The sequence below is a fragment of the Pseudocolwellia agarivorans genome, assembly GCF_002000085.1.
GTDB classification, from domain to species: domain Bacteria; phylum Pseudomonadota; class Gammaproteobacteria; order Enterobacterales; family Alteromonadaceae; genus Pseudocolwellia; species Pseudocolwellia agarivorans.
The window spans coordinates 576,716-633,025 of the sequence record NZ_MUZU01000001.1 but is presented as its reverse complement, the minus strand read 5'-3'; the positions used below and the strand labels follow the sequence as shown (position 1 = coordinate 633,025).

The window sequence follows — 56,310 nt, the reverse complement described above, 5'->3', positions numbered from 1 at the left end:
GCTGATGTTGCGGGCCTTTACGTTGTGTCGTTAATGGTTAACGACACTAGCGAAAACAGTGAAATTGACAGTGTTAACATTCTTGTATCAAATGTTACTCAAGGCTCTACAGACGGTGTTTTATGTGATTATAGCTACGATGCCTATAACGATTCTGACTCGGTACAACTAAACAGTACCGTAACTTGGACATGTAGCGATGAAGAGCGAGAATTAATGTCTAATGGTATTCCAGACCACGCGGTAGGCACTTTTCCTAATGCTAATAACCCTAATACGATAACAGAACAAAGTGTAGCCGAAAGTTATAGTTTAGCACCTGTTGAAACGACTGCTGCTACAACATTAGGTGGACCTGCAGGTCCTACGGGATACGTACTAAATGGCGTGAAAATTGATGCTAATACCGCTGGAAGTTGTGACGATTCAGGCGATAACTGTAGTCTGATAGGTAATGAAGGTAACTGGCATATTGAGGCGTTAGGACATAATAGTTTTAATTTCGGTACCGATGACAACAATGCGCATGTGCAGCCAGGTGGTGTTTATCATTATCATGGTATGCCTGAAGGTTTTGTAACTAAGCAAGGCGGTGACAATACCACTATGACCATTATTGGTTGGGCGGCAGATGGATTTCCTATTTATGCACGTTATGGCTATAGCATTGCTAGTGATAATACCTCTCCTCTTAAGTCAATGACGGGAAGTTATCAGTTAGTTACTGAAGTTAGTGAATCAAGACCATCTGTTAATACGTATGCCTTAGGTACCTTTGGTGAAGATTGGGAGTATGTTGCCGGTTCAGGTGATTTAGATGAATGTAACGGGCGAGTGGGCGTTACGCCAGAATTTCCAGCAGGTATATATCATTATTACGCCACAGACAGCTACCCATACTTTCAACGCTGTGTAAAAGGTGAAGTTGAAGTGGGCGGTGTGCGACCACCACCACAGTAAATAGTTACAATTTTAAGGCTCTTTTGTTAAAGAGTCTTAAATCTATAACCTTTAAATAACTAGAGTATTTATTCATGAAAAATATAAAAATGGGTTTCATTTCAACTGTTATCTTTTTATCTAGCATACTGTTCTCAAGCCATTTGTATGCACATGTTATGGTTGCTCAACATGGAACTCTAAATGTTGTTGATAACGATGTATTTATGGTGCTTTCATTACCCGTTTCAGCTTTTGAGGGCGTTGATGATGATAATGACGGAAAACTGTCTAAAACTGAATTTACTCGCTATCGCAAAGCTATTGTTAACCTTATTCATAAGCGTGTTGTACTTAAAGAAAATAATGACAAGTTGGTATTGCAAGACATGCTAATTTCACCCGTTGTATCTCATCAGTCGTCAAAATCACCTGTTTCACAATTAATTGTAATGGGGCGTTATAGTTTAGCGGATCCTTTTAGTCAGTTAGAGTATGAAGTAGATCTTTTCGGTACTGATCCTACTGAACAATTATTTGAAATTACGGCTACCCGTAAAAGTGACCAAAAGAAACAACTTATAAAACTAACAGTTAAAGACTCGAGTATCTCTATATTTTAATAAATGATAGAAGGCATGGTTAGTCTGGTTTGAAGTCTAATTGGCAGTGAGTTTTTTGTAGCATGTATTTTGTAATATATACCCGTTACCGATCAAGATGTGTATTTCAGAGCGCTTGATGGATATAAATTCATCATAACGAGGGTTACAATCAGCTATTTGTTGTTGCTCTTTTACATAGAGTAACTATGCCGCAAGTGCAAGCCCTACATTAAATCGCGTTTGATTAGAACGAAATTTAAACAGAAAAGATCAACAGACTCTAGCACTAAAACTCATATTCTACTGCAAAGCGTAGCGTATGATTTTTTCCTTTATGAGAAACTTCAGTAATAAAACCTGCTTCCCATTTTAGTTGTTTTTGTCCTTCAAAACGGTGCACACCCATAAAGCCGGGGCCTAATCCCACAAAGTCTTCACCAGTATAAAACTCAATGGAAGGTTGTAATTCAGGAAGGTATCGGTAGCGGTATTGCGCTCTAAATTCGAGTTCCCATTCGTTTTGAATATCATTTCCCCATTCTCTTATGGCGAAAAAATTTAATGTAAGACTATTTTTATTAAATTCTTTTTCAAAAATAAGCCCCGTGGTGGCTTCGTAACGATCTGAATTTCTTTGTTTTTCAAATTCAAATAGTACACCCCAATCGGCCCAGTATTGGCCTTGCTCTGTTAACATCCAGCGGGCTTCTATTTCAGTTGCTTGCAATTTAAAATCGCCGGTTTCGTCTCTTTCGCCAATAATAAAAAATTCAACGGCTAGGTCTTCTAATAGTGATTGCCCGTAGCCAATACGTTGCGCTAAAACATTTTCTGCGCTTGTTTGGCTAGACATTAAACGCCATTCAAAACTTTGTTCGTTCGCAACTACGTAGGGGTGGTAAACTTTGTCGACTACCATACCGTCTGCTCGTGCAGCTAGACTAGTAAATATTGCTATAACTATGGTGAATATTAAGGCGAGTAATGTGTTTGTTTTTTTATTTATCATAGTGGTTCTTCTCTATGAATGTTTTGGTAATACTTTGCGTTATGAAAGGTAACGTAAAGGCTAAACCGTATATTACGAGGAATAACAATGAAGGTGATTCTTCGTATCCGATAAGGGCTTTTAGTACATGACCATATTCTGAATTGTCTTGTACGAATGCACTTAAATTTACAATGGGTGGGCCAACTTCAATTAAATCGACTTGAGATAAGTAGGTGGTTATTTGGCTAATTTGTCCGGCGAGAAACAAGGCCCAAAACACATTAATTAATTTATTTTTATTTCGCTCTATAACTTCGGTCAGTATAAAAGAAAATAAAGTGCTAAAGCTGGCGCAAATTCCTAATCCAATAATACAACCTATAAGTATATTTATGTGGTTGTTTTGACGTTGAAAATACACATCAAAAAATATTAAAAATGCGCTGGCTTTTAAAACAATAAATGAACCTACACCCAATAAGAGTAAGCTTTTGGTGTGTGATGACAACAAACTGTTTTTAGAAGTAGAGGCGTTAATAAAAAATAAAAAGCAATAAGTAATAAAAAGTAAGCCAACAAAGGTGCGTTCAATGCCTGTGCCTTCAAACATTTCACTTACGTAGGGCGCAGCGAGAAAAAAGAGTAAACTACTGAATACACCAAATGATATAGCAGAGGATAAGTATGAAAAGCCTAAGGTTTTATTTTTTAAAAATACCTGCAAATAACTTAATAAAATAAAAATAGGTAATAAGTCGCGCAAAAATAAAATAACGGTATTAATTATCATGGCGTTTCCTCCACAACAATAATTTTTCCTCTGGCGGTATTTGGGTGAAATTCGCCAAAATATTCATATGTGCCAGCGGGTAATGGGCCAACATATATGGTGGATTTTTTACCAGCAAAAATAACTTTCTCTCTGTTTAAGTCGAAGCTATCAAATTCTTCAGCGACATTGTCTTTATTTTCGATAATTATTTTTACTTTTACATTAGCAGGGATCGCCAGTGTTGAAGGGGTAAAAATATGGTCTTTAATGGTGAGATAATACACTTTGTTTTTTGCATAAGCATATTGGCTCCAAATACTTGCTATAAAAACAATAGCGCAAAATAACTGGCTTAGCGTTGAATAAATTAACGATGCTTGCAGGTTGCGTTGTGGCTGCATTATTGAACACCCACTAATATATTAGGAAAAGTTACGGTGACGCATAATCCACCGAGTGATGAACGTGAGCAAGATATTTCACCGTTATGCAAGGTAGTTATGTGTTTTACTATTGATAAGCCTAAACCCGAACCTTTAATGTGAGAGTGCTGGGAGTCAACTCGATAAAAGCGTTCATAAATTTTAGGAAGTTCCTCATCACTAATTCCTGGGCCTGAATCTTCAACGCTGACTGTAATTGAGTTACTTTCATGGGCAATAGTAAGTTTAATTTCAGACTTGTTACCACTGTATTTTATTGCATTTTTTAGTAAGTTTTCAAACAAGGTGTATAAAGCGAAGTAGTTTCCTGACAAGCTATTTTTACTGTCGGTATCTAATGCGATATTTTGTTGATGAGCCGATAGTAAATCAAAGTTACTGCCGATCACGTCTTGCAGAACAACCTCCAGATCTACCGTTTCAGTTTTTTGGTTAAAGTTTTCTGGCGTAAAACGATACAAGGCAATAATTTGTTCAATAACATGCGCCATGCGATCAACATTTTGTTGTAGTTCAGTAAACTCTTCATTAGTTAGTTTATTATTTTCAAAAGACTTTTGAATATTATGCGCATTTATTTTTAATACGCTAATAGGTGTGCGTAATTCATGAGCTGTGTTGGCAGTAAGTTGTTTTTCTCGATCAAATGAATCAGAAAGCCGAACAAATAATTGATTAAGGCGATTGAGTACAGGATCTAATTCAATAGGGGGTTTAGTTAAGCTAACTTCTGATAAGTCGTCGGTGTTTTTGTTTTTTAATTGTTGAGACAAACTTACCAAAGGCTTTAAACTTTTGTTAATAATATAAAAAACAATTAATGCAATAAAGGGTAATGCAAATAGGAGCGGGGTGGTAATAACAAATAAAATAGACTCTGCTGATTCAATTCTCGACGACATAGGTTGCGCAACTAGTACTTCAAAGGTGTTTTCTTTTAACAAATAGGTTTTCCATCGTTTACCTCCAAAAAATACTTCGTTGTTATATTTTGACGAAGCATTAAATTTTGAGTTTGGCATTTGTTCACTTTTACTGACTAACTTGCCATTTTTGAATACTTGGAAGGCAAAAACACCGTCTGCTGTTGAAGGTAATACTTGGTTAGATTTGCTCATGTCCAAAACAAAAGTTGCAATGGAATGAAGCTCTTGATCGAATATTAGGTCGAGCTGCTTAACGGTGTTTTTATAACCGTATAAAGCTGAAAAAAACGAAGCTAACATTACCGCAGATATAATAAGGGTAATGAGCTGCTTTTTTATCGACATTTACGCCTTACTCACAATATAGCCAACACCTCTAACGGTTTTAATAAATGTTTTAGGAAGCTTTTTGCGAATGTTATGCACGTGTACTTCAATGGTATTACTGCAAACTTCTTCGCCCCATTCGTATAGCTTGTTTTCAAGCGAAGCTTTAGAGTTTATTCTACCCGCATTTTCCATGAGTGATTTTACTATCATGTATTCTCTACGAGAAAAATTAACGCTTTCATCATCCATTAATATTTGCTGAGCTTTAGTGTCTAATTTTATATTGTTGATAACAATGGTGTTGTCTTGATTGGTGCCCATTCGTCTTTCTATTACTCTTAGCCTTGCGAGCAGTTCAGCGATATCAAATGGTTTAGCAAGATAGTCTTCTGCGCCTAAGTCTAATCCTTTTACTTTGTTTTCTACGCCATCTCTTGCCGTTAAAATAAGCACGGGAATATGTTTGTTTTTTTCTTTAATTTTACGTAAAACATCTAAACCATTTATATCAGGCAGGCCTAAATCTAAAATAACGCTATCAAAGTCTTCTGTTAGAACAGCGTTTACAGCGTCATTACCTTTATCAACCCAATTAATGGTGTAGCTTTCATTACGTAAAGACTGCTTTAGCCCTTGAGCTAGCGGTATATCGTCTTCAACTAATAATATTTTCATGCTGTACTCTTATTATGTATTACTTGAAATTTGTTTGGATAATAACGAGAGTAAATCAACGACTTTAAAGCTGGCATTTTCCATTAAAGCTAAACTTGTTATTGTTTGTTCTGTATCACCATTAATATGTGCGGTTAATGCATCAAGGCCGTTTTTATGTACTTCAGCATGCGGTTGCTCTATTTGTTTAAATACGCTGTGAGATGAGTATTTTTCAGCTCCTTCACCTTGATAATACCATTTTCCTAATCTACACATGGTGTGATCAGCAAAGTCATCAACAGCCTTATCTGACATTCCCAACATAACTTGGTAAACCTCAAGTTTCCAAACAACATGATCCATTTTTACTGTTTGTATGAAAGAGTCTGCAGCTGTGTTTGTTATCACTGAATACATATGTTGCGATAACTCTACAATTTCATTTGAGGTGTTTTCTATTTGAGAAGTACTGGTGCTTATTTCATTACTTTTGGTGTCTACATTATGTATACCACTTACAACATCTTCCATTTGTTGATTAACTTGTTCAATAAGGTTTGATATTTCGTTTGATGCTTCAGATGAACGTTGTGCTAAGTTTCTTACTTCATCAGCAACTACAGCAAAACCTCTACCTTGTTCACCAGCTCTTGCTGCTTCTATTGCTGCATTTAAAGCAAGTAGGTTTGTTTGGTCTGATATGCTTTTAATAATATTAACAAAATCATTTATACCTGAAGTTACTGTTTTTAGCTGTTCAGCAGAGCTTGAGGCTTGTTCTGTATCTCTAGATATTTCAGAAGTTGATACTATTGTTTTTGTTAACATTTGTTTGATTTGATCAAAAAGCAATTGGGATGACTGAAAAGAATCTCGATGAGTAATAAGCTCGGCAGACGAATTTGCTAGCTCTTCTCTAATTTGATTAACAAGCTCGGTAGATTGTAAACACAGTTTATGTAACTCTTCTTGGCTATTATTTTTTTGTGCTGTGTTGGATATATCGTCAGCTAAACTCGCATTGGAAACATTAATTTGTTCAAGTTGCTTTTCTAGATCTTTATTTTTTAATGTTAATACTTCAATTTCAGCTTTTAATTTTTGCACTTCAGAACGACTTTTTACACCAAACATAATATCCATCTCAAGTTATTAAAATCACTAAGTTCGTGATAATTTAAGTTATATTCAGCTAAACTATAGTGTTTTTTTTGAAGTTAGAGAAGATATTCGTTTTTATTATTTAATAAATAGAAGATATCGATTCTATCGATTACGGTTGAATTATTTACGGTAACCTTATTTTATTGGTTTAAATAAGGTTACCGAATTTTACTTAGTTACTAAAAACTGTAACTTACCTGTGCTACAACGGCGTTTATACTTGGGTATAAATCAACTTCGTTTAATACGCCGGGTTCCTCTACGCCTGTACTCTTAGATGATTGCTGGAAAAACTCTAATCTGAATGAAAGCTCAGTATTGTTTTTCATCGGCATACCGTATTTTACACCTACCGTTATACCATCCATTTTACCTAGTCGATAATCTGCGCTCATATAGCTAGGTAATGGATTGCTACTTAACTGAAATGGTTGATAGAACTCTGCAGCATCTTGAGTGTAGTAACGTATATGCGGCTCAATATAACTATCGCCTAATGGAATTCTATAACGTGCATCTACCGTATGAGATGTTATTTCCCAGTCATCCCAAAAATAGCGATAAGAAAAATCGATAATAGAATTGGATAAAAAATGATGTTTTGTTTGCCAAAAAATACTATTTTTTACGCGTTTATCAGGCCTATTTTCATAAAGCTGTTTTTCCGACATGCCGTTTGAATTAACTAAACTAACCACTTTAAATGGGTCGGTTAAGTAACCGTCTACTTGTGAGTATGAATAGTTAAATTGCATAATCGTTTGTCGGTCAATAACTTGCGTAACACCTAATAGTAAATCTACTGTGGTTTTATCGTCTTCAGTACCAGAGCGATTTAATTCATTACCAGGAGGAACCATTTCAGCAAAAGCCGTTGGTATGTCACCTTCAGGTGTTATGGTGTCGTTACTATAAGCAACACCAGCAGATAAGGTGGTGTTTTTTTGATTAAAATCTCGTGCAATATTAGCGTTTAATCCTACCGATAAATAATCATATTCTTTTGATAAATGTAAGCCACCACTTATTCTATAATCTTCAGCAAACGGCTGTGTCCATTGCGCATTAAACTGCAAACGTGTATCGCGGAAAGTATCATCTAAAGGCGTTTCATTTGCAGGTGTATTAAAAGACTCTTTGCCAGAAGGACGCGTAAATGTTTGTACGTTTGGCTGTGCCACCGCACCATTAGCTGAAGCACCAGTAAGCGCATCAACCGTTAGTTTTAGGTTTAGTGTTTTTTCATCTTCAAACGTTTTAGTGCCCGCTAAAATTAATTCAGTTGCCTGTACTCGATCTGTTTCGCCGTAGTACATCAGGGCAGTGTCAAACTCCCAGCTTTTTTCTTCTTCAGCTTGGGCTGATGTGCCTAATAAAGTACAAGTTGCCACGGTAAGTAACTGGGTGATATTTACCTTGTTTTTGCTAGGCTTTTTATTATTAATTAATTGCATCCGCAACCTCCACCAGCAAAACCTCGTCCGCCACTTGATGATTCTTTACTGAAATAAATATGATCATCAAGAGAAGCATCAATAGGAGATGAATTTAACGCCATTTCGTCTTTAGCTAATAAGTCTCTTTCCCACGGTTGTACGCCTAAGCTACTACAAGCAGAGGTTAGCGCGACAAGGCTAACGATAAGTATTGTATGTTTATAATTTTTCATAATGTTTCCTACATTGTTGCTAAATTATTAGGTGAAGAAGCGATTAATTGATCAATTTCTTGTTCATAATTTGTGATTTTTGCACTAAAAAATCCTGTATGACGTTTAATTACTTTACCGTCTTGATTTATTAAGTAACTGCTGGGCATGCCTTTTACTTTAAACTTTTTAGCCAGAGTTCCTTTAGGATCATAAATAACAGGAAAATTAGCCGGCGTAGACTGTAAAAATGTTTCAGCTAACGTTTTTTCATTATCAAGATTAATACTAATAACAGTAAATTGGTCTGAATTATATGAAGATTGAACTTTGTTCATCCAAGGGAAAGACTTACGGCAAGGGCCACACCACGACGCCCAAAAATCAATATAAATTACTTTGCCTTTGTGTTTCGCTAATAATGCATCTAATTCGTTTTGTGTGTTGTTACCAGCTTCTCCACTATAAGAGAGCGGAGAAAAAATGGCGATAATTATTACCCACAATAAAGAGGTAATTGTTGATGTTTTAGCGCTCGGAAGAAAAGCCATAAGTGTCTCCATGTTAATAATACATCGAGTATATGAGGTGAAACTTAAGGTAAACTTAAGAATTAGTTATGAACTTTAAGTTTACGTAGAGTGCTTACCTTTAAGTGGTAAAGAGTTTCTAAGAAAGGGGGATAAGTCACAAGTGTATTGCACTCGTGACTTTAATAACTAAGCTGTTTGTACCTTTTTATTTAATTACGCTAGCTCAGCGTCATTCGTTTCAGCTGTCTTAGGGTTTTGGCCGTAATCGTTAGCATCGTGACTGTCTTGTGTTAAGAAAATCAACATAACAATTAAACCGACAAGTGGTACTAAGTAGATTAATTGCCACCATCCTGTGCGGCCAGTATCGTGTAAACGACGAGCAGCAATACTTAACGAAGGAACAAACATAACTAAACTGAATATAGATGATAAGAACCCGGTGCCGATAGTGTAATCAACAATAGATAACCCGATGATGATAATTAAATAGAAAAGGATAAACATCCAATATTCTTTACGTCTTGCTCTTCCTTTAAAATCAGCATACTTCTTAAATGTTCCTACAAAATGTTCCATTTTACTTCCTTTTTATTTTAACTTTCATTGTCTTACATCAAGTAATTTACCTGAACTTTTTGAATAAAAAAAGTAAGAATAAAACCGATTATAATTGATTTTTTATTAAATCTAAATGATAGTGATTGTTATTTGTGTTTACATTGTTTTGGTTGTCGTTATAATGCTCACTAATTTTTTAATGAGTGTAATTGTTACGTTAACCTTAAGAGAGTATTTGTGAATAACTTTAAATTTAGTTTTATTGCTGTATCGGTATTTTTTGCGACTTCAAGTGTAGCCTTTGATGAAGTAACTGAAAATAAAGAGAATAATGTTGAAAAAATAGAGGTTACAGGAACTTATATTGATGGCTACGCTGCCAATAAAGTGGGCGGAGCTTCAAGGCTCGACCTTTCAATTATTGAAATACCACAGTCAGTTTCTGTTATTAGTAATGCTCAAATGGCCGACTATCAATTAAAAGATATTAACTCTGCACTTGATACCGCAACAGGTTTAAATATTGAACGTATTGAAACCGATAGAACTTATTACACTGCACGGGGTTTTGACGTGACAAACTTTCAGGTTGATGGCGTTGGTTTGCCGTTAACATCAGGTAATAGCCATTCAGATGAAGATACGGCTATTTATGAACGCGTTGAAGTTATTCGTGGTGCAAATGGTTTAATGACAGGAGTAGGTAATCCATCAGCTACCGTTAACTTTATTCGTAAAAGAGCAACTAGCGATACACAAATTAGTGTGAATGGCACGGTAGGATCATGGAACAACAGACGCTTAGAAGTAGATGTGTCTACACCGGTTTCTGAATCTGTTGGTGTTAGATTTGTTGCTGTACAGCACGAAACCGAGTCGTATCTAGACCGTTATGAAAAAGATAAGTCGGTACTTTACGGCTTTGTTGAAGCTGAGTTGTCTGACAGTACTAATATTTCTATTAGCCATAGCTATAACAAAAGTGAAGCAACAGGCAATCTTTGGGGAGCTAATCCACTTTACTATACCGATGGTTCAGCGACTGATTTTGATTCTTCTATTAATACGTCGGCTGATTGGTCTTATTGGAATGTAATAAAAAATAATACAGTCGTAGAACTAAACCATTATTTTAATAATAACTGGAGCTTACGAAGCACTTATTCACGTAGAACAACGGATGAAGATAGTGAGTTGTTTTACGTTTATGGTACACCGAATAAAGACACCGGATTAGGGCTAACCGGTTATGCAAGCGAATATATTAAAGATGACGAACATACCTTATTTGATGCTTATATTTCTGGTGATTTTAATCTTTTTGGGCGCTCGCATGAACTTGTTGCTGGGATCAACTTTGCTCAAATGAGTTACATTGAAGGTTCTTTATATGACTACACCACAGGTAATGGTTTTCCTGAAATGCCAGCTTTAGAAGACTGGGATGGCAATGCTACTAGAGCAACATTGAAAGATGCTCCTGCAGGAAGTGATGTAAGTAATAAGCAAAAAGCTGTTTATTTTACGGCACGTTTTAATGTACTTGATAATTTTAACGCTATTGTTGGTAGTAGATATAACGACTGGGAAGCCACAGGTACATCTTACAGTGTTGAGCAAAATACTGAAGCCGCAGAATTTATTCCTTATCTTGGTTTGGTATATCAAATGACACCTGAGTTAATGGCATACGCTAGTTATACTGAAACCTTTGTTTCTCAAACTGCGCAAGATATTAACGATAAGCTACTTGATCCTGTTACCGGTAAAAATAAAGAAATAGGTATTAAACATTCATTTTATGATGAGTTATTAATCGCTAGCTTTGCTTATTTTGACACCGAGCAAGTTAATGTTGCCGCGCTAGATCCTAGAACGCTTTCTTTACCTATTGATAAACAACGTTATATCGGTGTTGATGGTGTATCAAGTCATGGCTATGAATTTGAAGTGGCAGGGCAACTTGCACAAGGATTACAAATCAGCGCCGGTATTACTGACTTTAGTATTTCAGGTGAAAATATTATTGCTGACTATACCCCTGATACTTTAATTAAAGTTGCTGCTACTTATAACGTACCTAAAGTTGAAGGCTTAACGTTAGGTGTAAACATGCGCTGGCAAGATGATATTTCACGCGATCAAGGTGTTGTGGGAGAAGGGTTTTCTAATGCAGGTCAAGCAATAATAACGACACAAAAAGCTTACGAAGTGGTTAATTTAATGGCGAGGTACGAATTTACCAACAATGTGTCTGTAACGGTTAACGCAAATAACGTGACGGATAAAAAATACCTGAACAGCTTATATTGGGCACAAAGTTATTACGGCGCACCTACCAACTACAGTGCTACGGTAACGTGGAAATTATAAATAAAAATTAATACCTTAATTATTTTGTGGCGTAGTTTTTCTGCGCCACTTTTTTGTTTTTAGAAAGTCAGTTATATGTACTTTATTGGTTAGGTTTTATGAGAAAAAAATTATTTAAATGGCATTCAATTGGTGCACTTATCGCGATACTGCCTGTTATTATTATTTCAATAACAGGCAGTATATTGGTATTTAAAACCGAGTTAGACGCATGGTTAATGCCTAATAAAATGACTGTGAATGTTGACAGTACACAGCAACGCTTATCGCTTGATACGCTTATTACTAATGTTCAAAAAAATAACCCAAAATATGAAGTTGCAACATGGGAAATTTTTGATGATAAAAGTAGAACCGATACCGCTTACTTAATTGAACGTGGCACTCATGTTTGGGCTAAGGTCTATTTAAATCAGTACAGCGGTGAAATGTTGTCTGAGCCTGTAGGTACGAGCGACGACCTTACCGATTGGTTATTAGACTTACACTATAAGTTTTTACTAGAAACCAAAGGCATGTTTATTGGCGCGATTGTTTCGTTAATTCTGCTATTTTTGGGGATCAGCGGTATTATTTTATATCGTAAATTTTGGCAACATTTTTTTACGTTGAGAATAAAACTTGCCGCGCGCATATTTTTTAGTGATTTACACAAAATGGTGGGCATTAGTGCTTCACCTGTTTTATTGATATTGGCTTTTACTGGTGCGTATTGGAATATTTTATTAGTAGCTCATGAGGTAACAGAGCATGTTATTGAAGAGCCATACGAAATGATAGCGCCTTTACACAATACTGGCTTATCTATTCAAAGTTTATATGAAAAATCTAAAAGTGAAATAGACAGTTTTAAACCGACTTATTTAGTTTTACCATTTGAACCTAAAATGGATATTACTTTTTACGGAGAGGTTGATACACCCAATCCATTGAATAGCGAGTATTCGAATATGGTTACCTTTGATAAAAACTCAGGTAAAACAACCTTCATGCAAGATATTCGAGAGGCTAACGTATTAATGGTGATTGACGATAGTTTTAGAAAACTTCATTTTGGTTATTTTGCCGGGTTAACAAGTAAAATTATTTGGTGTGTTTTAGGTTTAAGCCCTGTGATTTTAGCCTTTACAGGCTTATATTTATATTGGTTTAGAAAACGTAAAAAATTTAAAAAAAGCTAAAAGTTATATTTGAAGATCCGAGTAAACAGCTGTTTTATATTTTTTTGATCATGTATGGTGAGGGCGCATTTAGGTTTTTAAAATAAATATTCGTTACCACTCAAACGATTCTCCAAGGGGTCTAAACTGTGCCTAAATTGTTTTTAGATCTCACTGAAACCTGTATCTTGAATGATAACGGGTATATGTACATCAGCATTAAATATTGAAAAAGGATCTTCACATGTCAGCCATTCAAATTGCCCGATATCTTGTCAGTTTTAGCTGGTTATATCACGGTATCTTTCCTAAGTTAGTTCATATAGCGCCATTAGAAAAATTAATGACGGGAAGTATCGGTTTATCTAACGAGCTCTCTTATTTTGTAACTAAATCTGCAGGGATCGGCGAAGTGATTTTTGGTATTATTATTTTTATCTTCTATAAAAATAAATCTATAATTTTATTAAATATTTTTGCTTTAGTTGGTCTTTTACTTGCGGTTGCAGTTTTGCAGCCTCAATTATTAATTGAGGCATTTAATCCTGTAACCACCAATATTACCATGATAGGTTTAAGTCTTATTTTATTAAATAAAGATGCGGATAATAAGCAATGAAATATCTTTGGGTGATCCTATTTTTAGCAGTACTTGTTTGGTCTGGTGTTAATCCAAAAGATCAATTTACTTGGTTGCTTGAAGTGTTACCTGCCGTTATTGGTGGTGGCATTTTAGCATTTACTTATAACAGCTTTCGGTTAACGCCTTTATTATACTTTTTTATATTATTTCATTGTATTGTATTAATGGTAGGTGGGCATTATACCTATGCCGAAGTGCCATTTTTTGATGAATTATTAGGTGCTACGCGCAATAACTACGACAAAGTAGGGCACTTTTTCCAAGGCTTTGTTCCAGCCTTACTTGCGCGAGAAATACTTATTCGCAAACACGTTGTAAATGGTGATAAATGGCGAAACATTATTATTGTTGCCATCTGTTTAGCTTTTAGTGCCTTTTATGAATTAATTGAATGGTGGGTCGCGTTATCTACTGGTGAAGATGCGGAAGCTTTCTTAGGTACACAAGGTTATGTTTGGGACACACAATCAGACATGATGTGGGCATTAAGCGGAGCCATTATTTCATTATTAGTGCTATCAAAAATTCATAACAAGCAGCTAATAAGTTTAGGTAGCTGAAAAGTTAAGTGCTACGAGTAAATAGAAGGAGGCTTTGTTTTGTCTAAAGTGGTTATATTTGGAAATTCAGGTTCGGGTAAATCAACGCTCGCTAAAAACATAAGTACAGGCAATCAAAGTGCGCATCTAGATTTAGACACGATTGCATGGCAACCAACTACGCCACCATCAAGAACACCAATTACCGAGTCTAAAGCTAAAATTGACGAGTTTTTGAAAAATAACAACACATGGGTAATTGAAGGATGCTACACCGATTTACTTGAGTTGGTTACGCCTATTGCCGATAACGTTATCTTTTTAAATTTATCGGTTGAAGATTGTATTCTTAATGCACAAAAACGCCCTTGGGAACCTCATAAATATGAATCTAAAGCCGCTCAAGATGCTAATTTAGCTATGCTAATTGATTGGATTTCGCAGTATACCCAAAGAGATGATACGTTTTCGCAAAGTGCACACTTAGCACTTTTTAATGGTTTTGAAGGTGCGAAAGAGCTACGAACCTGTAATTTACCTAGCTAAGTTTCAGATTACTTAATAACGATTAGCTTTGTAGTTGAAGAATATCTATTAAGTCTTTATTAACTTTCTCAACGGTATATTGTTTTAAAACAAGAGCGTAGCTTTGCTCAGCCATTTCAGGCCAGCGTTGTGGATTCTCAATAAACCATAGTAATTTTTCTGACAAATCATTAACGTCAGCTTTATTAACCAAATAGCCGTTAACGCCATCATCTACCGTTTCTTTACAGCCAGAAACATTGGTTGTAAGTATAGGGCGGCCAATACTCATTGCTTCTAAAACCGTTCTAGGCATGCCTTCATGATAAGACGCAAGTACAAAAATATCACAGCCTTCAATACTTGGGCGTACATCATCGGTATGGCCTAAATATTCTATGTCTTTATTGTTGTGCCATTGCATGACTTCGGCAAGAGGAATACCGTCAGGAGAAGGATCTTCAGGCCCTAATATTTGAAAGCAGGCATTAGGGTGCTTTTTCTTTACTTGTTGAGCTGCTGCTGCAAATTCTCTAATACCTTTATCGCCTAGTAACCTTGCTATGGTTAAAAATGTAGGATGAGTATTGTTAGCTAAAGGTGATTTTTTAAAATGTTTTATATCAACGCCAGAACCATGTACACGGCAAGTTACTTCTTTTTTTACAATGTTTTGATCTATAAATACTTGTTGGTTATCAGGGTTTTGAAAAATAACACGTTGCGCATTTTTTAATGCAAATTTATAAAGATTAGTCGCTATAAAATTAACAATATTGCGTTTAGTACTGCCTTTTTGAAAAGCAAATCCTAGACCTGTAATTAAGGCGAAAAATTTTCCTTTACTGAAAAATCTAGCCGCTATTCCTCCCCATATTACCGGCTTTATGGTGTAAGCAAGGATCACATCGGGTTTATGTTTTTTAATAGACTTTATTAATGATAAAAAGGTGCCAAGATCAGCAAAAGGATTTAAGCCGTTTCTTTTTATGGATAAGGGAATAAATTGGCAACCTAGTGCTTCAATTTTTTCGATAGTGTCTTTATTGGTTGGGGCTGCCATCGCAATAACATCATGCCCATTAACACGAATATCTTTAATGAGGTTACCTCTAAAATTTAAAAGTGACTCGGGTAATGCTCCAATGATAAGAACTTTCATGATGATATATTTCTCATTTTTATTATTTTTATTAGGGTTAGTAATGGCTAGTTTTTTTCTTGTCGCTCAGTTGCAAAGACAACCGCAGACATAAATAAATAAATTAGCATAGGTAAAAACATCCACTTTTGTCTCATGGCTATACCTAAGTTTGCTGTGGTTAAAGATAATATAATTAACGATCCTATACCGTACGCCCACATGAAAATACGATTTGAAGGATCTTGTTTTACATGCGTATTTCTAAGGTGCCGCATTCCTACAACAAATAATAATAATAATAATACGTTATCTATAGACGCGAGTAATGCCGTTATATTATGTGCTTCAAAAGGTAATGGTCGAAAAGTATAAGTAAACATTTTCATTGGGACAGACATAGAAGATATGTCTAAACTTGAGCCGCCGGCCATATTGTGACCTTGTTTTTTTGATAAATAGTCTTGCAAACCATCAGCCGAAACATTGTCGCCGACACCTGCATAATTAAGTGCGAAAGGGATCAAAAAGACCATAGTAATTGAAGACAATACAGCCAATACCGTCTTAATTTGTATATTCGCATTTTTATCAAACATAATTGCAACACTAATGGCTATTACCATAATACCAGCCATATGAGGCCTAACAAGCAACATAGATAAAATAGCTATAACTAATATAGTTTTACGTTGCTTTATGTTTAAAGATGCCCACAAAGCTAAGCCTGTAGCCATAAACGAAAAGGCATCTTTACCTATTGCAGATGACCAAAAACTTACAGAGGGAAGAAAAATAATAATTAAAGCAAACCATTTTATTCTAGGTTTACTCTTTTCGGTAAGACCTTGTAAGGTAGCTGAAAAAGTTAATAATCCAATGATTCCTATAATATTAAAAACAAGAAAACAGCCTAGGTATGATAAATCGAATAATTTTAGAATATTTGTAAACAACTCTATGGCGTGAGTCCCTAAGGAAAAATGTGCAAAGTCTAAATTTTCACTTTTGAAATAGCGATTGGCATCAGCAGGATTTTTAGAGGCGTAAGCAACATACACAAAACACATTACGGTATGCCATAAGTAGAGAAGTAATGATAATTCTGTTTTTAATTGAAGCTTTTTACCAAGCGAAAACGCAACTAAAATACCCAATAAAAAAATGATAAATGCACTAAAAACATGCCAAACAGAGGTTACTAATTCCATTTTAACCGCCTATTAAAGCTAATAATAAAGGTTAAAACGTTTTTAATTTTCATAATGGCTGATATTTTGTTTTTCATATAATGCTTTGTGTTTTTGCAAACAAGCTTCAATAGAAAAGTCATTCATATTAAGTTGCGCAGCGCTGCGTAATTTGTCTCTTAATTGTGAGTTGCTAAGTAAAGAAAGTAAGGTGTCGGCATATTTATCTACATTATTAACTGGTACAACTATTCCACCTTCGGTTATGTCGAGTAATTCTTTACAGCCACCTACATCGGTGACTAATGCTGGTAATCCTGAAAACTGTGCTTCTAATAATGCTATGGGTAAGCCTTCCCATGCCGAGCTCATTAAAAATATATCAGACTGAGCTAACAAATTAGGTACATCAGAACGGTTGCCTAAGAGTTCAACCGTATCGCTTAGGTTGTGAGTGTTAATGTATTCACGTAATTGTTTTTTATCGGTTTCTTTCCCTTCACCTGCTATTTTTAAGTAAAAAGGTGCCGTGAATACTTTTTTTACTTTAACAACCGCTTTTAGCATATGTAGGTAGTTTTTTTCTCGAGAAATTCGACCGACGGCAATTAAGGTTAATGGCTCATCCGTTAAATTATTATTCTTAGGCGTGCATAACCTTTTTTTATCAAGCGCATTATGTATCACAGTACAGCTTTTTTGTTTTGGTAAATACTGTTGAAGAAATTGAGCACATATATTTGAAATGCCAATATGTGCATTACAGCGCTTCATAATTGCTTTAAAAATAAAAGGACGCGTTTTAATGACTGAACTATGGTGTGTATATACTCGAGGAATAGAGGGGCAAAAGAAAAAACTATAAATAATACCTGCAAGTAAATGTGCATGAATACAATGTGGACGAAAAGATTTTATACATGCTTTAAATGCGGAATAACCTTGAAAAATATTACGTCGAGCATTCTTGGGTAAAATAAAAAAAGGAATATTGTTTTGTTCAAGTTCTGCTAAAAACTGCTCTTGATAAGCTGAAGATCTCCCTACATTATCAGCGTCTGAAATAAATAAAACTCCGGCATCAATACCACTTTCCTTTGAGTTTATGACCATATCCTTTACAAAAACTTCAGCACCACCAGCGGCGGGTGAAGAGAGGACATGCAAAATTTTAAGGTTGCTCATTAGTATTCATATCCAAATAATTCAATGTCTTTCGCGTAAATACGTTGCACAATATCAATCATTTCTTGATTTAAGTATGCCTCTTTATAGCTTTTACCTGTAGACGTTTTATTTGCATGGGGTATGGTAATAGATCGACCTAGCTTCTTATTAATAACCTTAATATCTGAAGTTAAGGTTTCAACTTTACCAACAAAGTCGGTTAATAAATGGCCTTGTTCATCATAAATAAAGGCATGTTGTGGTTGAAAAACAAAGTCGAGTTCTTCAATGTTTTTTGTGGCTAACCAATCAAATAAAAAGGTTTCAAAACTATCAAATGCGGGGATCTGATATTTTTCTGGTTGGTTAATGCCCATGCTTTCTGTTTTACCTATTTTGGCAAATTGATAAGCAGAATAAATACGACTCCAAGGATTTCTTACCACTGAAAATACAAAAGACTTTTTAAATAGTTTAGGGAATCTTTTTTGTATTTCTGTTGCTTTATAGTGGCCTAGCGTTCTTCCAAAAACGGCTTTATTAATACTTGTACCTGCAGCTTTAGGTACATGAATATAAATGCACTTTGCTTTAGCCCAGTATGGGTAACGATGAAATAAATTAAGTTTGTGTTTAAATGAAGTCATAAGTTTTACTTTTTTATTGTTTTTATAGAAAAATTAATTGTATGAAAGCCTAATCGCTTTACTACCATGATGTATGCGCAAATATTAATATTAATTGCCGACATAGCCATTGCTATGGCTACGCCAATTAAGCCCAAGTGATACGTAAGAATTAAAGATAAAAGTACAGATAAAGGTGTTGATATAACAATGATGTTTTTTAAGTCTTTTTCATGCCCACTCAATGTAAGTAAATAACCAACAGAGCCTGTAGCCACATTAATAATTTGACCAATCACTAAAACTGCCAAAATATAACCGTAATTATCAAAAGACTTACCATAAAGGCTCATTAGCTCATCACTAAAAAACAGCACAACAAAGCTACAAGGAACAATAATAAGGATGAGAAATCGTGTTATTGATTGCGCAAAATTAGCAAGTTCCGTTATTTTTCCTTCTTTATATAATTTTGCATATTTAGGGGCGGCAACAAAGTTAAAGGCAATTAAACAAAAGCTTATTAATAATGTATATCTATTGGCTGCTGTTAAAATGGCAAATTCTTCGGGTAGTAAAAAGTAGCCATTAATGAGTGAAATAACCATAACCGATAAACTGCTAAATAGGTGCATGGTTACAAAAGAAGGCCAGCCTTTTATATTACTGTGCTGGGTAGCTTTATAGGTAAATATTTCTTTTTTAGAAAAAAACAAACCAAAGGTTACGGTTAAAATAATGACTGCTAAATGTATATAAGACGTAGTAATACTATCGCTTGGTTTGAATAAAATGATAAATAAAGAAAGTAGGGTATAGGGGAAAATAAATTGTAATAACGATGACTTTATTAAGCGCTTTTGCCCTTGTAAAAGAGTAACTAAATAGCTATTAAGAGGAAGCAAGAATATCAATAAAGATAAAATAAGGAGTAATGTTTTTAAATCAGGCTTTGAAACAAATTGTGATATTTGTGTGCTACTGAGAGTAATAATTGTAATACAAACAAAGGAAACGATAAAAACAAACTTAATTATGCTCCAAAACTTTTGAGCTATATATGTAGTATCAGTTTCTTTAGATGCAACATCTCTTAATAAGGCGTTATTTAAGCCTAATCCTGAAAATACAGCGATGGTAGTGATTAAATCAATGGCATAAAAATATAGGCCAGATTCTTTAATCCCTAAATATCGAGTAATTAATACGCCTGAAACAAAACCTAAAAAAGCACCCAATGCACGGCAAATGGTAACTAGGCTAACTGAGGCTAACAAATTATTATTTTTTATTATTATATTCATTTATTTAGCATGCTATTAGCGCAATATAACAAACAACTAACGTGAGTGCATTCTTTTATATGTACCTATATTGCTTCAACATACACGATTCAACTGTAATTATAAACTTATGTATTTACAGTCTTTATATTTTATTCAATGTTTGAAGTACCCTAAACGATCGATATATATTGCTATATTTAATAAAACCGAATCTACACTTTTAGTTGTTTTTCTAAGTTAAGTATTTCTTCACTAATTCTTCCCTAAATTTATTCAAGCATCCATTGCATATTTTATTATCAAAAAAATATCATTAAGGATTGTAATCCTAAATGATAATGATTATCATTTGGGTGTTGGGTAGGTTTAATAAATAAAAAAAGGTATTCGTTAATGAAGACACATGTAATTCAGCAATCAGAACCATTACTTTGGCAAAGGTTATTAACCTTCGGTAATGAATGTTACGAAAAACAAAATTGGTTACAAGCGGAATATTATTATAAAGAGGCAGAGTTACAATTAGATTATTTATGGTCGGCTGAACCTACAAATATTAATTTATTAATGGCATGGATATGTACATTACATAACTTATCAACACTCTTTGAACAACAAGGAGATAAACAAATAGGGTTACGCTATTTACTTATTCCACACCACAGAATGCTAAATTTAACGCAAAGTAAACAAGCAACAGAAGATGTGAAGTTAATCGCTATTAAAGCATTAAAATTAACATTTCCCCCCATCTTGGTATTCAGTCAAAAAAATCCAATTTGTAATGATTGTAAGCAATCAATACAAGCGTTTCAGCAGCAGTTAGAAAGTCAACAAGAGGTCGTACATTAATTAAACCTATTGTTTTTAATCATCACAGGAGAGTCATTATGTTTTATACGTTATTAGAAATATTAGATAAAAAATTTAATTTTGTCACAGTAGCTGCTAAACAAACAGAACATACTGGCGACGATGACAAATCAGTAAAAACAATGCTAAATAAAGGAGTTGAATGCTATGACAGTGTTAGGGTTTAAGTTGTTAAAGGTAAAGGGGCACAGTATGTTTCCTAAAATTCCTCAAAATAGTTACGTTTTGGTGAACCAGTGGCTAAATTTGTGGCGAATAAAGCCAGATCAAACCATTTTAATCAAACATCAAACACTGGGGCTTATTATTAAAACTGTCGCTCTTATTGATCGTTACGGGTTCATTTGGAGTAAAGGTGAAAACCCTTCGAGTTTAACGGTTGAAAGAATTGGCCCTGTTGATAAGCATCAAATAATCGGAAAAGTATTAATGATCATTAAACAGTAATTTTAACTCGTTGCGGTTTAATTTTAGTGTAATCTTTTAGTCTACAATTAATGTAATACAAAATACATAATGAACGTATTTGTTTTTCTATTCTTCTAAAATCAGGCATACTAGTTAACGTTCAGTAAATAAACAATAGTAAGTTGTTTTTTAATTAACTCTAATTAAAGGTTTGGAGATTTTATGAATACCCGATTACAGCGTCTATTGTTTAGCTTTTTTTTACTTATTTTCCATACTTGCAGTTATAGTCAAAATATTACTTTTTTAACCCATCAGATAGAACCTTTTTCATATTTAGAAGATGGTGAGATAAAAGGAGTGACTACTGACATTATCAAAGAAATGATGAAAATTACTCAATATAACCAAGAGATTAAAATATTCCCTTTTGCAAGAGGATTATGGACAGTACAAAACAAACCTAACTATGCAATGTACATTGTAGCAAGACGTCCTGAGAGGGAAGATACAGTGAAATGGGTGGGCCCATTAATATCTAGTGGTGTATATTTTTATAAAAGAAAAGGATCGAGTATTAACCCTTCAAATTTAGATGAAATTAAACAATCTTTTTCTGTTGGCGTACACCTAGGAAATGCAGACCATAATTTTTTAAAAGCTCAAAATATTAAAAATATCATACCAACAACGAAGCCATTTTATGCCATAAAAATGTTAGTAAATGATAGGGTTGATTTAGTTCCAATGAGTGAGCTAACGGTATATGGCATAGCAGAAAAAGAAAAAAATAATATCGAACGCACAAACGTCAAACTATATAATTCAGATGTATATTTGGCCTTTTCAAAAGAAACACCAAATAACATCATCACAAACTGGCAAAATGCATTAGATGAAATAAAATCGACTGGTGTATATGGCAAGATTTATCAAAAGTACTTACCTTAACGCGTTGCTTTTATGCGTATAACACTCCCTTATGCGTGCTTCATAACTATTGAATAAGCAAGTATGACTAATATTGCTATTTAATTACCAAACACTGGTGCTTGCATGGATGAAGATACTGGTTTTTTATCAGGAATAAAAAAACGTATTTTTACAGTTAATAGCCAGTTATTAGTAAATAAAAGTGCCGGTACTATACCGACACTTTAAAGAACAAAGTTTAATTTATAAACGTAAAACGTTGATTATTCCCATTAAAGCAATTCCATTGATTAAATGCAGCACCATTATTGGTTTGTTGACCTGCAACGTCTAAACACTTGTTACTGACTTTAGAGCGAATTTCGTAATATCCATCCCCTTTATCAGCCAGTTTCCAACGCTGTTTATTTTCACTATGGTTACATACCCATTGATGAACTGTTGCGCCGTTAGCTGTGTTAGCGTCTTTTAATTCAACACATAAACCGCTTTTATTTGACGTAATTGCGTATTCACTATTACCTAAATGCGTAAAAGTGAATTGTTGATTAGCATTATTGATATTACAACCCCATTGATGGTATTCACCACCGTTAATCATTGAGCCTTTAGTATCTAAGCATTTGTTACTGTGTTTCGCTTTTAAAGTAGTAAGGCCCGTTGGGATAGTTGATGTATTGTTACTATTATTCGAAACAGGCTTGTATACACGTATCCAATCAACATACATTTTATTTTTTTTGTTGTCAGCCAAATCCGTATCTGTCGCTACATGACCGGCTTCTGAACGCCATGAGTGATCTTCAGTATCAATTATAATAAAAGCTTCTTCGTCCATATTACTTTGGCTTTTATCTAATATTGCACCTGTGAAATCTTTGTCTTTCATAATGACTTGAGCCCAAGAACCTTCGTTTGTTTGTTGCCCATCAATATAAAAGGTCACTTCAGTTGGGCTTTTCCAGTACACGCCAAAACGGTGAAAATCATCTCTCCAGTGAGTACCCCATGTAGGAGTGTTATGGGTTTGATCGTTAAAATCACTAATAATTTCATTAGACTGTTCATCGCGCACAAATACATGGAAATTGGTGGACATATTTTTGGCAAACCAAGTTTCTCTTGCTCCTCCGTAGACCTCTAATACATCAATTTCACGTTCGTCGTTTTCACTTAATAGCCAAAAATTTGATGATAACTCTAAATTGCTTACCTTAATATTAGCTTCTAAAAAAATAGGGAATTTAACTTTTGTTTTAGAGGTGATCACACCTGCATTAACTTTATTAGTGCCTGCTTTACGTGATGCACTGATAATTAAGTTACCATCAGAAACCCAGGAAGAGTTCTTTTGCCAATAGGTTAATCCTGGACCCGTCCACCCATTAAAATAAGTGTCGTTCCACTTACTTGTAAAAGTATTTGGTTTACCTGTGTAATTGAATGAATCTGAGTAGCTACTTTGAAGTTCCCATGATTTACCTGCTCCTGCAGCCGCAGGTACTGGAATATTATCCCAATCGGCGGTATGGCCTATAAACGAAGTGAAAATTATCCCCGTCAGTAATACTGATGTTTTTTTCATTATATTTTCCTTTTTGTTGTTTTGTATAAATGCTTCTTGTTTTTTATATTTGAAGCAGCTTAATCATAGTTTATTGTTAACTGTTGTCAATCCTGTTGCGGTTTTTATAAAACATGATTGGCAAGGTGGCAAAATTTGCTGTTTCAGTAATGCTTAGCGTAATATCTACTTGAGCCATGGCTGGTCAAAATTGGGGTTATGAGCTTTAATTAATTTTTAGAACGTATTTATCCGAAGTCTTTAACTAAGGCTTTTGAACAAATCACGAGTCTTAATGTTTTATTAGCACTTAAAAAACAAAAAAAATCAGAAGGTTACGGTAGTTAAATTATGCCCCTAAAATGGCGAGCGCAATTTCATAGGGAAAACAGCAATAAATTTTTGAAACAATATAAGCAGATTAAAAATATATCAGGTGCTACACTATCGTGTCGTTATGTAACAGATGGCATTAATCGATTAAACGAAACTTGGAAGTAAGCACTCAAATTACTGTGACACTAAATCAATTAGAAAGATGTAAAACATTACTCGGAACCTTTGTTGAAATTGAATTAAAAGGCGAGGTAGCAGACGATGAACTTATTGCATTGTCTGAAGTATTGTTTGATGAAATAGAACGCATTGAACAAACACTAAGTTTCCATAGTGAAACCAGCGAACTTACATCTTTAAATCGACAAGCTTTAAGTTTAGCTAATCGGTTTGAACAGAGTGGTCAAACTTTATCAATCGCCATTTCCAAAGATTTAAATCGAGTGCTGTCTTTTGCACTCGAGTTGAATAAATTTACCCGTGGTTTATACGACGTAACCGTTGCGCCTAGCTTAATTTTAAATGAACAATTACCCAATCATTTATCGTTAAATGTAACAAGCCAAAATTGTATTTTAGCCTTTGGTAATAGCAGTAATATGAGTTGTAAAGAAAGTGTGGTGCATATTGATAAACCTTTATGTATCGACTTAGGTGGAATAGCCAAAGGTTATGCGGTTGATTGCGCGTTAAGTAAAGTACCTGCACACATTTATTGTCGTATTAACGCAGGAGGCGACCTAGCAATAAACCAGTGGAAAAATGAAGAAGTTGCACTGCAATACAATAAACGTAGTACGGCATTAAGAAGTGTAAAAATGCAAAATAGTGCGTTAGCTACATCAGGTAATTATCACCGAGAAAATAAGTCAGCTATTATTCAGCCTTCAACAGGGAAGCACGTTAAGTTTAAAGGCAGTATGTCGGTGTTCTCTTCTCAAGCTATGTTGTCAGATGCTTTAACAAAAGCGATGATTTTATCGTCGCGCTCTCAAAAACGAAAAATGGCTAAATATTATAATGCGCAAGCGATAAAAATTAATCGTTTAGGTTTTGTTAAACTTTACTATTAAGATCTTTTATTGTTTCCGGAATTATCCAAACCTGCCTTTAACTCTTTTCTTACTCAAGTTTTAAAAGTTCTAATCGTGAATTGTTTTAGTCTTGTTCAATTGACCTGTTAGCCATTTCTTCAGAAAATATCTGTTCATTATATAAAACGAAGTCTCGCATAGCTGATAAAAGCGTAGGAACATATGCCTTAGGTATTTTCATTATCTATCTTATCTTGCTTCTTTTTCGCCTTTATCTCGGCTCTTCTTCGTTTAAAAAAAGCAGACAGCAGGGCACTACATTGTTCTGCTAACACGCCTTTTGTGGTTTCTATTTTATGATTATGCTTTTCGTGATCTACCAAGTTAAACGCGCTACCAGCTGCACCTGTTTTTAAGTCGTTGGCTGCAAAGACTAAGCGTTTTATTCTGCTGTGTACCAATAAACCAGCACACATAGGACAAGGTTCAAGAGTCACGTACAAAGTACAGTCAATTAAGCGGTAGTTTTGTAGAGCTTGGCCTGCTTGTTTTATGGCGAGCATTTCAGCATGGGCTGACGGGTCATTTAAGGTGATTGACTGATTAAAACCTTCGCCAATAATTTTACCGTCGGCTACAACTACAGCACCTACAGGAATTTCGTTAATTTGCTCTGCTTGTTGCGCTAGCTCGTAAGCGCGCTGCATAAACTTGATGTCAACTTCGTGTTGATCTTGGTCGTTATGGTGAGTGACTTTTGCTATCATAAAAACATCTCAAGTAGGTCGTTTAAATAACGGTGCCCAAGTAAGGTGACTTGCCATGTGGTGTTGTCTTTATTTGGGCTTTGCACTAAACCTTTTTGCTGAGCATTGTTCAGTATAGGTAATACGGTGTTTCGGTTTAAACCGGTATAAGCTTCAAAATCGTCTAAGCTGAATTCTGCACACAATCTGAGTACATTCATCATGTATTCGAAAGGTAGTTCGCTTTTATCGACCGGATTTAGGTGGTCTAAATGTTCGCGCTCTTTATCTAAATAGCCTTTAGGATGCTTTACTTTTACGGTGCGAAATATTTGTTGCTGCTCGATATCAGTAATTTTACCGTGTGAGCCACAGCCAATACCTAAATAGTCGCCAAATCGCCAATAGTTAAGGTTGTGTTTACATTGGTATTCTGGTTTGCTGTACGCTGATATTTCGTATTGTTTGTAACCTGCATCTTCAAGCAGTTTTACGCCTTGGTCTTGAATATCCCATAAGGTTTCGTCAGCCGGTAAAGTAGGGGGCTTTGAATGAAATGGCGTATTAGGTTCAATGGTTAATTGATACCAAGATAAATGAGTAGGATTTAAGGCTATGGCGGTTTTTAAGTCGTCTAAAGCGTTGTCTAACGATTGATTAGGTAAACCGTGCATTAGATCTAAATTAAAACTTTTTACGCCACAAGTTGTAGCAAGTTCTGCGGCACTTTTAGCTTGTTGGCTATCGTGTATTCTCCCCAGTTTTATCAGCTTGTCTGACTCAAAACTTTGCACACCTATAGATAAGCGTGAAACCCCTGCGTTAAAAAAGCCAATAAACTTGTCGGCTTCTACCGTGCCGGGGTTGGCTTCTAAGGTTATTTCAATGTTTGCGTCGTGTGTAAATCTTGATAACACTTGCTCTAACATTAATTTAATTGCTGGCGCTGAAAATAAGCTGGGTGTACCACCACCAATAAATATGGTGTGTAGTGGTCTGTCGCTTAAGCTAAAACGTTTTATGTCGGCGTCTAAATCTTGTAAGAGTTGCTCTACATATTCGGCTTCAGGAATTTCATTTTTTAGTGCATGAGAATTGAAGTCGCAGTACGGACATTTTTGTACGCACCATGGGATATGAATATATAACGATAACGGTGGAGCTTTAAGCACAGAGAAATTTCCTGATAGGTATTAAATTGATTAAGTTATTTGGCTTGGCGCTTTGCTGCTAGCTCTTTTACTAATATAGCAAGTGCTTTTCCACGGTGGCTTAATTGATTTTTTAATTCACGCGGAAGCTGGGCCGAGGTCATTTTATGATCTTCTTGCCAAAAAATAGGATCATAACCAAAACCTTGTTCACCTAATTTTTCGGTGATTATGCTGCCTTCCCAAACACCATGACAAATAATAGGTGTTGGATCGTTAGCGTGTTCCATATATACCAATACACAATGAAAACGTGCGCTGCGCTCAGCTGTAGGTACGTTTAATAAAGCTTTTAATAGTTTGTTGGTGTTGTCGCTGTCGGTCGCATTTTCACCTGCGTAACGTGCTGAATATACACCGGGTTCGCCATTTAATGCGTCAACTTCTAATCCAGAGTCGTCTGCAATAGCCGGTAAACCGGTAATTTTTGCGGCATGACGCGCTTTTATTATGGCGTTTTCAACAAATGTTGTACCTGTTTCAGGTACTTCAGGTACATTAAAATCACTTTGAGGCACTATCTCAATAGTGTGTTGTGCTAGTAAGCTAGAGAGCTCTTTTACTTTACCTTGATTACCTGTTGCTAAAACAACTGTAGACATGCTTTTACCTTTGAACTGTGTAGTGTTTTTTAGTTGCATGGATCATACAATATAATCCTAACCATGTATTGAATTAGCTCCACCTTTTCATTTTTTCATAAGGACTGACATGTCATTTAAAGACACCCTATTAGGTTTACTCATTATTATTATTTGGGGTATTAACTTTGTAGTTATTGCTTGGGGGCTTGACGGATTACCGCCATTATTAATGGGCGCTTTACGTTTTGCTTTAGTATTTTCTGTTGGCTTTTTATTTGTTAAAAAACCTAATATTCCGCTTAAATGGCTGGCCGCTTATGGGCTTGTTATTAGTTTTGGTCAGTTTGCCTTTTTGTTTAGTGCTATGTCGTTGGGTATGCCCGCAGGATTAGCGTCTTTAGTGTTGCAATCTCAAGCGTTATTTACGTTAATTTTTGCGGCGTTGTTATTAAAAGAGCAAGTTAAGTCAGCTCAAATATTAGCAATGTTAGTTGCTGGTTTAGGTTTATACACCATAGCTAGCACGGGTGAAGATACTGCCATGACAGGTATCGGCTTTATGTTAACGATTATGGGCGCGTCTTGCTGGGCGCTAGGTAATATTGTTAATCGTGTTATCAATAAACGAGGATTTAAACCCGGAGTAGACTTAGTGATATGGTCTGCTTGGATACCGGTTATTCCTTTTGCTATATCAAGCTATTTTATTGAAGGGCCTGATTTAATTATTGAAAGCTTAATTGGTTTTAATTGGGTGTCGTTTTTGTCTTTAGCTTATTTAGCTGTTGCTGCATCAATTGTTGGCTATAGCTTATGGAGCCATTTACTTGGGCAATATCCAGCGGCACAAGTTGCGCCTTTAACCTTAGGTGTACCTATTGTGGGTATTACCGCATCTGCTTTCTTTTTGAATGAAACTATTTCTACAACACAGTGGGTAGGGAGTGCTTTGGTGTTATTTGGTTTAGTGATTAATGCGTTTGGAGAGAAACTAACGGTAAAGTTAGGGTTAAAAAAAGCGAGAATTTAATATTCTACTTTCAAACATGTAATAAAAAGGAGAGATATACAGATTATACTCTTCTCCCTTTTTATTGTGATATCTGCCTTTAATCTACATAAAATTTTTGTTTAAACTTGAACGACTTATTACCTGTGCCGTCATTTATCGTAACATCAAAGTAGTAGGTTTCTTCATCTGAATAAGTGACTTGAGCTAAATAGTAAATAGCATCGCCTTCGGTAACTTCTTCAAACTCTAAAGTTTTAATTTGGCCTAGATCATTTCGAGCTTTAGCTGTAATAACCACATGTTTAGCGGGTTTACCTTCTTTACTGTTATCGAGAACAGATATATTGATTACACCATTGTATCGACTACGTTCAATACCATAAGCTTTAGCTATTTTAGGTGTTAAAAACGTGGCACCAAAAGCCATGTAATGTACGTCTAAATGTTCTAATTTCTTCATGTTCTCAGCATGTGCGTTAAGCATAAATACTGAGGTGATGATTAATAAGGTTAATCTTTTGATAAATTTTTTCATGAGTGATTCCTAAAGCAGAAGGTTAAATTATATTTAACCTTTATATCGCCAGTCTACTTTTGTTAATAAAAGTTAAAGCATTGCCCAGTATGGGATCCAACCTGATAGTAATATATTAATAACATTCAATAATAAAAATGCAGCTAATATTGATAAATCTAAGCCGCCGATAACCGGTACTATGTTACGAATAGGGCGTAATACCGGATCTGTAAGTTGCTGGAAGATAACTTGTGTTGGATTATAACCTTGTACCACCCAACTCATTAACGCCATAATTAACATGATGATAAACAATAAAACGCCTGTTTGTTTTATTAAATATAACGCACCTAAAATTAACGCGGATACAATATTTATACCTGCGCCATTTATTAAAGGAATTAAAACAAATTTTAATGACGCTACGATAAAAGCCAATACGATTGTCGCAACGTCTACACCACCAAATCCTGGTATAATTTTACGAAAAGGGATAACTAATGGGTTACTTACTTTTACTACAAATTGGCTAAGTGGATTGTAAAAGTCGGCACGTACAAGTTGTAACCAAACACGTACGATTAAAATCATGAGTATTGTGTCGAATGCAAAGTCGAGTAAAAAGTTAATTGCTTGCATTTATTTCTCCGGTAAAAGTCATTTAAATAAATTGATGGTTATGAGTTAGCAAGCTCTTGAGCTCTGGTTATTGCGGCGTTCATCGCTGTTGCTACAAGTTCTGGTAATTTACCTTCAGTAAATTGTAGAAGTGCTGCCTGCGTAGTACCACCTTTAGAGGTAACATTGGTGCGAAGCTGGCCAATTTCAACCTCAGGGTTATTAACTACCATGCTTGCAGCGCCTATAGCGGTTTGTTGTACAAGTAGTCTACTTTCTTTTGCTGAAAAACCTAGTGCTTTCGCTTGTTCTTCCATGGCTTCCATAAATAAGAAAAAATAAGCAGGGCCTGAACCTGAAACTGCGGTAACTTTGTCTATACCTGCTTCGTTTTCAAGCCAAATGTATTGACCCGTACAAGCAATAATACTTTCAACATTCGCTTTTTGTTCGGTAGTTACAAATTCATTGGCGAATATACCTGTCATGCCTAAACCAACTTGAGCTGGTGTATTTGGCATAGTGCGCACAATCGCTGTGTTTGCCTGTAAAGCTTGTTGAATATTTTTAAGTAAACACCCTGCGGCAACTGAAACAAAGCATTTATTTTCAATATTCGCGTTATCTGCAATGTTTTTACATACTTCAACAATAAGGTGAGGTTTTACACCCAAAATAATCGTGTCGGCAAAAGCGACGGCTTCAAGGTTATCAGCGGTATTTAAAATATTGTACTGCTTGGAAAGCGCTTCACGTTTTGCTGGTGAAGGATTGGTGACCATAATGTTTTTAGGGTTGATGCCGTTTTTTACTAAACCGCCAATGATGGCACCATTCATATTGCCTGCACCAATAAATGCTATTTTTGTCATTACTGTTCCTGTTATTAATTTTAAATTGTTAAGGCTGCTAAGATAGTTAACCTGAACTGAGGTTATTTATCTCTAGCACCAAATATTGCTGTACCTACGCGCACCATGGTTGAACCAGACATTATCGCTTGCTGCATATCATCAGACATTCCCATTGATAAGGTATCTATTTGAGGATAGGTTTGTTGTAGGTTTAAAAAAAGTCGCTGCATTTCATCAAACGTTTCGCTTGAAGCATTTTTTTCAGGTATTGCCATAAGGCCTCGTAAGGTTAAATTATCGCAATTGTTAACAAATTGAGCTAACTCTGGTAAATCGTTTGTTAATACTCCCGACTTACTGTTTTCATTACTAATATTGATTTGTAAACAAACGTTTAGTGGGGTATCTTGATGACTTCTCTGGTCGTTCAGTCGGCTGGCTATTTTGATACGGTCGACCCCATGAACCCATGAGAAATTTTCGGCAATTTGTCGGGTTTTATTCGATTGAATAGGGCCTATAAAGTGCCAACAAATATCAGATAAATGTGAGAGCTGTGCTATTTTTTCTACGGATTCTTGTACATAGCTTTCACCAAAATCTCGTTGACCTGCTTCATAAGCCTGTTCAATGAGTTCATTAGGTTTAGTTTTGCTTACAGCAAGTAAAGTCACTTCGTGAGACTTACGGTTTGATAGTTTACATGCTTGAGAAATTTGCGCTTCAATTGCAGCGATATTATCTTTAATGAGTGTCATATAAATTGTTTCAAATATTTAATTTAATTATTCGAGCAACGCTTCGAATTATTTATAGCTAAGAGGTCTGTATGGATATTACCGAATTACTTGCATTTAGTGTTGAAAATAATGCATCAGATTTACATTTATCAACGGGTACGCCACCTTCAATTCGTGTTGACGGTGATGTAAGAAAGCTAAATATACCGGCCTTTGATGCCGCAGACGTTAACGCGTTAGTTTATGATATTATGAACGACAAACAACGCAAAGACTACGAAGAAAAACTAGAAGTCGATTTTTCATTCGAAGTTCCAAATTTAGCACGTTTCAGGGTAAATGCTTTTAACCAAAACCGTGGGCCTGCCGCTGTATTTCGTACCATTCCAAGTAAAATTCTTTCTTTAGATGATTTAGGTTGTCCTGATATTTTCCGAGATATTGCTGATACGCCTCGTGGCTTAGTATTAGTTACAGGGCCAACTGGTTCGGGTAAGTCTACTACGCTAGCGGCAATGGTTGACTACATTAATGGTAGCAAACATGATCATATTCTTACCATTGAAGATCCAATAGAATTCGTACACGAAAACAAAATGTGTTTGATTAACCAACGTGAAGTTCATCGCGATACCTTAAGCTTTGAAGCTGCACTTCGTTCAGCACTTCGTGAAGATCCAGATGTTATTCTTGTTGGTGAGATGCGTGATTTAGAAACCATTCGATTAGCCATGACCGCAGCAGAAACAGGTCATTTAGTTTTCGGTACCTTGCATACAACGTCTGCACCTAAAACCATTGACCGTATTATTGATGTATTTCCAGGTGAAGAAAAATCTATGGTGCGTTCAATGTTATCTGAATCTTTACGCGCTGTTATTTCACAAACTCTTATCAAAAAAGTAGGCGGTGGCCGAGTGGCTGCTCATGAAATTATGATTGGTGTTCCTGCTATTCGTAACTTGATCCGTGAAGATAAAATTGCGCAAATGTATTCAGCAATTCAAACGGGTATGTCGCACGGTATGCAAACCATGGATCAATGTTTACAAAACTTAGTGAGCCGTGGATTAATTACACGTGAAGCAGCAAGAGAAAAAGCGGCAGACAAAAATCAATTTTCACAAGGTTATTAATCTGAGTGATCACTAAACGAATGAACTAGGGCGTTTAAATGAATTTTAATCAATTATTATCAAAAATGGTCGCTTCAGATGCGTCTGATATGTTTGTTACCGCTAAATTACCTGTTAGTGCAAAAATTAATGGTGAGTTAGTTCCTATTGATGAGCATGTATTAACGGCGGCTGAATCGTTAGGCTTAGTTCACGATGCTATGACAGATAAAAACAAACGCATATTTGAAGAAGAGAAAGAGTGTAACTTTGCTATTTCTATCGACAGCATTGGTCGTTTCCGTGTATCAGCATTTTGGCAGCGTGACATGGCAGGTATGGTTGTACGTAGAATTGTAACTGATATACCAGAAGCTGATGATTTAGGTTTACCGTCTGTTTTAAAAGATGTGGTTATGTCTAAACGTGGCTTGGTGCTATTTGTTGGTGGTACAGGTACAGGTAAATCAACTTCAATGGCGGCGTTAATTGGCTATCGTAACAAAAACTCTCACGGTCATATTTTAACGATAGAAGATCCGGTGGAATTTGTTCACGAACACCAAAAATGTATGGTAACTCAGCGTGAAGTAGGGCTTGATACTGAAAGCTTTGATGCTGCGCTTAAAAGCTCATTACGACAAGCACCTGACGTTATTTTGATTGGTGAAATTCGTAACCGAGAAACCATGGAACATGCGTTAAGTTTTGCTGAAACAGGGCATTTATGTATTGCGACTCTGCATGCTAACAACGCTAACCAAGCGATTGACCGTATTATGCATTTAGTACCTGCTGATCAACATGGCAAATTACTCTTTGATTTAGCCTTAAACTTGCGTGGTATTATTGCACAACAGCTTATTCCTACTACCGATGGTAATGGGCGTGTAGCGGCAATTGAAATATTATTAAACTCGCCATTTATTGCTGAACTGATTAAAAAAGGTGACATAGGCGGTATTAAAGAGGTAATGCAAAAGTCTAAAGAATTAGGTATGCAGACTTTCGACCAAGCATTATTTGATTTATACCAAGCGGGACAAATTAACTATGCTGATGCATTGCATCATGCCGATTCACCAAATGATTTACGCTTAATGATCAAATTACGCAGTAATGATCAAGGAGGGTCAGGTGCACTTGCTGGCGTAACTTTAGCAGGATTAGAGCCTGAAGATGATTTTTAGGTAGATTGTGTTCTAAAGATCCGAAGCTATATTATTTTGATTAACCTCAACTTGGGTTAATTAGTTTCAGTTTCGGATTTTTCATTTAAACCTCGATGCTTACCTTATTTATTATCCCCATTAAAAGATTTACACAGTCTAATGTTATAGCCGAAAAGCTCTAAGCATTGATAATGCTGCTTATGAATATCTACAGAATTTGATTTTAAAGTAATTAAGCGTACAATTGATTGTGTACTTAATTAAGTACGTAATTAATATATTTAAAGGTGCTTTATGGCGATTCAATCTATATTGGCTGAAAAAACAGTTTCTGTAACGGAATTAAGAAAAAAACCTTGCGACTATTTTATAGATGAGCCCGTCGCTGTTTTATCTAATAATAAAACGGCGGGCTATATGATTAGTGCTGAGCTATATGAAAAAATGGTAGGGCTTATTGAGTTACAATCTAAGGCTTCACGCTTTCGTCCTTCACATGAGCGATTAACACAAATTGCTGAACATGGTAGCGCAAGTTTACTTGCAGCATCAGAGGTTGAGCTAGGAGACTTTGCTGAGTGATACGTGTTTTTAAAAGTAGTATTATTCGTCAAATATTGAATGATGAAGAGATGGAGGCATTAATTCATGACTTTAAACGCTACAAAATTACAGGTAATGCACCTAAGCACTTTGGTCGAGATGTATTTTACGACCACCCGAATACTATACCTATTGTTTTAGCTGAAGAAATTCAGCATATTCACTTGGGTAGTAAAAATAAGCCTCTCCCGATTAAGAAAATACAATTTCACCAAACCAGTGATATTCATCTTGTTTATTGCCAAGGTGTATTGAATGATAATTGCTATTTATTGATGACAATTTTATCTCCTGACGCGCATGAACAAGCTAAATCAAGAGATATTATGTATAAACTTGGTGTGATGGCTGAAAAATTCAGAAATTTATATTAGCAAAAAATGTTTTAATAGAATTACCCATACATAGATTCAAAATAGCTTTCGATAATAAGCTTAGCTGATTCTGCATCGATATTATCTTTCTTAAGGTTTTTATAGCCACCTCGAGCAAAAAGCTGCTCTTTAGCATCTGCTGTGGTTAAACGTTCGTCTTGATATTCAACGGTTATGCCAAACTTTCCAAACATTCGTCTACCAAACTTTTTAGCATCAAGGGTAAGTTGTTGCTCTGATCCATCCATATTTAGCGGTAAGCCAACTACAATGTAATCAGGCTGCCATTCTTTTAAATATTGATTAATGTTATCCCAATTAGGAATACCATCGTTGGCTTTTACACTGCCTAGTGGGCTTGCACTTCCTGTTATTTCTTGTCCTACAGCAACACCGATATATTTTTTGCCGAAGTCAAAACCAATAACTGTGCGTTGACCAATAGGGTTGTTCTTTGCCATAAATGTTCATTTCCAAAGGGTATGTTATTTTGTGAAGGAGGCTATCGCAATTTTTTATGCGTGACCTACATCGTTTGAAAGGTGAGCGATATCTATACCAAGTTTTTCAGTAGCTTTTTTCCAGCGTTGTTCAATGGGAGTATTAAATAAAATATCGTTATCGGCATCTATGGTTAGCCAAGAGTTTTCTTTTATTTCTTCTTCTAATTGCCCTGGGCTCCAGCCAGCATAACCTAAAGTGACTAAAAACTTTTCTGGTGCGCTTTCAGTCCCTAAAGCCATAAGTATATCTTTAGAGGTGGTGATCATAACGTCGCTACTTAGCGCTAAAGAGCTTTGCCAGCCCTTTTGTGGGCTATGTAATACAAAGCCTCGTTGTGTCGATACTGGGCCGCCTGTGAGTACTTTTTGATTCATTACAGGGTTTGATCCAACATCTGCCTCAATATGTTCCAGTAGTTCGTTTAAGGTCATATTTATTGGCAAGTTGATAATTAGCCCCATCGCGCCTTCATCATTGTGTTCGCATACATAAATAACGCTTCTATTAAAATAAGAGTCGTTTAATGCTGGCATCGCAATAAGGAGTTGGTTTTCAAAATTAATCATAGTGTTAACTTATCTTTTTGTTAGTCGCGTAGAGCTATTTTTTCTATTAAAGTTATTTAGTTCGAATGTTTTCTTCAATAGCATCCATTAATTTACCACTAATATTAATTGGGTAAGCGGCTTCTATTTCTCGAATACATGTTGGGCTAGTTACGTTTATTTCTGTTACTTTATCGCCTATTACGTCTAAACCAACAAAGTATAACCCGCGTTTCTTCAATTCAGGACCAATCGTATCAGCAATGAGTTTATCGGTTGGGCTTAGTGGTCGAGCTTCACCGCGTCCACCTGCGGCTAAATTACCACGTGTTTCACCTTGTGCTGGAATACGCGCTAAGCAATAAGGCATAGGTTCACCGTTTACAATAAGAATACGTTTGTCGCCGTCGGTAATTTGCGGCATGTATTCTTGCACCATAGCATATTGGCTACCGTGGTTAGTAAGTGTTTCAAGTATTACACCTACGTTAGGATCGTTAGGACCTATTCTGAAAATAGATGATCCGCCCATGCCGTCAAGCGGTTTGATGATGATGTCTTTTTCTTCTTGATGAAAATCACGAATTAACTTGCTGCTGCGGGTAACTAAGGTTCTAGGCGTTAAATCAGCAAACCATGCGGTAAATAGTTTTTCGTTACAGTCGCGTAAACTTTGTGGCTTATTAACAATAAGTGTACCTTCAACTTCAGCTCTTTCAAGCATGTAAGTGGCGTAAATAAACTCAGTATCAAACGGAGGATCCTTACGCATCAATACTGCGTCTAGTTCACTTACGGCAATATCTTTAGCTTCTTCTAAATCATACCAGTGCTCAGGGTTATCATATACTTTAACTATGCTTGCTGAAGCGCGACATTGACCACGGTCTAGATAGAGGTCATTCATTTCCATGTAATAAATTTCGTAACCACGTTTTTGCGCTTCAAACATCATTGCCATTGATGAGTCTTTTTTCACATTTACTTGTGAAATAGGATCCATTACTATGCCAAGTTTTATTGTCATTTTACTTCCTAATTTAATTCGTTATTTATAACTTTATTTGATGTCGCCGTAACGACATTGTAAAGCGGTAATAGCTGTTAAAGCTGCTGTTTCTGTTCTTAGTACACGCGGCCCAAGTAATACATCAATAAAGCCTGAGTCGTTTGCTTGTGTAATTTCATCATCATTCAAGCCACCTTCAGGACCAATTAATAACCTTACACGGTCATTATCATTGGGTAAATTCATGATGGAGTGTTGTGCTTTGGGATGCAAATTTAGCTTTAAGGCTGAGGTTTCTTGGGCTAACCATTCATTTAATTGAATAGCCGGCTTAACAATAGGAACAACACAACGACCACTCTGTTCACATGCACTAACTACTATTTTTTGCCATTGGTCTATTTTTTTTTGTAATCGTTCGCCGTTAAGCTTTACTCCACATCGTTCAGTAAAAAGTGGGGTAATGGTATTTACGCCCAGCTCAACTGATTTCTGTAAGGTAAAATCCATACGGTCACCTCGTGAAACACCTTGACCAAGATGAATGTTAAGAGGGGATTCGACTGATTTTTCGATAAAGCTTTTAATCAACACTTGAGCACTTTTTTTGCTTACATTAACAAGTTCACCTTCATAATCGCCATATTTAGCTGGGCTGCTATCATCACTCAGGTTTATACCATTAAACAGAGTGACACTATCGCCATTTTGTAAACGCAGTACACGAACGGTATGACCAAAAGCGTCATTGTTTAAGTCAACGGTTTCGCCAATATTAAGAGGCGTATTTTGATAAATTCTAGGGTTTCGCATGTTTATATTTATACTCAAGAGGTACTGTATTCGACAGTGAATTTACGTAATTACTTTCATTTACTTTAACTAAAAATAATTGATGTAACCAAGATAGGGGCAAACAGGCTTTTTTTCAATGAAGAACTGTAGGTAATAACTAAAGGAGTATCAAATAAATACTTTATGCAAAGGTTCAGGATTATACCAACCGTACTTATCGCTTGGAAAAACATCTAAAGCAAGGCAGACTAAATATAAATTGCTACCTAAACAAAAAGTCAATACACCTTTATTAATAGAGATTCGTTTATCTTAATAAAGGTTAGTCTATACAATGATATTTTAAGTAACAAGTTGAACAACTAAATAGGGCGCTCTTGAGAATATAATAGAGGAAACTCGATAGTATGGCTGAAATGTATTTAATTTGACTTTAGCTATTTTTAAAATTTATAAACCATTAAATGAGTTTTATCGTATATCTTCGAAAGCAGTTGATCAACTTATCAAAGATCAAATTTCCCCTAATTTTATAGACAATATAAAAAACAAAATAATAGTGATGGATTAATTAATGTATACCGTAACAATTGAAGAATTTGAAAGTACCGCTTGGCCGTGTGTAAGCGATGAGCTTTATATTAGAACACGTAACTACATATACCAGCAACACGAGGGTAAATGGCTACCTGCGCAAAATAGATTTTCATTGGGTGATCATCAAGAATTACGTTACTTGTTCAATTCTTTTTGGTCAAAGTATGAAGAAAACAATATAAATATGTATTCTTACTTACCAATTCAGTCAAAACCCTATAAAGATGTAAATACCTTACAAGGTCTTTTTTTGGAAGGTGTATTGTTAGATGAAAACCGACTAGACTACATTGCTCTTGAAGTGATTAATCGAAAAGACTTTTTAGTTATTGGTAACTTAAAAGAACCAGAGCCGAGTAAGCGTATTTTATTTAGTTTGATGGATACAATAACCCAATATAATAATCACGTAATAGTACGAGGTATATTTGAGAACGCATCACTCACCTGTTTCGACAAAAATTTAACTAAAGTGTGGGAAACACCTCTAGAGTATTCTCGTAATGGCAGGAGAGGCTTAACTGGCGAGCCGCAATTGTTTGATAATATTATTTACTTAAATATGCCTGAACGTATAAGTCACCAAAAAATCCCTACCCCCATGGAAATAGGCGCATTTTCTGCTGATACTGGCGAGGCATTATGGAAAGACACTCTACCTTGCTGCGTACGTAATGCTGATTTACACGGCAACGAAGTATTTATTGCCAGCGAATACTTTTTACAAATACGTGATGTTACTACAGGCAACGTGGTATGGGAGCTTGAGCCTTTTTGGGAGGCTGATGAAATACCGCACCATCTATATCCATTAAGCGGTAACGACTTACTGATTAACTTTCAGTTTAAGGGGAAGGCTCTTATTATTGATAGGGTTAGTAAAATCATTAAACAAACCATTATATTCCCTGAAAAAAGTGGTTATTGCTTTACCACTCTCTCGTTACCAATAAAACTGTCTAATACACAATGGTTTTGGGATACAGAGTTCTTACACTTTACGCAAAACTCACGTAATTCAGCCGTTGTTACTATTGATTTAGACAATACGAATAATATTACCCAAGGAAGTGATAGCCCAGCTGAAATTAGCCAAAAAAATACACTTAGCGAGGGTGATACCGAATCTACTATTTTACATACCGACGTTATTCTTAAACCTAGACCAAAGCATAAATTAAAGGGAAAAACAGTAGAAAGTGGAGAAAAAGAATATTTTCTTGAGATGACCCATCACGATCTTGATGAAATTGTGCGTTATTGCATCATTATATTGTCGAACTTTGCTCATGAAAAAGGCAGAGCAGGTCAATCCAGTAAGCCAGACAGAAAGCACAACGGCAATATTCATGTAACAATCAATAAAGCGGCAATAGTTACTGATAAAGCCGACAGCGAAGTTAAAAAGCATTTACAAAATATTAAGGTAGTTAGCGAGCATACATTTGAAAGACTTGATATTAAGTCGGGTAATAATAGTGAGTTTCTCATTGACGTTCAGCTTGTATGAACAATGTTTAAGTAATGCTTAAGCATTGAAATATCAAAGGGTCAGCTTTGCAATTGAAACTCTCTATCAAAAGATATTGAATCACAAATTATAGAGCTGCGAGAAAGCACCAAATCACCAATGGAAATGCTAAAATTGCCAAAAACCTCGGTCTAGGTACCGGCACTGTACAAAGAGTTATCAAAGAAATAACAGATAATGCTAATGAATAGGTCAAATCATTGACATGCTTTTATGGTGTATTAGAATGTAATACAATAAGAGAGGTGATTTATGCAAAGAAATACCAGTGTTACATTAGGAGATCATTTGGGAGGGTTTGTTGAAAATAAAATTCAACAAGGTAGGTTTGAATCAACGAGTGAAGCTGTGAGGGCAGGTCTTCGTCTTCTAGAAGAGCATGAAACAAAATTAGACTTATTAAGACAGAAACTTTCAATTGGTGAAGCACAGCTTGATCGAGGGGAAGGCGTTGATGGTGATAGTTTTATGCAAGAACTGATCGGATAATGGCACAATTTATTTTATCGCCTGAAGCGCAAAATAGTTTGAAAAGTATTCGGGCGTATTCCATTAAAAGTTTTGGTACTAAGAGAACTAAAACTTACCTCCTGAGCATTCGAGAGCGATTTAATGAACTAGCAAACAATCCATTACAAGGAATATTAAGAGACGATTTAAACGTTGGGTATTACAGTAATTTTGTAGGCTCACATACAATTTACTATCGAGTGAATAATACCCATATAGATATTATTGATGTGTTGCACCAATCAATGGAACCATCTAAACACATTAAGAGTTAGTTAATCATATAGGAAAAAGGTAAAACTTAACCTTGATGAAAAGTTGTCACTTAAATAATCAAGGGGTCAGCAAACTTGATTTAGAAAGAGTAAAGCATACAAAAATCCAGTTAGTTGACCCTTTAACCTGCAAGTATTGATATAAAGGGTTTGTAAATAGTTGAGAAATAAAAGGGGTCAGAGTTAAATTAAAAGAAATAAAAGGGGTCAGTGAAATAAAAGGGGTCAGAGTTAAATTAAATGCTATAATTATAGCATTTAATTTACAATCAATAATGGATGTTGGTTAATGCCAAGAAAATTAAGGGTTTCTTTAGCCAATGTTGCTGAGCATGTCATACAGCGTGGTAACAATCGCCAAGCTATTTTTGCTAACGAAGATGATATGAAGGCATACCTAGCATGGTTAAAGCAATACGCTAAAAAATATGAAGTAAAAATACATGCGTGGGTTTTTATGACCAATCATGTTCATTTATTATGTACGCCCTCAAGTGGTACAGGTATATCTTTAATGATGCAATCCTTGGGACGAATGTATGTGATGTACTTTAATAAAACATATAAACGTTCGGGTACGTTATGGGAAGGTCGCTATCGTTCTTGTTTAGTTCAAAATGAAGTTTATTTATTAGAGCTTTATCGTTATATAGAATTAAATCCTGTAAGAGCAGGTATAGTTGATGAGGCAAGTCAGTACAGTTGGTCTAGTTATCATTGTAATGGATTGGGTAAATTAAGTGACTTAGTTACTCCCCACGCGCTTTATTTATCAATAGCACAAGACCAAGACAAAAGACTTTTTGAATATCGAGCATTATTCTCACGACATGTTGATATAAAATTAATTGATAATATTAGAAAAGCGACAAGTAAAGGTTTAGCTTTAGGAAATGATAAATTTAAAGAAACGATAGAAACATTAAGTGGTAAGCGTGTAACTGAGAAAAAGCGAGGTAGAGCTCTAGGTTGGAGAAAAAACAAAGAAACGGGTATTTAAATTAACTCTGACCCCTTTTATTCTCTTTTATTCTTTTATTCTTTTATTTTGACCCCTTTTATTTTATTTTCTTTTATTTTATTACAACAAAAATGCTCTGGTTTGACTAAAGATAGAGTTATGCTGAGAAATACATACAGTTATTTCAAACAATTACTTGAATATGTGGGTTCAGATGAAGCATTAGAGTTTTACGAAGATCTAAAAAATATTGACTAATAAAATAAGAGGGCGTGATGAGTCTTGAAGCAATAGATACTAGTTTCTGGTTAACAAAAGATAAAGCGTGGGTACAAGCCCGTAAAGATGAATGGCCTAGTATTGAGGTAATGTTAAGTCAAAAAACTAAAAAAGCACTTAATATTATCAAACAATATTACCTTAAGGGTAAAATGCCTAATTGGCAGGCGTTAAAAGAATGGGAAAATCATGATAGGCACTTAGACCTATTCTGTTTTTTATGGCTTCACCCTTCGAATGATGAGGCTATTTTATATTCGCTTTATCGAGAATATATGACTTCAGATCTCATTCAAGAAACGGATGCAACAACAGGATATAGTCTATTCAAGAGCTCACAGATTCAGACAACTACGACTCGTTTTAAAACCATGGAAGGCTATCGTTTTCCTTATCTTGATGGTAAAGGGGTAACGCTTTTTAATGTGCTTTATAAGGATACTGACTTCGCTGGTGTTCAAATGCGTAAACAATTAAAGAGTGTTGAGCGTTTTCAGCGAGAAGGGCAGCGTTATCTTACTGCAAATGGTTATCAAGATTTATTTACATTTGGAAAATGGCTTTGTCTAGACGTTTTTTTACCCGGCCATGAAGGTTTTTTATTACAGTATGAACAACCATTTGAATGGTGGTATTTGAGCTGTAAAAATGATGATGGAAACTTCTTTAATGATGAGTCGCAAGGCTATGATGCAAGGAAAATGATTCGGGACGGGGGGTATAAAGCGCTTTATAATATCCATTACTTTGATACCGAAAAAGAAGGCGATACTTGCCGTACACGCTTTGTACATAAAATACGAAAAGTGCTTGATGAGCGAGAGTTTATCGCCGACTTTAAGCAGATGTGGCTAGACGTTAAGGCAGGTAATATTGAAGTAGAAGATGCTTGGCAGTGGTAGTGCCTTAATTTAATTCACTTCCTGTAACCAAGAGTCTTCTTCAATATGCTGCTTGTTATCTATACCAAGCAGCACTATATTCACTTTTCCTACAATATTTGTTCGCTTTATACCGCCAAAACGTCTGCTGTCGTGACTAGCTGAACTGTTATCTCCTAATACGTAAAATAAACCGTTCTGCTCTATTTCACCTTCAGGCCAGTTTGCAAAAATAAAAGGGGTCAGAAAATAAAAGGGGTCAGAGTTAAATTAAATGCTATAATTATAGCATTTAATTTACAATCAATAATGGATGTTGGTTAATGCCAAGAAAATTAAGGGTTTCTTTAGCCAATGTTGCTGAGCATGTCATACAGCGTGGTAACAATCGCCAAGCTATTTTTGCTAACGAAGATGATATGAAGTCATACCTAGCATGGTTAAAGCAATACGCTAAAAAATATGAAGTAAAAAATAATCAAGGGGTCAGCAAACTTGATTTAGAAAGAGTAAAGTATACAAAAATCCAGTTAGTTGACCCTTTAACCTGCAAGTATTGATATGAAGGGTTTGTAAATAGTTGCGTCGAAGGAGGATAAACAGAGTAATATTTTTACTATATTGTATCTACTCGCTATTCACAGTTATTCACAGTTATTCACAGTTATTCACTTTGCATTGTTATATTCATCATTATGTAATGAATTAAGCTTTTGGTTATGAATGAGGATGAATAGCAATGGCATTATAATAGGCCTTTACGGGCTAAAAATATTACACAACAATTAACCAGTGGTTTATTCAATCGTCTTGCGTATTTAGGACAAAGACGAATTGGCAAAACCATGTTTTGCTAAAAGACTTAACGCCAAGCTTAATAAAAGCTGATTGTGTTCTTGTGTATATTTCACTGTGGAGTAATAAAAATTCGCCACAAAAAGAAATAATCAATAAATTACAAATGTCGTTACAACAGTCAGGTAAAAAAAGTACTTTGCAGTCTGTGCTTACGGCAGAAGTTCTAAGTTGAAAGCCTGTATAAAGATAATGTTACAGGCATAAAAAAAGCTTTCAATATGAAAGCTTTTTCAGAGATTAAGTGAGCATTACAAACCAGCAGAGCGACGTAAGTCTTCAGCTTTATCTGTTTTTTCCCAGCTAAATGCAGTAAAGGTATCTTCGCCTACTGTCATTTCAAATGGTTCTCTACCAAAATGGCCGTAAGCCGCTGTTTGTTGGTACATTGGGTGTAACAAATCTAGCATTTTTGTAATACCGTAAGGGCGTAAGTCAAAATGCTCTCTTACTAACTCTACTAGTTTTTGTTCAGACACTTTACCAGTACCAAAAGTATCGATTGAAATTGAAGTAGGCTCTGCAACACCAATTGCATAAGAAATTTGAATTTCACAACGGTCAGCTAAACCTGCAGCAACGATGTTTTTAGCAACATAACGACCAGCGTAAGCTGCGCTTCTGTCTACTTTTGATGGATCTTTACCAGAGAATGCACCACCACCATGACGAGCCATGCCGCCATAGGTATCAACAATAATTTTACGACCTGTTAAACCACAATCGCCAACTGGACCACCAATCACAAACTTACCTGTTGGGTTAATATGGTATTTAGTGTCTTTTGTTAATAATTCAGCAGGAATAACGTGCTTAATAATGTTTTCCATTACCGCGTCGTGTAAATCTTCCTGTTTAATTTCAGGGTTATGCTGAGTTGATAAAACAATGGTATCAATCGAAACGGGTTTATTATCTTCATAGATAAAAGTTACCTGAGATTTAGCATCTGGACGTAACCAAGGTAAAACACCTGATTTACGTGCTTCAGCTTGGCGCTCAACTAAACGGTGAGAGTAGTATAAAGCTGCAGGCATTAAGGTTTCAGTTTCGTTCGTGGCGTAACCAAACATTAAGCCTTGGTCTCCAGCACCTTGATCTTCAGGTTTTGCACGGTCTACACCTTGAGCAATTTCTGGAGATTGTTGGCCAATTAAATTCATAATGCCACAGGTTTCACCGTCAAAACCAACATCTGACGAGGTGTAACCTATATTGCTAATAACATCACGAGTGATTCTTTCTAGATCAACCCATGCTGTTGTCGATACTTCACCAGAAATAATAGCAACACCAGTTTTAACCATAGTTTCACAGGCAACACGCGCGTGTTTATCTTGTGTGATTATTGCGTCAAGTACAGCATCAGATATTTGATCTGCAATTTTATCAGGATGGCCTTCAGATACTGACTCTGAAGTGAAAAAGTGTTTAGACATAAAACCTCAATAAGTTAATCGGTTACGTATTTCTCTTAATTAAACCTAAAATAAATTATGTTTAATTTAGTCGAACTATAAGAAATTAGCGTATTAATCGGGTGAAAATTTTTGCTAAGTTTACCTGTTTACAGATTAACTTCATAGAATTATTTACGCCTAGACGGCTAAACGTCTTAAATTTATAAAAATTTAAAAGGGTGATAACTTGACAGGAGTGTTTAATAACGTAGACATTATTGAGATTAATTCGCTGTTAGCCTGTGAACTAAAAAATTGATATTGCAGCTGTTTGTTAGAAAAACAGTGGGTGTTAGCTATTAATTGATGTTGAATAAGTTGGCGCTTAAGTTGCTCTGTAACAGGTAAAGCCGTTTCCATTATGGTGATTTGGTTATCAACCAAATGTTTAATTTTATCTGAAAAGAAGGGGTAATGGGTACAGCCTAAGACAATAGTATCTATATTTTCTTTTAAAACCTCTAAAAGGTAACCTTTTAGTAAATGTTCAAACTTAATTGAATGAAGTTGATTGTTTTCTATAAGTTCTACCAATCCAGGGCAAGGCTGAATATGCACGTTTGAGTCTGACTTGTGTTTATCAACTAAAGCTAAAAAACGCTTATTTTTAGCCGTTGCTTGTGTCGTTAAAATTGCAATATTTTTACTCAGTGCTACCGCGGGTTTTATGGCTGGTTCTACACCAATAATAGGAATAGAAACACGCAGCCTTAACTGGTCAATAGCAATAACTGTTGCGGTATTACAAGCAATCACAATTGCTTTGCAGCCTTTTTTTATTAGTGCATCAGCAATGACATTAACTCGTTCAATAATTTCATCATCAGATTTGTCGCCATAAGGCGCATACAAAGAATCTGCAATATATATAAGCTGCTCATTTGGTAACTGTTCCTTAATACACTTCAAAATAGACAAGCCACCTAAGCCAGAATCGAATATGCCAATCGGTTGATTTGAGTGATCCTCAGGTTGAATTTGTGTGTTTAACGTTTTTTTAGTTACAGTCATAGAGACAAAGTTATTAAATGAATATTTATGAATAATAGGGAATATTGTAAATTAAAAAGAAAAGAATAAGTACAGGGATATTGAGTAGAAGTAAAATGAGTGTTTCCAGGATGCCGCAGCTAACTTCAGCCCATGAACACCGGATGCTCAGGGCGGAAATATCATAAAAAACCGTAGGCTTCCCGATACGAGCCGGGCTTGCACAATAGAGTTTAATCAATTTCCTGAATTAAAACTTATCGGCTCAGGGACATAGTCAACATACAAACACCCTGAAAACATCTTTAGTATAGCTAAAGTTTGTTAATGTATTAAGTCATTAATTGTAAATGAGTGTTAAGTGTTGTTTATTTGGACTTTTTAAATGTTTTTTATACAAAAATATATCAGAGTTTTGATGTTTAAGAGTTTAATTAGGTAGGAGCTTTTTCAGTAGGTATTAACGCTTGTTCAATTGTAGATTGTAAAAGTTCTATTTTACTTTCTAATACGAGTTTTTCTTTTTCTGCAGCTTCTTGTGCTTTTAATAAGTCGTAAGATAAGTTTAATGCCGTCATCAACATAGATTGTTCAAGAGAAGAGTTTGCACAGGTTTTATCGTTAGCTTTAGTAAAACGTAAATTTAATTCTTGGGCAGCAGCAAGTAATGCGCTTTCTTCCCCTACAGGGCAGGCGATTTTCAGTGATTTATTCGCAACGTTAATTGTTAGAGTGTTTGGGCTCATTGTTTAGTATCTCGCTTTTCCATTTTTGCTTACCCTGATCATGGAGAGTATACCTATATTTAAAATTTAAGCTTATTAAAAATGATCTTGTAATACCAAGTCCATTAAGTTTTTTCCCACTCAGCGAGAGTTAAAAGGCTTAGAGGCAAGGCATTGATTGAAGAGAATGGTTATTCCCTTGTCAAAATCAATAACGCCGCATATAAGCCTTTTAAACTCGCCCTTGGGAGCTCATTAGCAAACTTATAACGGCACAAAATTAATGAAATATAGAATAACTATGTTTAAATAATTTTGCTTGTTTTAAGCTCGCTAATGTAGCTCTGAGTTGAGAACAAACTTAATGGAATTGGTATAAACTATAATCATGCTATACCTTTGATGCAACCTAGCTTTATCCTCTAGTATCACAATAGCGCGAATGTTAAGATACTCAGCAGTAAACTTACTTAATTAAATGAATATTTTATGACAGATCAAACAACACTCGATTTTGCGACAATTCAAGGCATATTAACGAGTGAAGATGTTAAAATGCATGCATCTGAAGTACATGGGGTTATGACAGGCCTAGTATCTGCTGGTTATATTTTTGAAGATTCAGATTATATTATTGTTATTAACGACATGCTTAATAATAGCGAAGGCTTTCCTGCTGCCGTTAAGCTTGCTCTTAAAGCTATGTTTAGTGATATTTGGCAAAACATTTTAGACGACTCTTACAGCTTTCAACTTATGTTGCCTGATGACGACGACAGTATTATGGAAAGAGCAAACGGATTAGGCCATTGGGTACAAGGGTTTAATTTAGGCTTTGGTTTACAACAAAAAAATAAAGCTAAATTGTCTGAAGATGTTCAAGAAGTACTGAACGACTTTGTTGATATTGCTAACCTTTCTGACGAAATGGAAGAAGACGAAGATACTGAACAAGCCTATTACGAAATTGCTGAATATGTTCGAATTTCAGCATTACTGTGTTTTACTGAGCTAGGTGTTCCGCCAGAAAACACGTCTAAAGAAGAAACCTTGCATTAAAACGCACTAAGACTCCTATATGAATCAAACGCATTTACCCGGTACCGAATTACCTTTAAGCGAATTTACGGCTCGTCGTGAACGTTTTTTTGCCAGTATGCCTGAAAACAGTGTGGCCTTATTTCCTGCTGCAATCGAATTAACACGTAGTAATGATACTGAATATCCTTTTTGTCAAAACAAAAACTTCTTTTATTTAACAGGTTTTCCTGAACCAGATGCGGTGCTTGTTCTTATAAAGGAAAAGACAAATCGGGTGGTATTATTTTCTCGTGCTAAAGATGCGTTACAAGAAGTATGGCATGGACGAAGAGTAGGGCAAGAGTTAGCCGTAAGCGCTTACGGTGTTGATGAGTGTTTTACTCTTGATAAACAAGAGGAATTTATTCCTGAATATATGGCTGATAAGTCGAGCCTACTTTATTGTATTGGTGCAGCTGAACCGGTAAGTGAATCGTTTGAAATTAAGGTGCTTAGTTGGCTTAAAGCAGTAAAAGCTAAATCTCGTTTAGGTAAAAAAGCGCCTACTAATATTATTGATTGCAGTAATATTATTCACGAAATGAGGTTAATTAAAAGCGAAGCTGAACTTGAGCTGATGCGCAAAATTAATAAAATTAGTGGTGTAGCTCATCAACGCGCTATGAAGCAATCAGCCGTTGGTAAGTTTGAGTATCAGATAGAAGCTGATATTTTACATGAGTTTGCATCTAATGGGGCTAAATCTCCTGCTTATACCACTATAGTTGCGGGTGGTGATAACGGTAATATTCTTCATTACACTGAAAATTCAGATACGTTAAAAAATAACGAATTATTACTCATTGACGCTGGCGGTGAACTTGCTGGCTATGCCGCCGATATCACAAGAACATTTCCTATTAATGGTGTTTTTACCAACGAGCAAAAAGCGATTTATCAATTAGTGTTAGACGCTCAACTTATTTCTATTCAATCAATAAAACCTAAAAGTACTTTAGCTCACTTAAATAAAATAGCCTGTGGTTTTCTTACCGAAGGTTTACATAACTTAGGTATATTAAAAGGTGATTTAAGTACTTTAATTAAAGAAAAAGCCTGTAAAAAATACTTTATTCATGGTCTAGGACATTGGCTAGGTTTAGATGTGCATGACGTAGGCGACTATAAAAGCAATGATAAGCGCGAACAAACACGCGAGTTTGAACCGGGCATGGTAATGACGATAGAGCCAGGTTTGTATATACCGTTAGACGATCTTTCTGTAGAAGAAAAGTGGCGTGGAATTGCAGTGAGAATTGAAGATAATATTGTAGTAACTGAAACAGGGTATGAAAATTTGACTGTTAATGCGCCAAAAGAGATTGCTCAAATTGAAGCCTTAATGGCAAATTCGTAATTCACACCTTTTCAATGAAATCTACAAATAACTGAGTGTTAGAGGCAAATGCAAGCATCAGAAAATATCAGCACTAAACAGCACTTTGATGTCATTATTTCAGGTGGCGGCTTATCGGGTTCTTTAATGGCGCTCAGTTTATTGTCTCTTAAAACATCAGATAATAAGCCTTTATCTATCGCGATTATTGAAGCTGCTGATGCAACTAAAACAGGCCAGTTAATTAAAAATACTACGTCAGTATTCGACGATAGGGTGCTTGCCTTATCTCATGCTTCAGCTCAGTATTTAAAAAAAATAGATGCTTGGCCGCTGATACAAGAACATGCACAAGCGATAACAGATATTCATATTTCAGATCGTGGTTATTACGGCAAAGCACGTATTACTGCCGATAAACATAGCGTATCAGCCGTAGGTTATGTTGTTGAAATGTCTAAGTTAGGTTTGGCATTACACCAAGTACTAGAAAAAAATTCTCAGAATTTAACTTGGTTTACGCCAGACTCTATTGAACAAATTCAATGGAAATCTGAGTCAGTTGATATCACTTTAACCTCGCAAATTCAGCTCTCGGCTTCGTTACTTATTGGTTGTGATGGTGCTAATTCAATTTGTCGGCAATCTGCCAATATAGCGTGTGATCGTACTGACTATAATCAATCAGCCTTAATTACTAATGTATCTACCAAGCAACCTCATCATGGCGTAGCGTTTGAGCGATTTACCGAAAACGGGCCTATTGCCATGTTGCCTATGGTTAATGTAGCGAATGAAAATTCTCGATGTTCGTTAGTTTGGACGTTAACACCAGAGCAAGCTGATGAAATGAAGCTACTAACGGACGAGGAATTTAAAATCACCTTAGAGCGATCGTTTGGTAGTTGGTTAGGTAGTATAGAAAAAGTAGGGAAGCGGCACATTTATCCTTTATCGTTAGTGCAAGCCCAAGCGCAGATACACCACCGAATGGTACTTATTGGTAATGCTTCGCACACTATTCACCCTATTGCTGGTCAAGGGTTTAATTTAGGCTTACGCGACGTACAAATATTAGCTAAAACGTTAGAACAAGCGTTGAGCCAACAAGAAGATATTGGTTCGTTTAATCGATTAACCGAGTATGCGCTATCACGTAAAAAAGACCATCGTCACATAATTAAGCTCACAGATTCTTTAGTCACACTTTTTTCAAACGATTTATTTCCCCTTGTTGTTGGCAGAAATATTGGTTTGAAAGTGCTAAATTACGTGCCCGTTATTAAAAACACCTTTGTTAATAAAACGATGGGCTATTAGCTTTATTTTATTTAGTTCATTGCAATTTATTTAAGTGAAAAAACATCATGCAAAAATTTGATATCTTGATTGTCGGTGCAGGAATGGTTGGGTTAACCCTAGCGCTTGCTATCAGAAAAACAACAAGATTAACCGTTGCCATTGCTGACAAAACCCCTTTATCTCCGATAACAGATGAACCCAGCGTGCGAGTTAGCGCTATTAATATGGCAAGTCAGCAAATTTTTGAGCAGTTAGATGTTTGGTCAAACATTGTTGAGCAACGACTTCAACCTTATCAACATATGCATGTTTGGGATAAAGCTGGCTACGGAAAATTATCTTTTTCAACAGATGATGTTGCTGGAATGTTAGGGACCAGCGATGTAGAGCAATTGGGTTGGATTATCGAAAATTCAGTAGTGCGTCACGCATTGTGGAATAAAGCTCAGCAAGACAGCGGCATTAATTTTTTTACGAATGAAAATATTACCAATATAGGCATGGGCGATAGCGAAGTGTTTGCAAGTTTTGCTACGCAAATGCCTATTACTGCTAAATTAGTTGTAGGTGCTGATGGTGCTAATTCTTGGGTAAGAAAACAAATGGATATGCCTATAACCTTCAGAGATTACGACCATCACGCTATTGTCGCTACAGTGCAATGCGAACAAGGCCATCAAAATACAGCATGGCAGGTGTTTTTACCTACAGGACCGTTAGCGTTTTTACCTTTATTTGATGAAAAGTTATGTTCTATTGTTTGGTCTACTTCACCTGAGGAGGCTGAAAGGTTAATGGCTTTATCTACAGAAGATTTCTCGAAAGAATTAACAGCCGCTAGTGATGGTAAGCTTGGCAATATTACATTAACCAGCAAAACGTTTTCATATCCTTTATCTATGCGAATGTCACAAAGCTTTACACAAGATAGAGTCGTTTTAGTGGGAGATGCAGCACATACTATTCACCCATTAGCAGGACAAGGTGTAAATCTTGGATTACTTGACGCAGCTTCATTAGCACAAGTTATTAGCGAACAAATCGATAAACAAAAGCACACAGCGCAACCTGAGCAAACTCAATGGGCGAAGGCTACTGTATTAAACCAATATTCACGCTGGAGAAAGTCTGAAGCTGCAGAAATGGTTGCTGCAATGGAATCGATTAAACAGGTATTTACTCCGCAAAATCCAATAACCCAAGTAGTACGTGGGTTAGGAATGACCTTGTTTGATAATATTAAACCCGTAAAGCAATTAATGGTTAAACAAGCGTTAGGCATGAAAGAAAATTTACCGGATTTAGCTATTATTCAAAAATAGAAACACTCAATTTTAATGTAAATCCTCCCTATTTCTAACGGCTAAAATAGGTTGATTCTTTAATGAAGCGACCTTAAAGCTATCCTTTATTTAATACCATCTGTTTTTTGTAGTATTTGTTACCTCTTACATGATTCTTATTAATAATTTAATAACTGTCTGCTTTTTTTACACTAATCTTTATTGGTTGGTATGACCTGTTTCTTAATACTTTCATTTAGTTAGCTAAATTTTTTTTGGCTTTATTTATGCAAGTTTTGTATACAATTCTGATAAGTCTTATAAAAAACATAATAATTATTACTCAAAATTTTAAGGATTGAATATGAATATACCGTTTAAATCTTCACTGATTACAGGCATCTTCTTGATGTCGACACAATTATCCCATGCCGCTTTAATCACTCCAGACATTACCATTTCAGGCTTTGCCGAATTTGATACAACCTCACTACCATTTTCTGGTACGGGTTCTCAAAATGGTGAAATAAAAAGTGTATTAGGTGGAACAACAGCAACAACAATTATTACAGATGTAACGCCTGCAGGTGCTAATCCACAAGGTGGTTTGTTCTCTATGACCGGAGACGGTGTAGGTGCAAGTGCTGTCGCTATGGGAGACGCTTTTGATTTGATGGAAGACTTCTTTTTTAGTTTTAGTTTTGATTTAGCTAATTCCTCAGGTGTAGATGATTATATGATCAGCTTTGGTATCGATTTTTCAAATACTGTTGATGCAGATGGCGCAGATGCTTATGTAGATTCTGAAATTGTATTAGAAGATACCGCAGGTGAACTTTTCTTCTCAGACGTAACCTCTGATGCTGCTTTTGGTGACGAGAAAAATGGAACTGCGTTAGCAACTTCTGGAGCTGCCATAAGTGATTCAGGATTGTTTGATTTTGACGTAACACTATTAGCTGGCGGCATGTATAGTTTTGACGGTTTTTTGAAAATGGATGGGGGAGAATTTGATGGAGGAGCTTTTTCAGCTGATTCAACTGCCTTTATTTACATAAAAGAAATTACTAAACTTGGTGCTCCTGTTTCCGTTCCTACTCCAGCCACTATGTTGCTGTTTTTGACTGGTTCATTGGGTTTACTAACCCGCAAATACTTTACTAAAAAATAACTAAGGGTATAAAAATGAAACTTAAACAAACAATTAAAATACTAAGTGCGCTAATCGTTACCTCTATTTTACCTTCTAAGGCAATGGCTTGTTCGACAGATGCATACCTTGGCAGTATGTGTGTGTTTGCTGGTAACTTTACTATAAGAAGTTGGGCCAAAGCTGAAGGGCAATTATTATCTATTGCACAGAATTCAGCACTCTTCTCATTGTTGGGGACAATGTATGGTGGTGATGGCAGAACAACCTTTGGTCTACCTGATCTAAGAGGTCGCTCAGCTATAGGTAGTGGTAACGGTCCGGGATTACCTAATTATAATGTTGGACAAAGAGGTGGCTCACCTACTGTAACTTTATCTATAGCGAATATGCCATCGCATAACCATGTAGTGACTACAAATGTTGTGAGTACTGCAGATACCAGTGGAAGCTCAGCAATACTTAGAGCGCTTGCGGGTAATGCCACAACAAATACTCCAACGGGTAATGTGTTAGCGAATAGCCCAAGAAGAGAAAATATATACAGTTCTGCTGCACCAAGTGTTGATATGAGTACCAGTGCTGTAGATTTAACGTTAAATATTGCTGTAGATAGTACGGCAACCAATACCGTTTCTAATAATGGGGGCAGCCAAGCTTTTAGTGTGCAAAATCCTTATTTAGCGGTAACTTGGTTAATTGCTTTACAAGGTGTTTACCCATCTCGCAACTAGACCTTTATATAAAACTAAGGCAACTATTAAGTTGCCTTTTTTTATTTATTATTCTACAGCCTATGAGTTTAGTTATAGCTAATGAGGTAGACGATTGGTCTGGATCTCTTAGTAAAGCTAATAAGCTTCTGGCTGAAAAACAATATTTACCCGCTTTTAATGAATATAAAATATATGCAGATAAAGATAACGGTTTAGCCCAGTTCTCTTTAGCTTTATTGCTTAAAAATGGATGGGGTAAACCCGCTAATAGAGAGGAAGCTTGTTATTGGTATAATAAAGCTGCGAATAATGGTATTCCAACTGCTCAACAAGAGCTTGGAGATTGTTATTTACAAGGGATTATAGGGGATAAAAAGCAAGCTTTAGTTTGGTATGAAGCAGCCTATAAATCAGGAATTATTTCTGCTGCTTGCCAAGCAGGAGAGTTATATTTGGCAGGAGAATATGTCCCGTTAAATAAAGAAAAAGGATTAGCTCTTTGTGTTCAGGCCGCTAATAGTGGTGCTGTAAGCGCGATGACTAGTTTAGGTAAATGGTACTTTAATGGTCAATATGTAGAAAAAGATATTTCTTTAGCTTTTCAAGTCTTTCAAGATGCAGCCAATAAACATAGTGCTGAAGCCGCTTATTACGTAGCGCAATATTACGATAGAGGTATTCAAAGAGAGATAAGCACAAAAGATGCTTTATATTGGTACGAGAAGTCAGCCAGTAGAGGATTTGAAAAAGCTTATTTACCCACATCAGCTTTATATTTAAAAGCGTTTGAAGAAGATAATACCGATAAAAAAGGTAAGCTTTTAGCTAAAACCTATTTATGGGCAAAAACATCGGTAGAGCTTATTACTGAACCGCAAGATAAACAATTAGCGACCCTAATTTTAAATAAAGTGAATACTGAAATGCCTTTACAATGGCAGGCTGATTTAAATGCTAAAGTTAAAGAGCATGTAGACCTGTTCCAGTAAAATTGATCGTTGTACTTAAAAAACTTCCTAGTGAAAAGTGCATACTATGAATAACCTCACCGTTTGAATAAGTGTAAATGAGTTCTTTGTAAATAAGTATGTATACCCAAACCACTTCAAGATGCAGGATTCAGCTGGAATTAGAAACGTCTTTAGGCAAGGCATTGATTGAAGAGGATGGTTAACTCCCTTGGCGAAATCAATAACGCTGCATAAAACGTTTATAAACCAGCCTTTTAGGGACGGCTGAGCAAACCATGATCATCGTTCAATCTGTTTTTAAGGGAGCAACTATTAATAAAAAAATGCGCCTTGAACATGATTCGCACAGTCGTCCTGAAACGAGCATCTTGAGGTGGTTTGGGTATATACCTTTGTGCTGGTGATTATGCTGTGATAAATTCCTTCTCACTAAAAACTGATAAAACTCGCCTATTGTCCAATTCATGAATACTAAAAATAACCAACTCTCTACTTTACTTAATTTATGGCACCCAAAACGAGATCAACAGCAATGGGTTTTAGGTACTATTTTTGAAATTAAAGGATCCTCATACCGTAAACCGGGCGCCATGATGTTTTTTGGTGATTTGGGTGAGCAATATGGTTTATTAAGCGGAGGCTGTTTAGAGTCTGATCTTATGCGTCATGCACGAAAGGTTATGGATAGTCAGCAAGCTAAAATTGTTATCTACGACATGACCGATGAAGACGATATTGGCTGGCAACTAGGCATTGGTTGCGGTGGATTAGTTAAAATTTTACTACAACCTATTCATACTCAAAATAACTATTTAGGGTTAGTTGAGTTAACTCAACAGGTAAAAGAAAGAAAAACGTTATGGCACGCTCAACAAATTGTTGAAGGTACGCCACAATCGAGTGTTTATTGCGATACCTCTGCATTAATAACTGAACATCCTGCTATTGAAGCACATATTAATAAATTTAATAGCCAAACAAATAATTACTCATCAAAAGCGGTTTTAATTGAAGGTGACTCTAGTTGGTTATACACACCTATTTTACCTTCGCCGCATATTATGATTTTTGGTGGTGGAGTTGATGCTTATCCCGTAGTTGAAATAGCTCATACTATGGGCTGGCAAATAACAATAGTGGATAAGCGTTCTGCTTATGCGAGACAAGCTCACTTTCCTTATGCTGACTGTATTATTAAAGAACCCGCAGGTGCTTTGTTAGAACAACCTAATATATTAAATAGTGTCGATGCGGTTGTGATTATGACTCACAATATTTTGATGGATGGGGAAGCATTAAAAGTGGCTCAACACAGTAGTGCTTCTTATGTTGGTTTATTAGGACCAATACATCGTAGAGAGCGTATATTAGATAATGAAAATTTGAAAATAGAAAGTTTATCGAAACCGCTATCAAGCCCTATTGGTTTAGATATTGGTGGACAGTTACCTGAGTCTATTGCTCTTTCTATTTTATCTGAATGCCATAAAGCGCTTTATAAGTAATGCTATAGCGCTTTACAGAGTTAAGCACATAACAATTGCGTCTTCGTAACCAAAACCATTAGCACTGGGGTAATAACCTGTGCGTCTGCTTGTTTCAGTAAACCCTTGGTTAATATACATCATTTGTGCGCTAATGT

At 35.7% G+C, this 56,310-nt stretch carries 64 protein-coding genes, 1 other RNA gene and 1 pseudogene (2 of these 66 only partly in view); 32 read left to right on the top strand and 34 right to left on the bottom strand.

Annotation, left to right across the window (positions count from 1 at the left end; all coding sequences use genetic code 11):
• Together B0X80_RS02740 and B0X80_RS02735 are read left to right on the top strand one after the other, a co-directional pair.
• Positions 1-960, top strand: the 3' portion of a protein-coding gene (locus B0X80_RS02740) for a YHYH protein (protein WP_217697124.1). The gene continues 333 nt to the left of window position 1, outside the view; the window shows 960 of its 1,293 coding nt (coding positions 334-1,293); the start codon falls outside the window, past its left edge; the stop codon is at positions 958-960.
• A 74-nt stretch (positions 961-1,034) separates the two neighbouring features.
• Positions 1,035-1,562, top strand: coding sequence for a hypothetical protein (locus B0X80_RS02735; protein ID WP_077338274.1), 528 nt, complete (start codon positions 1,035-1,037; stop codon positions 1,560-1,562).
• A gap of 268 nt (positions 1,563-1,830) precedes the next feature.
• On the opposite strand, the gene B0X80_RS02730 is transcribed toward B0X80_RS02735, so the two are convergent.
• From B0X80_RS02730 to B0X80_RS02685, 11 genes and pseudogenes are all read right to left on the bottom strand, one after another.
• Positions 1,831-2,553 carry a hypothetical protein gene (locus tag B0X80_RS02730; protein ID WP_077338273.1) on the bottom strand — a complete coding sequence of 241 codons (723 nt, stop codon included), beginning with the start codon at positions 2,551-2,553 and terminating at the stop codon, positions 1,831-1,833.
• Positions 2,543-3,325, bottom strand: a complete 783-nt coding sequence (locus B0X80_RS02725; protein WP_077338272.1) for a hypothetical protein — start codon at positions 3,323-3,325, stop codon at positions 2,543-2,545. The genes B0X80_RS02730 and B0X80_RS02725 overlap by 11 nt, the downstream gene beginning before the upstream one ends.
• Positions 3,322-3,708, bottom strand: a complete 387-nt coding sequence (locus tag B0X80_RS02720; protein WP_077338271.1) for a cupredoxin domain-containing protein — start codon at positions 3,706-3,708, stop codon at positions 3,322-3,324. The genes B0X80_RS02725 and B0X80_RS02720 overlap by 4 nt, the downstream gene beginning before the upstream one ends.
• On the bottom strand, positions 3,708-5,021 hold the full coding sequence (locus B0X80_RS02715) for an ATP-binding protein (protein ID WP_077338270.1): 1,314 nt from the start codon (positions 5,019-5,021) through the stop codon (positions 3,708-3,710). Before B0X80_RS02715 ends, B0X80_RS02720 begins: the two co-directional genes overlap by 1 nt.
• Complete coding sequence (locus B0X80_RS02710) at positions 5,022-5,681, bottom strand: response regulator (protein ID WP_077338269.1); 660 nt, start codon at positions 5,679-5,681, stop codon at positions 5,022-5,024.
• A gap of 12 nt (positions 5,682-5,693) precedes the next feature.
• On the bottom strand, positions 5,694-6,026 hold the full coding sequence (locus B0X80_RS20695) for a CZB domain-containing protein (RefSeq protein WP_425439687.1): 333 nt from the start codon (positions 6,024-6,026) through the stop codon (positions 5,694-5,696).
• A 57-nt stretch (positions 6,027-6,083) separates the two neighbouring features.
• Positions 6,084-6,491, bottom strand: a pseudogene (locus B0X80_RS20690) (methyl-accepting chemotaxis protein); the annotation flags it as partial.
• Positions 6,492-7,006: 515 nt separating this feature from the next.
• Positions 7,007-8,281 carry a DUF3570 domain-containing protein gene (locus B0X80_RS02700; protein WP_077338268.1) on the bottom strand — a complete coding sequence of 425 codons (1,275 nt, stop codon included), beginning with the start codon at positions 8,279-8,281 and terminating at the stop codon, positions 7,007-7,009.
• Positions 8,272-8,496, bottom strand: coding sequence for a DUF4266 domain-containing protein (locus B0X80_RS02695; protein WP_076418371.1), 225 nt, complete (start codon positions 8,494-8,496; stop codon positions 8,272-8,274). The genes B0X80_RS02700 and B0X80_RS02695 overlap by 10 nt, the downstream gene beginning before the upstream one ends.
• A gap of 8 nt (positions 8,497-8,504) precedes the next feature.
• Complete coding sequence (locus B0X80_RS02690) at positions 8,505-9,026, bottom strand: TlpA family protein disulfide reductase (RefSeq protein ID WP_077338267.1); 522 nt, start codon at positions 9,024-9,026, stop codon at positions 8,505-8,507.
• Positions 9,027-9,221: 195 nt separating this feature from the next.
• Entirely contained in the window at positions 9,222-9,587 is a 366-nt protein-coding gene (locus B0X80_RS02685) for a DUF805 domain-containing protein (protein WP_077338266.1), read from the bottom strand.
• A gap of 219 nt (positions 9,588-9,806) precedes the next feature.
• Here B0X80_RS02685 and B0X80_RS02680 point away from each other — a divergent pair, with 219 nt between their 5' ends.
• The 5 genes from B0X80_RS02680 to B0X80_RS02660 all read left to right on the top strand — a co-directional run bounded on the left by B0X80_RS02680 (position 9,807) and on the right by B0X80_RS02660 (position 14,830).
• A complete protein-coding gene (locus B0X80_RS02680) occupies positions 9,807-11,942 on the top strand; it encodes a TonB-dependent siderophore receptor (protein WP_077338265.1) in 2,136 nt (711 codons plus the stop codon).
• A gap of 98 nt (positions 11,943-12,040) precedes the next feature.
• A complete protein-coding gene (locus B0X80_RS02675; protein ID WP_077338264.1) occupies positions 12,041-13,123 on the top strand; it encodes a PepSY-associated TM helix domain-containing protein in 1,083 nt (360 codons plus the stop codon).
• 223 nt (positions 13,124-13,346) lie between these two features.
• Positions 13,347-13,721, top strand: coding sequence for a DoxX-like family protein (locus B0X80_RS02670; RefSeq protein WP_077338263.1), 375 nt, complete (start codon positions 13,347-13,349; stop codon positions 13,719-13,721).
• Positions 13,718-14,305 (top strand): DUF2238 domain-containing protein, encoded by a 588-nt coding sequence (locus B0X80_RS02665; RefSeq protein ID WP_077338262.1) that lies wholly within the window; start codon positions 13,718-13,720, stop codon positions 14,303-14,305. Before B0X80_RS02670 ends, B0X80_RS02665 begins: the two co-directional genes overlap by 4 nt.
• A 39-nt stretch (positions 14,306-14,344) precedes the next feature.
• Positions 14,345-14,830: a P-loop NTPase family protein gene (locus tag B0X80_RS02660; RefSeq protein WP_077338261.1), complete on the top strand. Its 486-nt coding sequence runs from the start codon at positions 14,345-14,347 to the stop codon at positions 14,828-14,830.
• A 22-nt stretch (positions 14,831-14,852) separates the two neighbouring features.
• Here the strand turns inward: B0X80_RS02660 and B0X80_RS02655 are convergent, their stop codons facing one another.
• The 5 genes from B0X80_RS02655 to B0X80_RS02635 are packed head-to-tail and all read right to left on the bottom strand — an operon-like array spanning position 14,853 to position 20,237.
• Positions 14,853-15,971, bottom strand: coding sequence for a glycosyltransferase family 4 protein (locus B0X80_RS02655; protein ID WP_077338260.1), 1,119 nt, complete (start codon positions 15,969-15,971; stop codon positions 14,853-14,855).
• A gap of 47 nt (positions 15,972-16,018) precedes the next feature.
• Positions 16,019-17,161: a hypothetical protein gene (locus B0X80_RS02650; protein ID WP_077338259.1), complete on the bottom strand. Its 1,143-nt coding sequence runs from the start codon at positions 17,159-17,161 to the stop codon at positions 16,019-16,021.
• Positions 17,162-17,203: 42 nt separating this feature from the next.
• Complete coding sequence (locus B0X80_RS02645) at positions 17,204-18,325, bottom strand: glycosyltransferase (protein ID WP_077338258.1); 1,122 nt, start codon at positions 18,323-18,325, stop codon at positions 17,204-17,206.
• Entirely contained in the window at positions 18,325-18,954 is a 630-nt protein-coding gene (locus B0X80_RS02640) for a sulfotransferase family 2 domain-containing protein (protein WP_077338257.1), read from the bottom strand. The genes B0X80_RS02645 and B0X80_RS02640 overlap by 1 nt, the downstream gene beginning before the upstream one ends.
• A gap of 5 nt (positions 18,955-18,959) precedes the next feature.
• Positions 18,960-20,237, bottom strand: a complete 1,278-nt coding sequence (locus tag B0X80_RS02635) for a lipopolysaccharide biosynthesis protein (protein ID WP_077338256.1) — start codon at positions 20,235-20,237, stop codon at positions 18,960-18,962.
• A 375-nt stretch (positions 20,238-20,612) separates the two neighbouring features.
• Between B0X80_RS02635 and B0X80_RS02630 the strand changes: the two genes are divergently transcribed.
• The 4 genes from B0X80_RS02630 to B0X80_RS02620 all read left to right on the top strand — a co-directional run bounded on the left by B0X80_RS02630 (position 20,613) and on the right by B0X80_RS02620 (position 22,451).
• Entirely contained in the window at positions 20,613-21,071 is a 459-nt protein-coding gene (locus tag B0X80_RS02630) for a hypothetical protein (RefSeq protein WP_077338255.1), read from the top strand.
• A 38-nt stretch (positions 21,072-21,109) separates the two neighbouring features.
• Positions 21,110-21,259 carry a hypothetical protein gene (locus tag B0X80_RS20420; protein ID WP_175623859.1) on the top strand — a complete coding sequence of 50 codons (150 nt, stop codon included), beginning with the start codon at positions 21,110-21,112 and terminating at the stop codon, positions 21,257-21,259.
• On the top strand, positions 21,240-21,539 hold the full coding sequence (locus B0X80_RS02625) for a S24 family peptidase (RefSeq protein WP_281252980.1): 300 nt from the start codon (positions 21,240-21,242) through the stop codon (positions 21,537-21,539). Before B0X80_RS20420 ends, B0X80_RS02625 begins: the two co-directional genes overlap by 20 nt.
• Before the next feature lie 183 nt (positions 21,540-21,722).
• On the top strand, positions 21,723-22,451 hold the full coding sequence (locus tag B0X80_RS02620) for a substrate-binding periplasmic protein (RefSeq protein WP_077338253.1): 729 nt from the start codon (positions 21,723-21,725) through the stop codon (positions 22,449-22,451).
• 220 nt (positions 22,452-22,671) lie between these two features.
• Here the strand turns inward: B0X80_RS02620 and B0X80_RS02615 are convergent, their stop codons facing one another.
• A complete protein-coding gene (locus B0X80_RS02615; protein ID WP_077338252.1) occupies positions 22,672-24,018 on the bottom strand; it encodes an RICIN domain-containing protein in 1,347 nt (448 codons plus the stop codon).
• Positions 24,019-24,348: 330 nt separating this feature from the next.
• On the opposite strand from B0X80_RS02615, the gene B0X80_RS20685 reads away from it, so the two are divergent.
• Together B0X80_RS20685 and B0X80_RS02610 are read left to right on the top strand one after the other, a co-directional pair.
• On the top strand, positions 24,349-24,498 hold the full coding sequence (locus B0X80_RS20685; protein ID WP_139345282.1) for an FMN-binding protein: 150 nt from the start codon (positions 24,349-24,351) through the stop codon (positions 24,496-24,498).
• 14 nt (positions 24,499-24,512) lie between these two features.
• Positions 24,513-25,406 carry an FAD:protein FMN transferase gene (locus B0X80_RS02610; protein ID WP_175623858.1) on the top strand — a complete coding sequence of 298 codons (894 nt, stop codon included), beginning with the start codon at positions 24,513-24,515 and terminating at the stop codon, positions 25,404-25,406.
• Positions 25,407-25,594: 188 nt separating this feature from the next.
• Here B0X80_RS02610 and tadA read toward each other — a convergent pair whose 3' ends face one another.
• Genes tadA through B0X80_RS02595 form a run of 3 tightly spaced genes read right to left on the bottom strand, consistent with a single transcriptional unit; the run spans position 25,595 to position 27,926 of the window.
• Entirely contained in the window at positions 25,595-26,134 is a 540-nt protein-coding gene (gene tadA, locus B0X80_RS02605; RefSeq protein WP_077338250.1) for a tRNA adenosine(34) deaminase TadA, read from the bottom strand.
• Positions 26,131-27,285 (bottom strand): radical SAM family heme chaperone HemW, encoded by a 1,155-nt coding sequence (gene hemW / locus B0X80_RS02600; RefSeq protein ID WP_077338249.1) that lies wholly within the window; start codon positions 27,283-27,285, stop codon positions 26,131-26,133. The genes tadA and hemW overlap by 4 nt, the downstream gene beginning before the upstream one ends.
• A gap of 35 nt (positions 27,286-27,320) precedes the next feature.
• On the bottom strand, positions 27,321-27,926 hold the full coding sequence (locus tag B0X80_RS02595) for an XTP/dITP diphosphatase (RefSeq protein ID WP_077338367.1): 606 nt from the start codon (positions 27,924-27,926) through the stop codon (positions 27,321-27,323).
• A gap of 109 nt (positions 27,927-28,035) precedes the next feature.
• Here B0X80_RS02595 and B0X80_RS02590 point away from each other — a divergent pair, with 109 nt between their 5' ends.
• Positions 28,036-28,938, top strand: coding sequence for an EamA family transporter (locus B0X80_RS02590; RefSeq protein ID WP_077338248.1), 903 nt, complete (start codon positions 28,036-28,038; stop codon positions 28,936-28,938).
• A gap of 79 nt (positions 28,939-29,017) precedes the next feature.
• Here B0X80_RS02590 and B0X80_RS02585 read toward each other — a convergent pair whose 3' ends face one another.
• From B0X80_RS02585 to B0X80_RS02570, 4 genes are all read right to left on the bottom strand, one after another.
• Entirely contained in the window at positions 29,018-29,455 is a 438-nt protein-coding gene (locus B0X80_RS02585) for a DUF4426 domain-containing protein (RefSeq protein ID WP_077338247.1), read from the bottom strand.
• Between the two features lie 72 nt (positions 29,456-29,527).
• Positions 29,528-30,076 carry a YggT family protein gene (locus tag B0X80_RS02580; protein ID WP_077338246.1) on the bottom strand — a complete coding sequence of 183 codons (549 nt, stop codon included), beginning with the start codon at positions 30,074-30,076 and terminating at the stop codon, positions 29,528-29,530.
• Positions 30,077-30,114: 38 nt separating this feature from the next.
• Entirely contained in the window at positions 30,115-30,927 is an 813-nt protein-coding gene (gene proC / locus B0X80_RS02575) for a pyrroline-5-carboxylate reductase (protein ID WP_077338245.1), read from the bottom strand.
• A 62-nt stretch (positions 30,928-30,989) separates the two neighbouring features.
• Positions 30,990-31,667 carry a YggS family pyridoxal phosphate-dependent enzyme gene (locus tag B0X80_RS02570; RefSeq protein WP_077338244.1) on the bottom strand — a complete coding sequence of 226 codons (678 nt, stop codon included), beginning with the start codon at positions 31,665-31,667 and terminating at the stop codon, positions 30,990-30,992.
• Between the two features lie 71 nt (positions 31,668-31,738).
• Between B0X80_RS02570 and B0X80_RS02565 the strand changes: the two genes are divergently transcribed.
• From B0X80_RS02565 to B0X80_RS02550, 4 genes are all read left to right on the top strand, one after another.
• Positions 31,739-32,785 (top strand): type IV pilus twitching motility protein PilT, encoded by a 1,047-nt coding sequence (locus B0X80_RS02565; protein WP_077338243.1) that lies wholly within the window; start codon positions 31,739-31,741, stop codon positions 32,783-32,785.
• A gap of 38 nt (positions 32,786-32,823) precedes the next feature.
• A complete protein-coding gene (locus B0X80_RS02560) occupies positions 32,824-33,954 on the top strand; it encodes a PilT/PilU family type 4a pilus ATPase (protein ID WP_077338242.1) in 1,131 nt (376 codons plus the stop codon).
• Between the two features lie 276 nt (positions 33,955-34,230).
• A complete protein-coding gene (gene yafN, locus B0X80_RS02555; protein ID WP_175623857.1) occupies positions 34,231-34,518 on the top strand; it encodes a type I toxin-antitoxin system antitoxin YafN in 288 nt (95 codons plus the stop codon).
• Positions 34,515-34,913, top strand: coding sequence for a type II toxin-antitoxin system YafO family toxin (locus tag B0X80_RS02550; RefSeq protein ID WP_077338241.1), 399 nt, complete (start codon positions 34,515-34,517; stop codon positions 34,911-34,913). Before yafN ends, B0X80_RS02550 begins: the two co-directional genes overlap by 4 nt.
• Before the next feature lie 20 nt (positions 34,914-34,933).
• On the opposite strand, the gene ruvX is transcribed toward B0X80_RS02550, so the two are convergent.
• Genes ruvX through rsmE form a run of 4 tightly spaced genes read right to left on the bottom strand, consistent with a single transcriptional unit; the run spans position 34,934 to position 37,784 of the window.
• Positions 34,934-35,374, bottom strand: coding sequence for a Holliday junction resolvase RuvX (gene ruvX, locus B0X80_RS02545; RefSeq protein ID WP_077338240.1), 441 nt, complete (start codon positions 35,372-35,374; stop codon positions 34,934-34,936).
• A gap of 54 nt (positions 35,375-35,428) precedes the next feature.
• Entirely contained in the window at positions 35,429-35,983 is a 555-nt protein-coding gene (locus tag B0X80_RS02540) for a YqgE/AlgH family protein (protein WP_077338239.1), read from the bottom strand.
• Positions 35,984-36,035: 52 nt separating this feature from the next.
• A complete protein-coding gene (gene gshB, locus B0X80_RS02535) occupies positions 36,036-36,989 on the bottom strand; it encodes a glutathione synthase (RefSeq protein WP_077338238.1) in 954 nt (317 codons plus the stop codon).
• Between the two features lie 33 nt (positions 36,990-37,022).
• A complete protein-coding gene (gene rsmE, locus B0X80_RS02530; RefSeq protein ID WP_077338237.1) occupies positions 37,023-37,784 on the bottom strand; it encodes a 16S rRNA (uracil(1498)-N(3))-methyltransferase in 762 nt (253 codons plus the stop codon).
• A gap of 556 nt (positions 37,785-38,340) precedes the next feature.
• Here rsmE and B0X80_RS02525 point away from each other — a divergent pair.
• The 5 genes from B0X80_RS02525 (at position 38,341) to B0X80_RS02505 (ending at position 42,821) form a co-directional block, all read left to right on the top strand.
• Positions 38,341-39,873 (top strand): hypothetical protein, encoded by a 1,533-nt coding sequence (locus B0X80_RS02525; RefSeq protein ID WP_077338236.1) that lies wholly within the window; start codon positions 38,341-38,343, stop codon positions 39,871-39,873.
• Positions 39,874-40,146: 273 nt separating this feature from the next.
• Complete coding sequence (locus B0X80_RS02520; RefSeq protein WP_077338235.1) at positions 40,147-40,383, top strand: type II toxin-antitoxin system ParD family antitoxin; 237 nt, start codon at positions 40,147-40,149, stop codon at positions 40,381-40,383.
• Positions 40,383-40,679 (top strand): type II toxin-antitoxin system RelE/ParE family toxin, encoded by a 297-nt coding sequence (locus B0X80_RS02515; protein WP_077338234.1) that lies wholly within the window; start codon positions 40,383-40,385, stop codon positions 40,677-40,679. Before B0X80_RS02520 ends, B0X80_RS02515 begins: the two co-directional genes overlap by 1 nt.
• Positions 40,680-40,968: 289 nt before the next feature.
• The gene (locus B0X80_RS02510) at positions 40,969-41,679 is read left to right on the top strand and encodes a transposase (protein ID WP_077338233.1); all 711 of its coding nucleotides are present in this window, start codon (positions 40,969-40,971) and stop codon (positions 41,677-41,679) included.
• A gap of 236 nt (positions 41,680-41,915) precedes the next feature.
• Positions 41,916-42,821, top strand: coding sequence for a hypothetical protein (locus B0X80_RS02505; RefSeq protein ID WP_077338232.1), 906 nt, complete (start codon positions 41,916-41,918; stop codon positions 42,819-42,821).
• Between the two features lie 9 nt (positions 42,822-42,830).
• On the opposite strand, the gene B0X80_RS20680 is transcribed toward B0X80_RS02505, so the two are convergent.
• Positions 42,831-43,007 (bottom strand): S26 family signal peptidase, encoded by a 177-nt coding sequence (locus tag B0X80_RS20680; protein WP_425439686.1) that lies wholly within the window; start codon positions 43,005-43,007, stop codon positions 42,831-42,833.
• A gap of 116 nt (positions 43,008-43,123) precedes the next feature.
• Between B0X80_RS20680 and B0X80_RS02500 the strand changes: the two genes are divergently transcribed.
• Positions 43,124-43,360: a hypothetical protein gene (locus B0X80_RS02500; protein WP_077338231.1), complete on the top strand. Its 237-nt coding sequence runs from the start codon at positions 43,124-43,126 to the stop codon at positions 43,358-43,360.
• A 546-nt stretch (positions 43,361-43,906) separates the two neighbouring features.
• Here the strand turns inward: B0X80_RS02500 and metK are convergent.
• The 4 genes from metK to B0X80_RS02475 all read right to left on the bottom strand — a co-directional run bounded on the left by metK (position 43,907) and on the right by B0X80_RS02475 (position 46,851).
• Positions 43,907-45,094, bottom strand: a complete 1,188-nt coding sequence (gene metK, locus B0X80_RS02490) for a methionine adenosyltransferase (protein ID WP_077338229.1) — start codon at positions 45,092-45,094, stop codon at positions 43,907-43,909.
• A gap of 192 nt (positions 45,095-45,286) precedes the next feature.
• On the bottom strand, positions 45,287-46,126 hold the full coding sequence (gene murI, locus B0X80_RS02485; RefSeq protein ID WP_217697123.1) for a glutamate racemase: 840 nt from the start codon (positions 46,124-46,126) through the stop codon (positions 45,287-45,289).
• A gap of 98 nt (positions 46,127-46,224) precedes the next feature.
• Positions 46,225-46,408: non-coding RNA, 6S RNA (gene ssrS / locus B0X80_RS02480), on the bottom strand.
• A gap of 131 nt (positions 46,409-46,539) precedes the next feature.
• A complete protein-coding gene (locus B0X80_RS02475) occupies positions 46,540-46,851 on the bottom strand; it encodes a cell division protein ZapA (protein WP_077338228.1) in 312 nt (103 codons plus the stop codon).
• Positions 46,852-47,319: 468 nt separating this feature from the next.
• Between B0X80_RS02475 and B0X80_RS02470 the strand changes: the two genes are divergently transcribed.
• The 8 genes from B0X80_RS02470 (at position 47,320) to B0X80_RS02435 (ending at position 56,173) form a co-directional block, all read left to right on the top strand.
• On the top strand, positions 47,320-47,889 hold the full coding sequence (locus tag B0X80_RS02470; RefSeq protein WP_077338227.1) for a UPF0149 family protein: 570 nt from the start codon (positions 47,320-47,322) through the stop codon (positions 47,887-47,889).
• A gap of 19 nt (positions 47,890-47,908) precedes the next feature.
• Complete coding sequence (pepP, locus tag B0X80_RS02465) at positions 47,909-49,267, top strand: Xaa-Pro aminopeptidase (protein ID WP_077338226.1); 1,359 nt, start codon at positions 47,909-47,911, stop codon at positions 49,265-49,267.
• A gap of 48 nt (positions 49,268-49,315) precedes the next feature.
• Positions 49,316-50,566 (top strand): 2-octaprenyl-6-methoxyphenyl hydroxylase, encoded by a 1,251-nt coding sequence (gene ubiH, locus B0X80_RS02460; protein WP_077338225.1) that lies wholly within the window; start codon positions 49,316-49,318, stop codon positions 50,564-50,566.
• Positions 50,567-50,613: 47 nt separating this feature from the next.
• Positions 50,614-51,870 (top strand): UbiH/UbiF/VisC/COQ6 family ubiquinone biosynthesis hydroxylase, encoded by a 1,257-nt coding sequence (locus tag B0X80_RS02455; RefSeq protein WP_077338224.1) that lies wholly within the window; start codon positions 50,614-50,616, stop codon positions 51,868-51,870.
• Between the two features lie 325 nt (positions 51,871-52,195).
• Positions 52,196-53,002 carry a hypothetical protein gene (locus B0X80_RS02450; RefSeq protein WP_139345281.1) on the top strand — a complete coding sequence of 269 codons (807 nt, stop codon included), beginning with the start codon at positions 52,196-52,198 and terminating at the stop codon, positions 53,000-53,002.
• Between the two features lie 14 nt (positions 53,003-53,016).
• Positions 53,017-53,715 (top strand): phage tail protein, encoded by a 699-nt coding sequence (locus tag B0X80_RS02445; protein ID WP_077338222.1) that lies wholly within the window; start codon positions 53,017-53,019, stop codon positions 53,713-53,715.
• Positions 53,716-53,777: 62 nt separating this feature from the next.
• Positions 53,778-54,686, top strand: coding sequence for a tetratricopeptide repeat protein (locus B0X80_RS02440; protein ID WP_077338221.1), 909 nt, complete (start codon positions 53,778-53,780; stop codon positions 54,684-54,686).
• A 446-nt stretch (positions 54,687-55,132) separates the two neighbouring features.
• Positions 55,133-56,173 carry an XdhC family protein gene (locus tag B0X80_RS02435; RefSeq protein ID WP_077338220.1) on the top strand — a complete coding sequence of 347 codons (1,041 nt, stop codon included), beginning with the start codon at positions 55,133-55,135 and terminating at the stop codon, positions 56,171-56,173.
• 12 nt (positions 56,174-56,185) lie between these two features.
• On the opposite strand, the gene rimI is transcribed toward B0X80_RS02435, so the two are convergent.
• Positions 56,186-56,310, bottom strand: the final stretch of a protein-coding gene (gene rimI / locus B0X80_RS02430) for a ribosomal protein S18-alanine N-acetyltransferase (RefSeq protein WP_245825368.1). 322 nt of this gene lie beyond the right edge of the window; only the last 125 of its 447 coding nucleotides appear in the window; the start codon falls outside the window, past its right edge; it ends in the stop codon at positions 56,186-56,188.

What these genes read in the sequence shown, in the direction of transcription:
- B0X80_RS02715 (WP_077338270.1), bottom strand. Translation starts at nt 5,021, where the DNA reads ATGTCGATAAAAAAGCAGCTCATTACCCTTATTATATCTGCGGTAATG.
- B0X80_RS02540 (WP_077338239.1), bottom strand. Translation starts at nt 35,983, where the DNA reads ATGATTAATTTTGAAAACCAACTCCTTATTGCGATGCCAGCATTAAAC.
- B0X80_RS02675 (WP_077338264.1), top strand. Translation starts at nt 12,041, where the DNA reads ATGAGAAAAAAATTATTTAAATGGCATTCAATTGGTGCACTTATCGCG.
- B0X80_RS02685 (WP_077338266.1), bottom strand. Translation starts at nt 9,587, where the DNA reads ATGGAACATTTTGTAGGAACATTTAAGAAGTATGCTGATTTTAAAGGA.
- B0X80_RS02645 (WP_077338258.1), bottom strand. Translation starts at nt 18,325, where the DNA reads ATGAGCAACCTTAAAATTTTGCATGTCCTCTCTTCACCCGCCGCTGGT.
- gshB (WP_077338238.1), bottom strand. Translation starts at nt 36,989, where the DNA reads ATGACAATAAAACTTGGCATAGTAATGGATCCTATTTCACAAGTAAAT.
- B0X80_RS02570 (WP_077338244.1), bottom strand. Translation starts at nt 31,667, where the DNA reads ATGACACTCATTAAAGATAATATCGCTGCAATTGAAGCGCAAATTTCT.
- B0X80_RS02615 (WP_077338252.1), bottom strand. Translation starts at nt 24,018, where the DNA reads ATGAAAAAAACATCAGTATTACTGACGGGGATAATTTTCACTTCGTTT.
- B0X80_RS02525 (WP_077338236.1), top strand. Translation starts at nt 38,341, where the DNA reads ATGTATACCGTAACAATTGAAGAATTTGAAAGTACCGCTTGGCCGTGT.
- B0X80_RS02695 (WP_076418371.1), bottom strand. Translation starts at nt 8,496, where the DNA reads ATGAAAAATTATAAACATACAATACTTATCGTTAGCCTTGTCGCGCTA.
- tadA (WP_077338250.1), bottom strand. Translation starts at nt 26,134, where the DNA reads ATGATAGCAAAAGTCACTCACCATAACGACCAAGATCAACACGAAGTT.
- B0X80_RS02720 (WP_077338271.1), bottom strand. Translation starts at nt 3,708, where the DNA reads ATGCAGCCACAACGCAACCTGCAAGCATCGTTAATTTATTCAACGCTA.
- yafN (WP_175623857.1), top strand. Translation starts at nt 34,231, where the DNA reads ATGGCGATTCAATCTATATTGGCTGAAAAAACAGTTTCTGTAACGGAA.
- proC (WP_077338245.1), bottom strand. Translation starts at nt 30,927, where the DNA reads ATGACAAAAATAGCATTTATTGGTGCAGGCAATATGAATGGTGCCATC.
- B0X80_RS02665 (WP_077338262.1), top strand. Translation starts at nt 13,718, where the DNA reads ATGAAATATCTTTGGGTGATCCTATTTTTAGCAGTACTTGTTTGGTCT.
- B0X80_RS02625 (WP_281252980.1), top strand. Translation starts at nt 21,240, where the DNA reads ATGACAGTGTTAGGGTTTAAGTTGTTAAAGGTAAAGGGGCACAGTATG.
- B0X80_RS02650 (WP_077338259.1), bottom strand. Translation starts at nt 17,161, where the DNA reads ATGGAATTAGTAACCTCTGTTTGGCATGTTTTTAGTGCATTTATCATT.
- B0X80_RS02655 (WP_077338260.1), bottom strand. Translation starts at nt 15,971, where the DNA reads ATGAAAGTTCTTATCATTGGAGCATTACCCGAGTCACTTTTAAATTTT.
- B0X80_RS02700 (WP_077338268.1), bottom strand. Translation starts at nt 8,281, where the DNA reads ATGCAATTAATTAATAATAAAAAGCCTAGCAAAAACAAGGTAAATATC.
- B0X80_RS02595 (WP_077338367.1), bottom strand. Translation starts at nt 27,926, where the DNA reads ATGTCTACAGTTGTTTTAGCAACAGGTAATCAAGGTAAAGTAAAAGAG.
- B0X80_RS02505 (WP_077338232.1), top strand. Translation starts at nt 41,916, where the DNA reads ATGAGTCTTGAAGCAATAGATACTAGTTTCTGGTTAACAAAAGATAAA.
- B0X80_RS02455 (WP_077338224.1), top strand. Translation starts at nt 50,614, where the DNA reads ATGCAAAAATTTGATATCTTGATTGTCGGTGCAGGAATGGTTGGGTTA.
- B0X80_RS02640 (WP_077338257.1), bottom strand. Translation starts at nt 18,954, where the DNA reads ATGACTTCATTTAAACACAAACTTAATTTATTTCATCGTTACCCATAC.
- B0X80_RS20420 (WP_175623859.1), top strand. Translation starts at nt 21,110, where the DNA reads ATGTTTTATACGTTATTAGAAATATTAGATAAAAAATTTAATTTTGTC.
- B0X80_RS02445 (WP_077338222.1), top strand. Translation starts at nt 53,017, where the DNA reads ATGAAACTTAAACAAACAATTAAAATACTAAGTGCGCTAATCGTTACC.
- B0X80_RS02520 (WP_077338235.1), top strand. Translation starts at nt 40,147, where the DNA reads ATGCAAAGAAATACCAGTGTTACATTAGGAGATCATTTGGGAGGGTTT.
- B0X80_RS02630 (WP_077338255.1), top strand. Translation starts at nt 20,613, where the DNA reads ATGAAGACACATGTAATTCAGCAATCAGAACCATTACTTTGGCAAAGG.
- ruvX (WP_077338240.1), bottom strand. Translation starts at nt 35,374, where the DNA reads ATGGCAAAGAACAACCCTATTGGTCAACGCACAGTTATTGGTTTTGAC.
- rsmE (WP_077338237.1), bottom strand. Translation starts at nt 37,784, where the DNA reads ATGCGAAACCCTAGAATTTATCAAAATACGCCTCTTAATATTGGCGAA.
- pepP (WP_077338226.1), top strand. Translation starts at nt 47,909, where the DNA reads ATGAATCAAACGCATTTACCCGGTACCGAATTACCTTTAAGCGAATTT.
- B0X80_RS02435 (WP_077338220.1), top strand. Translation starts at nt 55,133, where the DNA reads ATGAATACTAAAAATAACCAACTCTCTACTTTACTTAATTTATGGCAC.
- B0X80_RS02690 (WP_077338267.1), bottom strand. Translation starts at nt 9,026, where the DNA reads ATGGCTTTTCTTCCGAGCGCTAAAACATCAACAATTACCTCTTTATTG.
- B0X80_RS02440 (WP_077338221.1), top strand. Translation starts at nt 53,778, where the DNA reads ATGAGTTTAGTTATAGCTAATGAGGTAGACGATTGGTCTGGATCTCTT.
- B0X80_RS02560 (WP_077338242.1), top strand. Translation starts at nt 32,824, where the DNA reads ATGAATTTTAATCAATTATTATCAAAAATGGTCGCTTCAGATGCGTCT.
- B0X80_RS02735 (WP_077338274.1), top strand. Translation starts at nt 1,035, where the DNA reads ATGAAAAATATAAAAATGGGTTTCATTTCAACTGTTATCTTTTTATCT.
- B0X80_RS02585 (WP_077338247.1), bottom strand. Translation starts at nt 29,455, where the DNA reads ATGAAAAAATTTATCAAAAGATTAACCTTATTAATCATCACCTCAGTA.
- B0X80_RS02725 (WP_077338272.1), bottom strand. Translation starts at nt 3,325, where the DNA reads ATGATAATTAATACCGTTATTTTATTTTTGCGCGACTTATTACCTATT.
- murI (WP_217697123.1), bottom strand. Translation starts at nt 46,126, where the DNA reads ATGACTGTAACTAAAAAAACGTTAAACACACAAATTCAACCTGAGGAT.
- B0X80_RS02500 (WP_077338231.1), top strand. Translation starts at nt 43,124, where the DNA reads ATGCCAAGAAAATTAAGGGTTTCTTTAGCCAATGTTGCTGAGCATGTC.
- B0X80_RS02635 (WP_077338256.1), bottom strand. Translation starts at nt 20,237, where the DNA reads ATGAATATAATAATAAAAAATAATAATTTGTTAGCCTCAGTTAGCCTA.
- B0X80_RS02580 (WP_077338246.1), bottom strand. Translation starts at nt 30,076, where the DNA reads ATGCAAGCAATTAACTTTTTACTCGACTTTGCATTCGACACAATACTC.
- B0X80_RS02475 (WP_077338228.1), bottom strand. Translation starts at nt 46,851, where the DNA reads ATGAGCCCAAACACTCTAACAATTAACGTTGCGAATAAATCACTGAAA.
- B0X80_RS20685 (WP_139345282.1), top strand. Translation starts at nt 24,349, where the DNA reads ATGCCCCTAAAATGGCGAGCGCAATTTCATAGGGAAAACAGCAATAAA.
- B0X80_RS02590 (WP_077338248.1), top strand. Translation starts at nt 28,036, where the DNA reads ATGTCATTTAAAGACACCCTATTAGGTTTACTCATTATTATTATTTGG.
- B0X80_RS02620 (WP_077338253.1), top strand. Translation starts at nt 21,723, where the DNA reads ATGAATACCCGATTACAGCGTCTATTGTTTAGCTTTTTTTTACTTATT.
- B0X80_RS02565 (WP_077338243.1), top strand. Translation starts at nt 31,739, where the DNA reads ATGGATATTACCGAATTACTTGCATTTAGTGTTGAAAATAATGCATCA.
- B0X80_RS02470 (WP_077338227.1), top strand. Translation starts at nt 47,320, where the DNA reads ATGACAGATCAAACAACACTCGATTTTGCGACAATTCAAGGCATATTA.
- B0X80_RS02670 (WP_077338263.1), top strand. Translation starts at nt 13,347, where the DNA reads ATGTCAGCCATTCAAATTGCCCGATATCTTGTCAGTTTTAGCTGGTTA.
- B0X80_RS20695 (WP_425439687.1), bottom strand. Translation starts at nt 6,026, where the DNA reads ATGGATCATGTTGTTTGGAAACTTGAGGTTTACCAAGTTATGTTGGGA.
- B0X80_RS02450 (WP_139345281.1), top strand. Translation starts at nt 52,196, where the DNA reads ATGAATATACCGTTTAAATCTTCACTGATTACAGGCATCTTCTTGATG.
- B0X80_RS02515 (WP_077338234.1), top strand. Translation starts at nt 40,383, where the DNA reads ATGGCACAATTTATTTTATCGCCTGAAGCGCAAAATAGTTTGAAAAGT.
- B0X80_RS02730 (WP_077338273.1), bottom strand. Translation starts at nt 2,553, where the DNA reads ATGATAAATAAAAAAACAAACACATTACTCGCCTTAATATTCACCATA.
- B0X80_RS02710 (WP_077338269.1), bottom strand. Translation starts at nt 5,681, where the DNA reads ATGAAAATATTATTAGTTGAAGACGATATACCGCTAGCTCAAGGGCTA.
- metK (WP_077338229.1), bottom strand. Translation starts at nt 45,094, where the DNA reads ATGTCTAAACACTTTTTCACTTCAGAGTCAGTATCTGAAGGCCATCCT.
- B0X80_RS02510 (WP_077338233.1), top strand. Translation starts at nt 40,969, where the DNA reads ATGCCAAGAAAATTAAGGGTTTCTTTAGCCAATGTTGCTGAGCATGTC.
- ubiH (WP_077338225.1), top strand. Translation starts at nt 49,316, where the DNA reads ATGCAAGCATCAGAAAATATCAGCACTAAACAGCACTTTGATGTCATT.